The 56,109-nt window shown below is 57.4% G+C and carries 56 protein-coding genes, 4 tRNA genes and 1 riboswitch (2 of these 61 running past the window's edge); of the genes, 29 read left to right on the forward strand and 31 right to left on the reverse strand.

All coding sequences use genetic code 11. The features are described 5' to 3' along the window. Nucleotides 1-839, reverse strand: partial view of a glycosyltransferase family 4 protein gene (locus I9188_RS12645; RefSeq protein ID WP_209506952.1) — the 5' portion only. 193 nt of this gene lie to the left of the window's left edge; 839 of the gene's 1,032 nt are visible here — the first part of the coding sequence; its start codon is at nt 837-839; the stop codon falls past the left edge of the window. Nucleotides 840-860: 21 nt separating this feature from the next. Further along, a complete protein-coding gene (locus tag I9188_RS12650) occupies nt 861-2,033 on the reverse strand; it encodes an MFS transporter (RefSeq protein WP_209506953.1) in 1,173 nt (390 codons plus the stop codon). A gap of 140 nt (nt 2,034-2,173) precedes the next feature. On the opposite strand from I9188_RS12650, the gene I9188_RS12655 reads away from it, so the two are divergent. Further along, complete coding sequence (locus tag I9188_RS12655) at nt 2,174-3,316, forward strand: DUF3095 domain-containing protein (RefSeq protein WP_209506954.1); 1,143 nt, start codon at nt 2,174-2,176, stop codon at nt 3,314-3,316. 4 nt (nt 3,317-3,320) lie between these two features. On the opposite strand, the gene I9188_RS12660 is transcribed toward I9188_RS12655, so the two are convergent. Beyond that, complete coding sequence (locus tag I9188_RS12660) at nt 3,321-4,091, reverse strand: HpcH/HpaI aldolase/citrate lyase family protein (RefSeq protein WP_209506955.1); 771 nt, start codon at nt 4,089-4,091, stop codon at nt 3,321-3,323. 188 nt (nt 4,092-4,279) lie between these two features. Between I9188_RS12660 and hpaR the strand changes: the two genes are divergently transcribed. After that, nucleotides 4,280-4,714: a homoprotocatechuate degradation operon regulator HpaR gene (gene hpaR / locus I9188_RS12665; protein ID WP_209506956.1), complete on the forward strand. Its 435-nt coding sequence runs from the start codon at nt 4,280-4,282 to the stop codon at nt 4,712-4,714. 477 nt (nt 4,715-5,191) lie between these two features. Here the strand turns inward: hpaR and I9188_RS20385 are convergent, their stop codons facing one another. Then, the gene (locus I9188_RS20385) at nt 5,192-5,317 is read right to left on the reverse strand and encodes a hypothetical protein (RefSeq protein WP_280922405.1); all 126 of its coding nucleotides are present in this window, start codon (nt 5,315-5,317) and stop codon (nt 5,192-5,194) included. On the opposite strand from I9188_RS20385, the gene I9188_RS12670 reads away from it, so the two are divergent. Then, the gene (locus I9188_RS12670; RefSeq protein WP_209506957.1) at nt 5,316-6,014 is read left to right on the forward strand and encodes a fumarylacetoacetate hydrolase family protein; all 699 of its coding nucleotides are present in this window, start codon (nt 5,316-5,318) and stop codon (nt 6,012-6,014) included. The genes I9188_RS20385 and I9188_RS12670 overlap by 2 nt on opposite strands. 3 nt (nt 6,015-6,017) lie before the next feature. Here I9188_RS12670 and I9188_RS12675 read toward each other — a convergent pair whose 3' ends face one another. Together I9188_RS12675 and I9188_RS12680 are read right to left on the reverse strand one after the other, a co-directional pair. Beyond that, nucleotides 6,018-7,229, reverse strand: a complete 1,212-nt coding sequence (locus I9188_RS12675) for a crosslink repair DNA glycosylase YcaQ family protein (RefSeq protein WP_209506958.1) — start codon at nt 7,227-7,229, stop codon at nt 6,018-6,020. Continuing rightward, complete coding sequence (locus I9188_RS12680; protein ID WP_209506959.1) at nt 7,226-8,251, reverse strand: LacI family DNA-binding transcriptional regulator; 1,026 nt, start codon at nt 8,249-8,251, stop codon at nt 7,226-7,228. Before I9188_RS12680 ends, I9188_RS12675 begins: the two co-directional genes overlap by 4 nt. Before the next feature lie 115 nt (nt 8,252-8,366). Between I9188_RS12680 and I9188_RS12685 the strand changes: the two genes are divergently transcribed. Further along, a tRNA-Arg gene (locus I9188_RS12685) sits at nt 8,367-8,443 on the forward strand. A gap of 191 nt (nt 8,444-8,634) precedes the next feature. Here I9188_RS12685 and arsJ read toward each other — a convergent pair. Genes arsJ through I9188_RS12700 form a run of 3 tightly spaced genes read right to left on the reverse strand, consistent with a single transcriptional unit; the run spans nt 8,635 to nt 11,725 of the window. After that, on the reverse strand, nt 8,635-9,900 hold the full coding sequence (gene arsJ / locus I9188_RS12690; protein ID WP_209506960.1) for an organoarsenical effux MFS transporter ArsJ: 1,266 nt from the start codon (nt 9,898-9,900) through the stop codon (nt 8,635-8,637). After that, the gene (locus tag I9188_RS12695; RefSeq protein WP_209506961.1) at nt 9,897-10,895 is read right to left on the reverse strand and encodes an ArsJ-associated glyceraldehyde-3-phosphate dehydrogenase; all 999 of its coding nucleotides are present in this window, start codon (nt 10,893-10,895) and stop codon (nt 9,897-9,899) included. Before I9188_RS12695 ends, arsJ begins: the two co-directional genes overlap by 4 nt. Continuing rightward, a complete protein-coding gene (locus I9188_RS12700; RefSeq protein ID WP_209506962.1) occupies nt 10,892-11,725 on the reverse strand; it encodes a helix-turn-helix domain-containing protein in 834 nt (277 codons plus the stop codon). Before I9188_RS12700 ends, I9188_RS12695 begins: the two co-directional genes overlap by 4 nt. A 238-nt stretch (nt 11,726-11,963) precedes the next feature. Here I9188_RS12700 and I9188_RS12705 point away from each other — a divergent pair. Continuing rightward, nucleotides 11,964-12,039, forward strand: a tRNA-Thr gene (locus I9188_RS12705). Between the two features lie 218 nt (nt 12,040-12,257). Here the strand turns inward: I9188_RS12705 and I9188_RS12710 are convergent. Next, nucleotides 12,258-12,333, reverse strand: a tRNA-Lys gene (locus tag I9188_RS12710). Nucleotides 12,334-12,553: 220 nt separating this feature from the next. Between I9188_RS12710 and dapF the strand changes: the two genes are divergently transcribed. After that, nucleotides 12,554-13,387 (forward strand): diaminopimelate epimerase, encoded by an 834-nt coding sequence (gene dapF, locus I9188_RS12715; RefSeq protein WP_209506963.1) that lies wholly within the window; start codon nt 12,554-12,556, stop codon nt 13,385-13,387. Continuing rightward, entirely contained in the window at nt 13,384-14,640 is a 1,257-nt protein-coding gene (gene mtaB, locus I9188_RS12720) for a tRNA (N(6)-L-threonylcarbamoyladenosine(37)-C(2))-methylthiotransferase MtaB (protein ID WP_209506964.1), read from the forward strand. The genes dapF and mtaB overlap by 4 nt, the downstream gene beginning before the upstream one ends. Here the strand turns inward: mtaB and I9188_RS12725 are convergent. From I9188_RS12725 to petA, 6 genes are all read right to left on the reverse strand, one after another. Beyond that, a complete protein-coding gene (locus I9188_RS12725; RefSeq protein ID WP_209506965.1) occupies nt 14,622-15,167 on the reverse strand; it encodes a LuxR C-terminal-related transcriptional regulator in 546 nt (181 codons plus the stop codon). The genes mtaB and I9188_RS12725 overlap by 19 nt on opposite strands. Beyond that, nucleotides 15,164-15,739: a cytochrome b/b6 domain-containing protein gene (locus I9188_RS12730; RefSeq protein ID WP_209506966.1), complete on the reverse strand. Its 576-nt coding sequence runs from the start codon at nt 15,737-15,739 to the stop codon at nt 15,164-15,166. Before I9188_RS12730 ends, I9188_RS12725 begins: the two co-directional genes overlap by 4 nt. A gap of 5 nt (nt 15,740-15,744) precedes the next feature. Further along, nucleotides 15,745-15,996: a PepSY domain-containing protein gene (locus I9188_RS12735; RefSeq protein ID WP_209506967.1), complete on the reverse strand. Its 252-nt coding sequence runs from the start codon at nt 15,994-15,996 to the stop codon at nt 15,745-15,747. Nucleotides 15,997-16,194: 198 nt separating this feature from the next. Next, nucleotides 16,195-16,986, reverse strand: a complete 792-nt coding sequence (locus I9188_RS12740; protein WP_209506968.1) for a cytochrome c1 — start codon at nt 16,984-16,986, stop codon at nt 16,195-16,197. Between the two features lie 17 nt (nt 16,987-17,003). Further along, nucleotides 17,004-18,335: a cytochrome b gene (gene petB, locus I9188_RS12745; protein ID WP_209506969.1), complete on the reverse strand. Its 1,332-nt coding sequence runs from the start codon at nt 18,333-18,335 to the stop codon at nt 17,004-17,006. 15 nt (nt 18,336-18,350) lie between these two features. Next, complete coding sequence (gene petA, locus I9188_RS12750) at nt 18,351-18,935, reverse strand: ubiquinol-cytochrome c reductase iron-sulfur subunit (protein WP_209506970.1); 585 nt, start codon at nt 18,933-18,935, stop codon at nt 18,351-18,353. 461 nt (nt 18,936-19,396) lie between these two features. Here petA and I9188_RS12755 point away from each other — a divergent pair, with 461 nt between their 5' ends. Beyond that, nucleotides 19,397-19,843 (forward strand): cytochrome C, encoded by a 447-nt coding sequence (locus tag I9188_RS12755; RefSeq protein ID WP_209506971.1) that lies wholly within the window; start codon nt 19,397-19,399, stop codon nt 19,841-19,843. A gap of 19 nt (nt 19,844-19,862) precedes the next feature. Here the strand turns inward: I9188_RS12755 and I9188_RS12760 are convergent, their stop codons facing one another. After that, nucleotides 19,863-20,474 (reverse strand): FMN-binding negative transcriptional regulator, encoded by a 612-nt coding sequence (locus I9188_RS12760; RefSeq protein WP_209506972.1) that lies wholly within the window; start codon nt 20,472-20,474, stop codon nt 19,863-19,865. A 54-nt stretch (nt 20,475-20,528) separates the two neighbouring features. Further along, nucleotides 20,529-20,676, forward strand: a riboswitch (FMN riboswitch). A 130-nt stretch (nt 20,677-20,806) separates the two neighbouring features. Between I9188_RS12760 and I9188_RS12765 the strand changes: the two genes are divergently transcribed. From I9188_RS12765 to cobO, 5 genes are all read left to right on the forward strand, one after another. Then, nucleotides 20,807-21,247: a 6,7-dimethyl-8-ribityllumazine synthase gene (locus tag I9188_RS12765; RefSeq protein WP_209506973.1), complete on the forward strand. Its 441-nt coding sequence runs from the start codon at nt 20,807-20,809 to the stop codon at nt 21,245-21,247. Nucleotides 21,248-21,374: 127 nt separating this feature from the next. Continuing rightward, complete coding sequence (gene aroC, locus I9188_RS12770; RefSeq protein WP_209506974.1) at nt 21,375-22,475, forward strand: chorismate synthase; 1,101 nt, start codon at nt 21,375-21,377, stop codon at nt 22,473-22,475. After that, on the forward strand, nt 22,459-23,121 hold the full coding sequence (locus I9188_RS12775; protein WP_209506975.1) for an HD domain-containing protein: 663 nt from the start codon (nt 22,459-22,461) through the stop codon (nt 23,119-23,121). The genes aroC and I9188_RS12775 overlap by 17 nt, the downstream gene beginning before the upstream one ends. A gap of 44 nt (nt 23,122-23,165) precedes the next feature. Next, on the forward strand, nt 23,166-24,101 hold the full coding sequence (locus I9188_RS12780) for a DMT family transporter (RefSeq protein ID WP_209506976.1): 936 nt from the start codon (nt 23,166-23,168) through the stop codon (nt 24,099-24,101). A 56-nt stretch (nt 24,102-24,157) separates the two neighbouring features. Beyond that, a complete protein-coding gene (gene cobO, locus I9188_RS12785; protein ID WP_209506977.1) occupies nt 24,158-24,757 on the forward strand; it encodes a cob(I)yrinic acid a,c-diamide adenosyltransferase in 600 nt (199 codons plus the stop codon). A gap of 34 nt (nt 24,758-24,791) precedes the next feature. On the opposite strand, the gene I9188_RS12790 is transcribed toward cobO, so the two are convergent. From I9188_RS12790 to I9188_RS12805, 4 genes are all read right to left on the reverse strand, one after another. Next, nucleotides 24,792-24,998: a hypothetical protein gene (locus I9188_RS12790; RefSeq protein ID WP_209506978.1), complete on the reverse strand. Its 207-nt coding sequence runs from the start codon at nt 24,996-24,998 to the stop codon at nt 24,792-24,794. A 172-nt stretch (nt 24,999-25,170) separates the two neighbouring features. Continuing rightward, nucleotides 25,171-25,536, reverse strand: coding sequence for a hypothetical protein (locus I9188_RS12795; protein WP_209506979.1), 366 nt, complete (start codon nt 25,534-25,536; stop codon nt 25,171-25,173). Between the two features lie 111 nt (nt 25,537-25,647). Then, nucleotides 25,648-26,598 (reverse strand): AraC family transcriptional regulator, encoded by a 951-nt coding sequence (locus I9188_RS12800; protein ID WP_209506980.1) that lies wholly within the window; start codon nt 26,596-26,598, stop codon nt 25,648-25,650. A 109-nt stretch (nt 26,599-26,707) separates the two neighbouring features. Beyond that, the gene (locus I9188_RS12805) at nt 26,708-27,574 is read right to left on the reverse strand and encodes a branched-chain amino acid aminotransferase (RefSeq protein WP_209506981.1); all 867 of its coding nucleotides are present in this window, start codon (nt 27,572-27,574) and stop codon (nt 26,708-26,710) included. Between the two features lie 159 nt (nt 27,575-27,733). Between I9188_RS12805 and I9188_RS12810 the strand changes: the two genes are divergently transcribed. From I9188_RS12810 to dxs, 6 genes are all read left to right on the forward strand, one after another. After that, complete coding sequence (locus I9188_RS12810; RefSeq protein ID WP_209506982.1) at nt 27,734-28,246, forward strand: MarR family transcriptional regulator; 513 nt, start codon at nt 27,734-27,736, stop codon at nt 28,244-28,246. Beyond that, the gene (locus I9188_RS12815) at nt 28,243-28,944 is read left to right on the forward strand and encodes a response regulator (RefSeq protein WP_209506983.1); all 702 of its coding nucleotides are present in this window, start codon (nt 28,243-28,245) and stop codon (nt 28,942-28,944) included. Before I9188_RS12810 ends, I9188_RS12815 begins: the two co-directional genes overlap by 4 nt. A gap of 68 nt (nt 28,945-29,012) precedes the next feature. Further along, nucleotides 29,013-29,939, forward strand: a complete 927-nt coding sequence (locus I9188_RS12820; protein ID WP_209506984.1) for a histone deacetylase family protein — start codon at nt 29,013-29,015, stop codon at nt 29,937-29,939. Further along, the gene (locus tag I9188_RS12825; protein WP_120634800.1) at nt 29,936-30,178 is read left to right on the forward strand and encodes an exodeoxyribonuclease VII small subunit; all 243 of its coding nucleotides are present in this window, start codon (nt 29,936-29,938) and stop codon (nt 30,176-30,178) included. The genes I9188_RS12820 and I9188_RS12825 overlap by 4 nt, the downstream gene beginning before the upstream one ends. Next, on the forward strand, nt 30,179-31,045 hold the full coding sequence (locus I9188_RS12830; protein ID WP_209506985.1) for a polyprenyl synthetase family protein: 867 nt from the start codon (nt 30,179-30,181) through the stop codon (nt 31,043-31,045). A 16-nt stretch (nt 31,046-31,061) separates the two neighbouring features. After that, nucleotides 31,062-32,990, forward strand: a complete 1,929-nt coding sequence (dxs, locus tag I9188_RS12835) for a 1-deoxy-D-xylulose-5-phosphate synthase (protein WP_209506986.1) — start codon at nt 31,062-31,064, stop codon at nt 32,988-32,990. Nucleotides 32,991-33,122: 132 nt separating this feature from the next. On the opposite strand, the gene I9188_RS12840 is transcribed toward dxs, so the two are convergent. Further along, nucleotides 33,123-33,209, reverse strand: a tRNA-Leu gene (locus I9188_RS12840). Nucleotides 33,210-33,410: 201 nt separating this feature from the next. Between I9188_RS12840 and I9188_RS12845 the strand changes: the two genes are divergently transcribed. After that, a complete protein-coding gene (locus tag I9188_RS12845) occupies nt 33,411-34,394 on the forward strand; it encodes a complex I NDUFA9 subunit family protein (RefSeq protein ID WP_209506987.1) in 984 nt (327 codons plus the stop codon). Here I9188_RS12845 and I9188_RS12850 read toward each other — a convergent pair whose 3' ends face one another. Further along, nucleotides 34,395-35,198: an undecaprenyl-diphosphate phosphatase gene (locus tag I9188_RS12850; RefSeq protein WP_209506988.1), complete on the reverse strand. Its 804-nt coding sequence runs from the start codon at nt 35,196-35,198 to the stop codon at nt 34,395-34,397. A 230-nt stretch (nt 35,199-35,428) separates the two neighbouring features. Here I9188_RS12850 and I9188_RS12855 point away from each other — a divergent pair, with 230 nt between their 5' ends. From I9188_RS12855 to I9188_RS12890, 8 genes are all read left to right on the forward strand, one after another. After that, entirely contained in the window at nt 35,429-36,862 is a 1,434-nt protein-coding gene (locus I9188_RS12855) for an NAD(P)-dependent oxidoreductase (RefSeq protein WP_209506989.1), read from the forward strand. Nucleotides 36,863-36,886: 24 nt separating this feature from the next. Beyond that, nucleotides 36,887-37,324 carry a GFA family protein gene (locus I9188_RS12860; RefSeq protein WP_209506990.1) on the forward strand — a complete coding sequence of 146 codons (438 nt, stop codon included), beginning with the start codon at nt 36,887-36,889 and terminating at the stop codon, nt 37,322-37,324. After that, nucleotides 37,321-41,853 carry a glutamate synthase large subunit gene (gltB, locus tag I9188_RS12865; RefSeq protein WP_209506991.1) on the forward strand — a complete coding sequence of 1,511 codons (4,533 nt, stop codon included), beginning with the start codon at nt 37,321-37,323 and terminating at the stop codon, nt 41,851-41,853. The genes I9188_RS12860 and gltB overlap by 4 nt, the downstream gene beginning before the upstream one ends. 181 nt (nt 41,854-42,034) lie before the next feature. After that, the gene (locus I9188_RS12870; protein WP_209506992.1) at nt 42,035-42,949 is read left to right on the forward strand and encodes a Hint domain-containing protein; all 915 of its coding nucleotides are present in this window, start codon (nt 42,035-42,037) and stop codon (nt 42,947-42,949) included. Between the two features lie 39 nt (nt 42,950-42,988). Then, complete coding sequence (mtgA, locus tag I9188_RS12875) at nt 42,989-43,723, forward strand: monofunctional biosynthetic peptidoglycan transglycosylase (RefSeq protein ID WP_209506993.1); 735 nt, start codon at nt 42,989-42,991, stop codon at nt 43,721-43,723. A 58-nt stretch (nt 43,724-43,781) separates the two neighbouring features. Next, entirely contained in the window at nt 43,782-44,447 is a 666-nt protein-coding gene (locus tag I9188_RS12880; protein WP_209506994.1) for a glutathione S-transferase family protein, read from the forward strand. Nucleotides 44,448-44,522: 75 nt separating this feature from the next. After that, nucleotides 44,523-45,560, forward strand: a complete 1,038-nt coding sequence (gene queG / locus I9188_RS12885; RefSeq protein WP_209506995.1) for a tRNA epoxyqueuosine(34) reductase QueG — start codon at nt 44,523-44,525, stop codon at nt 45,558-45,560. Between the two features lie 72 nt (nt 45,561-45,632). After that, nucleotides 45,633-47,636, forward strand: a complete 2,004-nt coding sequence (locus I9188_RS12890; RefSeq protein ID WP_209506996.1) for a hydantoinase/oxoprolinase family protein — start codon at nt 45,633-45,635, stop codon at nt 47,634-47,636. A 39-nt stretch (nt 47,637-47,675) separates the two neighbouring features. On the opposite strand, the gene msrA is transcribed toward I9188_RS12890, so the two are convergent. From msrA to I9188_RS12905, 3 genes are all read right to left on the reverse strand, one after another. After that, nucleotides 47,676-48,188: a peptide-methionine (S)-S-oxide reductase MsrA gene (gene msrA / locus I9188_RS12895; protein ID WP_209506997.1), complete on the reverse strand. Its 513-nt coding sequence runs from the start codon at nt 48,186-48,188 to the stop codon at nt 47,676-47,678. Continuing rightward, nucleotides 48,185-48,634, reverse strand: coding sequence for a peptide-methionine (R)-S-oxide reductase MsrB (msrB, locus tag I9188_RS12900; protein ID WP_209506998.1), 450 nt, complete (start codon nt 48,632-48,634; stop codon nt 48,185-48,187). Before msrB ends, msrA begins: the two co-directional genes overlap by 4 nt. 125 nt (nt 48,635-48,759) lie before the next feature. Then, nucleotides 48,760-49,644 (reverse strand): DMT family transporter, encoded by an 885-nt coding sequence (locus I9188_RS12905; RefSeq protein ID WP_209506999.1) that lies wholly within the window; start codon nt 49,642-49,644, stop codon nt 48,760-48,762. Nucleotides 49,645-49,826: 182 nt separating this feature from the next. Here I9188_RS12905 and I9188_RS12910 point away from each other — a divergent pair, with 182 nt between their 5' ends. Continuing rightward, on the forward strand, nt 49,827-51,023 hold the full coding sequence (locus I9188_RS12910; protein WP_209507013.1) for a BCCT family transporter: 1,197 nt from the start codon (nt 49,827-49,829) through the stop codon (nt 51,021-51,023). A gap of 98 nt (nt 51,024-51,121) precedes the next feature. Here the strand turns inward: I9188_RS12910 and I9188_RS12915 are convergent, their stop codons facing one another. The 5 genes from I9188_RS12915 to I9188_RS12935 all read right to left on the reverse strand — a co-directional run. After that, nucleotides 51,122-51,505 (reverse strand): GNAT family N-acetyltransferase, encoded by a 384-nt coding sequence (locus tag I9188_RS12915; protein WP_348540339.1) that lies wholly within the window; start codon nt 51,503-51,505, stop codon nt 51,122-51,124. A gap of 294 nt (nt 51,506-51,799) precedes the next feature. After that, nucleotides 51,800-52,087 (reverse strand): HU family DNA-binding protein, encoded by a 288-nt coding sequence (locus tag I9188_RS12920; RefSeq protein ID WP_117871130.1) that lies wholly within the window; start codon nt 52,085-52,087, stop codon nt 51,800-51,802. A 130-nt stretch (nt 52,088-52,217) separates the two neighbouring features. Further along, nucleotides 52,218-53,681 (reverse strand): AMP nucleosidase, encoded by a 1,464-nt coding sequence (locus I9188_RS12925; RefSeq protein ID WP_209507000.1) that lies wholly within the window; start codon nt 53,679-53,681, stop codon nt 52,218-52,220. Continuing rightward, entirely contained in the window at nt 53,678-55,480 is a 1,803-nt protein-coding gene (ade, locus tag I9188_RS12930) for an adenine deaminase (RefSeq protein WP_209507001.1), read from the reverse strand. Before ade ends, I9188_RS12925 begins: the two co-directional genes overlap by 4 nt. A gap of 141 nt (nt 55,481-55,621) precedes the next feature. Further along, nucleotides 55,622-56,109, reverse strand: partial view of a LysR family transcriptional regulator gene (locus I9188_RS12935; protein WP_209507002.1) — the 3' portion only. The gene runs 382 nt beyond the window's last position; the window shows 488 of its 870 coding nt (coding positions 383-870); its start codon lies off the right edge, out of view; it ends in the stop codon at nt 55,622-55,624.

The raw sequence follows: 56,109 nt of genomic DNA on the forward strand, positions 1-56,109 counted from the left end.
TCAGTAATAATCTCGGAAAACGCGCCGACATCTGTGGCCACGACCGGAACACCGCAGGCCATCGCTTCGAGAGGGGTCAAACCAAACCCCTCCCACCTCTGTGGCGCAACAAACAGGTCCAGGGCCTGATACCATTCAGCAATCTGATCTACGGTGACCTCGGGCTTGAAAAGGATGCGATCAGACAAGCCAGCTTTGGCGACTTTATCCTTCAGTTCGGCCAGAAAAACGGTGTGTTTCTCGGTTGCCCGGCCCATGATGATACCGGACACTGTGTCGAACCGTCCGCAAACGTCAATCATGGCGTCGACAAAGGCATCCGTGCCTTTTTGGTGTCGGATACGGCCATAACACCCCAATAGTAGCCCATCTGGCAGCCCCAGCCGGGCACGGACAGCGGCCTTGTCTGAAGGCGGAACAAAGTCCTGCAGGTTGATGCCATGCATTACCACCTGCGAGTCTCGCTCAAGATACCCTGCGGTTTTGCGCGAGGTTGCAACGACAGCATCCATCTTGCCGATCAGCCATTTGGTATAGCCTGTGTGCGGCCTTTGGGACGCGCTTGTGAACAGCATTTTGAGTTTCAACCGGAACATATCGCGCAGGATGAGGCCCAGTAGCATCTCGGTGTTGCGGCGCGCGTGCCAGACCCGCCATTTACGACGCGACAGGAAAGGCAGTCGACCAAGCGGGATGTGCGGGGTGTCGGCGGGCAGACCAGGGCCAGTGGCGACGATATTGATCCATTGCGCTTGCAGCGGAACCAGTCGTGCTATGGTAGCCGTTACGCCCGAAAGTCTGCGTTTCAGATTTGGGGCTATGACAACGGGGTCTTTCAACGGGCTCTCCTGATGGCTGCATCAATCCACACTATCCCGGCTGAATAGATAGATCACGCACCCTATGGCAAGGGTGACCGCAAAAAACCCGAATATTGCCGTGTAGGGCGCGGTTGGTCCTGTGAGCACGGTGGCTGCGTGAATACGCCCGGTGACAAATTGAGCTATACCAACGCCGCCGATGCCGAACAGGTTCAGCAATGTCACACCACGCCCTACCAGATGCGGAGGGACAAACGCCCGGCCATGGGCCATGATGACCGGGAAGCTGGCACCGGTAAAGCCGACGACAGCCATTAGCAGGACGGACAGCCATATTGCATTATCAATCCACAGGCAGAGCAGGCCCAGCGCAACTGAACCCAAAGCGTTGCCAGCGAAAACCACCCATTTCCGGGTGCCAAAAATACGGTCCAGCGGTCCGTAGACAAAAGTGCCCGCAATCATAGCCGCGCCCATGATCAGCGTTGCGGTGCCGATCTGAGTGGAACTGAGGCCGAAAACGTCATTCAGGTACGGCCCGGCCCAAAGCCCGCGCAGCGCGGCAGCTGGGGCGTATGCAACCAGCATCAGGGGCAGGATCAGCCACAGGGCAGGCTCCTTCAGCAGATCCAGCAGCGATCCCTTGCGTTCTGTTTCGACCTTCGAAGGGTCATGAACGGTCAGCCACAGGCCCAATGCGATTGTGACGGATAACATGGCCAGCCCGACCATCGTTGCACGCCATCCCATCCATTCCACGGCAAGCGCAGTTGGATAAGAAGCCACCAGATTGCCTACAGAGCCTGCACCCAGCATCACGGCGGCCAATGTGGCAAACTGCGCCGGAGGGTATTCGCGCGCAAAGATATAGTAGGATGCCATAAGAATCGGAGAGCACCCGACACCGATCAGGCCCATGGCTATGCTGATGTGCAAGGGCGTTGTTGCGGCTGCGAAAACCGCCGCTCCACCTGCCCCGCCCACCAGAAGCAGCGCGGCGGACGTGAGGCGGGGGCCAATCTTGTCCAGCGCCCATCCGACCGGGATCTGCATGACGGCGAACACGATAAACCAAAGACCGGAAGCAAAGGCCAGATCTTCGGGCGCGGCACTGATGTCACGTTCCAGATCCAGGCTGAGAACCGCAAGGAAGGCACGGAAAAACTGGCTCAGCACATAGCCCAGGCATAAAACCACCAAACCTGCCTGCATATTTAGCCCTTTCCTGCTCGTCCGAGGAAAATGCTTGGCACGCCGTGATGCAACGCACAAGCCTGTGTATTATGTTTCAAAATCAGGACATGGCTCGCCTTCCGGCTATCTTTGTCAAAACATTGATTCCGAGGGGGAGCATGAAAGACCTCCAGTCTGCATTTTACGAAAACCTTCCCTTGCAGCGCGATTTTACCCGTCTGTCAGATCCTGCGCAGTTTTCAAAACTGCCCGATGATTGGGTTCTGGGTGTTGCCGACATTGTCGATTCAACGGGCGAAATTGCGCGGGGCCGGTACAAGACCGTCAATACTGTGGGCGCTGCGGTCATTTCGGCCATGATCAATGCAATGGACGGCGCGTTGTTTCCATATGTTTTTGGCGGCGATGGGGCGGGGTTTGCTGTCCCGCCTGGAAAAGCTGAAACCGCCCGGGCTACGCTGGCGGATTTGCGGCGCTGGGCAGATGAAGAGTTCTCTATGCCATTGCGGGCGGCGTTGGTGTCGGTGGCTGATATTCGCAAAGCGGGTAAGGATCTGCGCGTTGCGCGCTATGCACCCTCTACCGGAGTGGATTACGCTATGTTTTCCGGCGGTGGTCTGGCCTGGGCCGAGGCCGGGATGAAAGCCGGGCAAAACATGGTCACACCCGCAGGGCCAGGTGCACAGCCGGATCTGACAGGTCTGTCTTGCAGGTGGTCCAACAGCCCGGCCCGTCACGGTCAGATCGTTTCACTGGTCGTACAGTCCACACCGTCAGCAACCGAACGGGACTTTGCCGATCTTGCGCAATCCGTCCTATCCGCGTCGGAAGCGCTTGAGCGCGCAGGCCATCCGGTGTCGGAAAAGGGTCCGCCCATGACATGGCCTCCGCCCGGCCTTGACATCGACGCACACGTGTCGCGCGACGGGCGTCATGTGATTTTGCACAAAGTCGTCCTGCTGGTTCAGAACCTGTTGATCGCGGTATTGTTCAAAACTGGCCTGCGGATGGGACGCTTTGAGCCGGACCATTACAGACATATGGTCAGCAGCAATGCCGATTACAGAAAGTTTGATGACGGGCTGAAAATGACGCTCGACTGCGATCCGGACACATTGCGCCAAATCGAACACCTGCTTGAAGAGGCGCGTCGCCGGGGGAAAATCAGATACGGTTTGCACGCACAGGACGAGGCGATGATGACATGTATCGTCCCCTCGGCCACACGGGATGACCATGTGCATTTTGTTGATGGAGCCTCGGGTGGCTATGCGCAGGCCGCGTCGGCAATGCGCGGTTGACTGTTTAGGATGGTTTCCATTGCCCGGCCAGCGCGCGTGCCGCCTGTGCCAGCAGCATCACATCTATACCGACCGCTAGAAATTGGGCGCCCATGTCCAGATAGGCCTGACGCGCTTCGTCATTGGTGGCAAGGATGCCCGGTGCTTTGCCTGCGGCCTTGATCCGGGCCAGGGCGTCCGCGATGACCGCGCGCACCTCGGGTGCGGTGCTGTTGCCTTTGTACCCCATGTCGGTTGACAGATCAGCGGGGCCAATGAAAACGCCATCCACACCTTCGACTTGAAGAATGTCATCCAACGCGGCCACTCCGGCGCGGGTTTCCACTTGCAACAACAGGCAGATTTCCTGATCTGCGGTCTGGATATAGTCACTTGTAGACCCATACATCGTGGCGCGCGATGCCGCTGCACCAACACCCCGCACCCCGTCCGGCGGATAACGGCAGCCACGGACCAGATCCTGCGCCTGCGCGGCGCTTTCAACGACCGGAACCAGCACTGTCTGGGCACCGGCATCCAGAACCATCTTGATCAACCAAGTCTCTCCAACAGGGACCCGCACAACGGGATGAGATGCGCTGCTGGCCAAAGCTGTCAGTTGATCCCGGATCGAGCGGATATCATTTGGCGCATGTTCACCATCGATCACCAGCCAATCGAAACCCGCGGTTCCCATGATCTCGGCGGTGACGGATTCGGCAAAGCTCATCCAGCAACCAATCTGCTGTTCGCCCTTTATTAGAGCCTGTTTGAACATATTCTTTGGGGCTGACATGCTGAAACCTCATATTTGAGCCGGTGCAGGTGAGAAGGACATGAAATGGATCTCGGTCGCATCTTCAACGGTCGTTCTTAATTGTCCAGCCTGAAATCGGCCCGCATAACGTGCGAATACAGGTGTGGGCGCTGCTGCTGTGTGTCGGGTTGCTTGCTTATATCCCGGATTTCGGTGATAATTTTCTTATGACCGACGATCTCCCTCTGACGTCGCGATCTTTGCCTATTGCGCTTTTGCGGGCGCGGGAAAAGGTTATGGGACCCATTCGAGCAATGCTGGCTGACGCTGGCGTCACGGAACAGCAGTGGCGCGTGTTGCGGGTGTTGAACGAAGAAGGCCCGCAAGAGCCGACCCATATCGCTGATCGCGCCTGCCTGTTACTGCCAAGCCTGACACGCATTCTGCAAAAGCTGGAGACCCGTGGACTGATCACGCGGCGCAGCCATCCGGCGGACCGACGACGTCAGGTTGTTGAGATCAGCACAAAAGGGGTTCAGATCATTCGCGCCAATCTGGCTGCAAGCACGGCTCAGGCAGAACGTATTCGATCTCAGCTTGGGCCGGACAAGCATGAACTCCTGCTGGATCTGCTGAACGAGTTGAAAGACCTCGAATCCTGATCATCGGCACTGCATCAGATGTCTTCGGCAGTGACCCCGCCGGAAACTGTAGGGGGAGTCTCCGACGGGGCGGCCAGACCCGGCCTGGTCGTTGGTGCCTGGCCCAAGACCGGTTACGTCAAACCTGACGGTCCGGCCTGTGCTTCGGAGTACATGAAAAGCCTGTGATATGGCTCTGAACAGGGCCTTTTGGCCCTTGGGGGAGGGGCCTTGCACCTATACTCTCCGAAACTGGTTTAGGCAGTTGCCGACCGGTAAATGGGTCAGCGTATGGTTTGCCGACGTCACTTTGGTGAAATGCTTTACCAAAGCTGCTGTTCTGAATTTTGACACCGCACCGAAATCGGCGCGGGCCTGACTACCTGAGGATTTAGCCCGGATTTGGACTGAGCCAAGAGTTGTTTCGACCTGTTTGTGTACTGGTGAGACCATAAAAACTGATGAAACCAATTTTTGACACGGCGTCAGTCATTCCGGTCAGAATTGAGCCGTTTCACGCTGAAACACCTCTTCGAGATTGGCGAAATACAGCGTGTTTTCCGGGCTTGCTGGCGGGTCTGGCAGACGTAATATGGCAGTTGCGCAACCTTCAGGGACTATCATGCCAAACAGCCTGTTTCCGCTTCCGGACCCGATCACCATCCCCGTTGTCGGCGCGGCGGCCGGATATCCCATTGGACGGATCTTCTGCGTCGGTCGAAATTATGCAGCCCATGCCGCCGAAATGGGGAATGAGGTGGATCGCGAGGCACCTTTTTACTTCACCAAATCCGCCCCGAACGCCGTACTCTCAGGTGCGACGGTTCCTTATCCTGCCGGGACCCAGAATTACCATCATGAGATGGAATTGGCATTGGCCATTGGAAAGCCCGTGTTTCGCGCCACTAGCGCGCAGGCGTGGGATGCCGTTTTTGCCTATGGCTGCGCCCTGGATATGACGCGCCGTGATCTGCAAATCCGCGAGCGCAACAAGCAGCGGCCCTGGGATCTGGGAAAGGACGTCGAATACGGAGCGGTCTTTGCCCCGTTGACACCAGCCACCGACTGGACCCCGGAGGATGACAAACGCATTCAGCTAAGCGTAAACGGAGAGTTGCGCCAGAACGCGACCCTGGAGGAGCTGATCTGGAAGATCGACGAGATTGTCATGCACCTGTCCGGCTTTTACCACCTGCGCCCCGGTGACCTGATCCTGACCGGTACGCCGGCTGGTGTTGGTCCGGTCGTTGCGGGGGATGTTCTGACAGGTAAGATTGATAGGCTGGAGCCGGTCAAGTTGACCCTGTCAGACGCAGAATAGACCCTAAACAGGCTCTTTCAGCCAGTCCTTGGCGAAAGTCACATGTTCCACACCGGCCAGTCGCCGCACCCGGTCCAGCTCGGCGTTCAGGCGTCGGGTACGGGCATCTGACCAGCGGACCCGGCGCTCGGGCCAGAGCGCTTTGACGTGAAGCAGGTCACGATCGCGGTGGGCTTTCATATCGATACGGCCAATCATACGGTCGCCCTCAAGCAGCGGAAAAACGTAGTATCCATAGGTTCGTTTGGCCTCGGGGACGAAAACCTCGATGCGGTAGTGAAAGCCGAACAGCCGCTCGGCCCGGTTGCGGTCGCGCAGCATGGGATCAAACGGGCTGAGCACGCGAATGCGGCCTGGTGGCTGCGGTACTTCGGTCGTCAGATCTGGTCGGGCGTATGTCTTGCGCAAGCGCCCATCGGCACAGGTAACCTCGATTTCTTCAATATCGCCACTTTCCAGCGCCGCAGCGCACCAGTCTTTTGCCTCAGCCGCGCTGACGGTGTCCCAGAAAGCCGCCAACTCTCCGGATGTTGCAAATCCCAGCCGGTCCAGTGCGGCGTTGCACAACCAATCCACGGTCCCCTCGGCATCACAGGGCGTGCTGCCGGGGCAGAGATGTGTTTCAATCACGCGCTCTGTCAGATCATAGCGTTTCTGGAAGCCATCCCGACCAACGACGGTCAGGGCACCCGAGCGCCACAGATACTCCAACGCGGTTTTAGATGGGTGCCAGTCCCACCACCCACCCGAGCCCTTCTTTTCATCCTTGCCAACATCCGATGACGACACCGCCCCATGGTCGCGGATGTGTTGCAGGACAGTGTCAAACTGCTGTTCGAACCCATCCCGCCGCCAGTTCTTCCACCGCGCCTTCAACATATCCGCATCCCGCTGAAAGCGCAGATGCCAATGCTGATAGAACTCCATCGGAATGACCGCTGCATCGTGCGTCCAATGCTCGAAAAGCGCATTGTCCCTTTCATAGAGCCTTTTCAGGTTGGCGCTGCGATAGGCGGGCCTGCGCGAGAACAGGATCATGTCATGTGCTCGGGCAACGGTGTTGATGCTGTCAAGCTGAACAAACCCAAGCCGTTGGATCAGATCCAGAAGCGCGACACCTTTGGCCGAACCCGAGGGTTGTTCGCCCAAAGCGTGGCGGTCCATGAAGATCGCCCGTGCCGCCCGATTGTCGAGCCTTTTCAGGGGTGTGTTCATCGCCGTTTCAGCGTGTCACCATAACTGATCGTGGGGGTCAGAGTAACGCGTGTCTCGATCTCGGTATCAGGATTTTCCAGACGTTCGGCGATGATCTGAGCGGCTTGACGGCCGATTTCCAGACGACAGGCGTCCATCGTCGCGAGTTTTCGGGGCAAGCCTTGCAAAAGCTCGACATTGTTAAACCCGGCCAGACCGATCTGTCCCGGAATATCGATACCCTGTTCCAGCAGGTACAGCAGGCCACCGGCCCCGATCATATCGTTCGAGTAATACAGAAAATCCAGCTCGGGTGAGCGTTCCAGCATGGCCTGGGTCATCTCGCGCCCTTTGGCCAGGGCCGATCCGCCGGAATAGAACTCGCGATCCTCGATCTCGATCCCGTGTTTGCCAAAAACCTCGGTAAAGCCCTCGAACCGCTTCCGTGCGCGATGGTCCAGCGGCATCTTGGTACCCATGAAACCGATATGCTGATACCCGGCCTTCAGGATTGCCTGCGCCATTTCGCGCCCGGCGCGGCGATGTGAGATCCCCACCATCGCATCCACCGGCTTGCCATCCGTGTCCATGATCTCGACCACCGGAATACCCGCCGAATCCAGCATGGCGCGTGCGGCTTCGGTATGTTCAAGCCCCGCAATGATCACGCCAGAGGGCCGCCACGAGAGCATCTCGTACAGCACTTTTTCCTCTTTCTCGGGCAGATAATCGGTTACACCGACCACGGGTTGCAGTTCGGTGTCTTCCAACACCTGGTTGATGCCTGTCATCACCTCGGGGAAGACCATGTTCGAAAGCGAAGGGATGATCACCGCGATCAGATTAACCCGGCTGGACGCCAATGCGCCCGCGATCTTGTTGGGAACATAGCCAAGCTCCTTGGCGGCCGCCAGAACGCGGGTGCGGGTGGCGTCAGACACATCCCCCCGGTTACGCAGAACCCGGCTTACCGTCATCTCGGATACTCCGGAAGCCTCGGACACATCACGAAGGGTAAGCGGGCGTTTGGTTTCACTGTTCACGGGAGGCACCTGCGTTGTTGTTTTGTCCGATGGTAGCGTGAACAGGTCGGTGTGTACAACAATTGTGCAAAGGCGATGACAACCCGGAAAATCCCGGTTACAGAGAGCCTGGCACGGCCCCGTGGCTCAACTGGATAGAGCAGCCCCCTCCTAAGGGGCAGGTTGCAGGTTCGAATCCTGCCGGGGTCACCAGAAAAATCGGATAATTTAGCAGATACCGGGTTTCTGCGGCCAGCGTTGCCGTTTTGATTTGCTAAGGCATATGCCGAAACATATTGAATTTCCGCCATTCGTTCTTCGATAGCATTATGCAGCCTGCCCGATCAGGGTGCCACCAATCATGGCGAGGGCGATTCAGATTGAGAGGTATCGTTCAAAAACGGTCACGTCAGTGCTTCGGAGGTTTGGTCCGTCAGTTTGCCTGAAGTCAGCGCAGCAAGGGCAACCATCACGGTCGCGGTCCCGAGAACCAAGGGCAACCCTCCGATCTGATAGGTCAGGCCGGACAGAACCGTGCCGATCAGCCGGCCTGTTGCATTTGCCATGTAATAAAACCCGACATCCATTGTCACACGTTCAGACCGGGTGAAGGCCAGGATCAGATAGGAATGCAGCGATGAATTCACCGCAAATATTGCTCCGAAGATCAGCAGCCCAGCCACAAGCGTTGTGGTCAGCCAGGTTTCAGGCCCATGTGACAGCAATATGGCCAATGTTAGAGCCGCAGGAACGCAGAAAAGGGCACTCGCCCAACTGCGCGCCGCGCGGATCAAATCGCCTTCGGTTCGATCCGCCGCACGAAGGATCTTTGGCGCGTAGGCCTGCACTGCGCCATAGAAGATGACCCACAGCGCCATAAATGTTCCGATCATGAAGAACGCGGCACGGTTGCCGTCGTCGGTGCCATCCGACAGGACGGTGTAGAAATAGACCGGAATGCCGACCACGAACCAGACATCGCGCGCGCCGAACAGAAAGACACGCGCTGCGGATAGCCAGTTCACATTGGCGGATTTTGACAATACTTCCGAGAATTTTGCCCCTTTTCGCCCCTTCGGCAGGCCCGCTGGCATGAACAGGATAACTGCAAACAGGATCAGTGCCAAAACCGCCGCCATGACCAGGATTGCCGCCATGATTCCCAACGTGGCCAGCATGGCCGCGCCCAACAGGAAACCCAGCCCTTTGACGGCATTTTTTGATCCGGTCAGCACAGCGACCCACCGAAACAGCCCTCCGCCCTCGGACGGGGCCAGCAGCTTAACAGAAGATTTCGACGACATCTTGGCCAGATCCTTGGCCACTCCGCTTGCCCCCTGCACCATCATCACAAAGCTGACCGAGGCGGTAACGGTCCAGTGCGGATCAAGCTGCGTCATGGCAAGCAACGCCACCACCTGCAGCCCCAATCCCGCATAAAGGGTGGAAGTTAACCCGAACCGGGCGGCAATCCAGCCTGCGGCCAGGTTTGTGACGATCCCTGCGATCTCATAAAGCACAAACAGATAGGCCAGCTGAACCGGCGTGAAGCCCATGGTGTGAAAGTGCAGCAGCACCAACATCCTGAGCGCCCCGTCAGTCAGCATGAAGGCCCAATAGGCCGCCGTGACCGCGACATAAGCCGACAGTCCTTCGGGCCGCTGGGTCACAGCGAGGACCCGACCATCAGCGCCACATCCACCAAGCGGTGCGCATAGCCCATCTCATTGTCGTACCACGCATAGATTTTCACCTGCGTCCCGTTTATCACCATGGTCGAGGGCGCATCGATGATCGAAGAGCGTTTGTCATTGGTGTAATCGGTGGATACCAGTGGGCGGGTCTCATAACCCAGAATGCCCTTCAGTTCGCCCTCGGCAGCGGCTTTGAAGAAAGTGTTGACCTCTTCCACTGTGGTTTCACGCTCAACCTCGAACACACAATCGGTGAGCGAGGCGTTCAGCAACGGCACCCGAACCGCATGGCCGTTCAAACGACCTTTGAGTTCCGGATAGATCAGAGTGATGGCCGTGGCCGAGCCGGTTGTGGTCGGGATCAGTGAGTTGAGGGCCGAGCGTGCGCGCCTGAGATCCTTGGCAGGCCGATCCACGATTGTCTGCGTGTTGGTTACGTCGTGAATCGTCGTCATCGATCCGTGGCGGACGCCCAGGTTTTCGTGAATGACCTTCACGACAGGCGCAAGACAGTTTGTCGTGCACGAGGCCGCCGTCACGATCCTATGCGCCGCGGGGTCGTAGGTTCCGTCATTCACACCCATGACGATATTGGCTGTCGGCCCGTCCTTGACCGGAGCAGAAACAACAACCTTCTTCACCCCAGCGTCAAAATACGGTGCCAGCTTCGCTTCGGTCTTGAACACGCCGGTGCAGTCGATCACCACGTCAACACCGTCCAGCGGCAATGCGCTCGGGTCTTTTGTGCCAATTAACGGCAGGCGGGTTCCGTTGACCGTGATGCTGTCGGCATCAAAGCTGAATTCTGCATCCCATCGTCCATGCACGGTGTCGAACTCCAACAGATGCGCGTGCATCTGGGGGTCGCCGACAGAATCGTTGATCCAAGCGATATTCGCGCCCTGTTCCAACAAGGGCTTCAGGGCCAGTTTCCCCATTCGGCCAAGGCCGTTCAAAGCGTAAGTCGTCATGGTGCATCCTCAAGGGGCGACCGCGCGATTTCATCAACGGCGGATTGCAGTGCGATCCGGTCCAGGCTTTCAACCGGCAGTGATGTAAAGGCTTGAATCCGACGTTTCAGCGCGCCGTACGCGTTTTGAAAGGCCAGGCTTTTTTCGGCATCGGTACCTTCTGCCTTGACCGGATCTGCCATGCCCCAGTGACCGCTGATTGGCTGGCCTTCCCAGGCGGGGCATTCTTCGTTCGCAGCCTGATTGCAGACCGTAAAGACGAAATCCATTTCAGGCGCGTCCCGCCCCGAGAACTCGGATACATTCTTTGAGCGGAGCGCCGAAGTATCGTGCCCCTTGTCTTGCAGAACTTGAATTGCAAACGGGTTGAGTTCGGAAAACGGCCGTATGCCGGCCGAATAGACAGTGAATCGATCCCCGCCGATATCCCGCAAAAGGGATTCGGCAAAGATCGACCGGGCAGAATTACCCACGCAAATGAATAACACGTTGAATTTTCGGTCAGCCATGGTTTCACGTCCTTTCGCCAAGGGCATGCAAAGATCGGGTCGGCCACGGCAGCAATCCACGAGTAGGAAATCGAACATGTGCTGCACGTTCTTCATTTCAACCGAATAGAGCAGTGATGTCCCGGAGCGTTCCTGCTTGACCAACCCGGATCGCAGCAACGCGTTGAGATAGTTCGACAAGGTGCTGGACTTAATCCCCAGTTCCGACGCCAGTTCCCCCGCCGGAACGGCGTCGGGATACCGTCGCATCAACATGCGAAACACGGTGATACGTTGTGGATGGCCAAGGATGGCCAGTTGATCGATTACTTCTGTTATCATATTTCATGAATTATGGAATTATAGTTATGGAGTCAAAACGACTTTTGCGTCGTTACAAAAATTTCACAAACTGGAAGCTCGCCCCAATGGATTGATCATTGGCCCAATACCTCGACGACAACATCTGGTGAAAAGAGCGGAAAGGCCCGAGGAGAAATAACTGGTCTTGCAGGCTTCAGGCTGACAGTTTAAATGAGCCATCTCATCCGGCAGAGACCAGTTCCGGATGACTCAAGGCGCCGCTGTAGCTCAGCTGGTAGAGCACGTCATTCGTAATGATGGGGTCGGGGGTTCGAGTCCCTTCAGCGGCACCAGTTCTTCCATTATCTTGAATTCGCTCAACTCGCTTTCTTGGGTAGGTTTCAAGTTTTATGATCTCATCTCAAGGCCGACCTTCTAAGCCCAAATCATCTATTTTAGCTTATGTCGATGCACGTGTATGATATTGATGGCGTCTATTGATCCTAAGAAGCTTCGCGTCGAAAAGCGCTCCGCTTGAATCCATTAATGCCTTTGAATGCAAGGAAAAAAGTGGTGAGCCGTGCAGGATTCGAACCTGCGACCCACTGATTAAAAGTCAGTTGCTCTACCAACTGAGCTAACGGCCCACTCTTTTGTTGGATCTTATTGATCCGTGGCGCTCTTTACGGCAATTTCCCAACCGGATTCAAGCCCTTAATTTGCGCCTCGTTTCGCTGAAACAACCTGTGTTTCCGGCGACCCGATAGGCGGCCTACTTAGGCAGGTGGCGCAGGGGGGTCAACCCCTTTTTTCACGATTCGACGCGACAGGGTGGATTCATGTTCCGACCGACGCTATATCGCCGCCATGCAACAGAAACTCGATACCGGATTGCCCTTTGTTAAGATGCATGGGCTGGGAAATGACTTCGTCGTCGTTGACGCGCGCATGCAGGATGTTTCGATTACCCCGGCTCTGGCTCGAGGAATCGGGCATCGGCATTTTGGTGTGGGATTCGATCAGCTGGCCGTAATCGAAAACGGTGCGGCGGACGCGCATCTGGTGTTTTACAATTCGGATGGATCAACTTCGGCGGCGTGTGGCAACGCCACAAGATGCATCGCACGAATGTTGATGGATGAGACGGGCAAAACCCAGCTGACGTTGACAACCGAACGTGGAACACTTTTTGCGCAGGACGCAGGTGATGGGCTGACCTCGGTCAATATGGGTCTTCCTCAGTTGGAATGGCACGAAATTCCGCTGGCTGAAGAGATGGACACGCTGGAACTGCCCATCGAGGGCGCCCCGACAGCGACGGGTATGGGCAATCCGCACTGCACGTTCTTTGTTGAAAACGCCGAGGCGATACCGTTGGCCGAGTTCGGCGCGCGCTATGAACACCATCCTTTGTATCCCGAGCGCACCAATGTGCAGGTGGCTCAGGTTGTGGGTCCGGATCACATCCGCATGCGGGTGTGGGAACGGGGCGTGGGCATCACCCTGGCATCAGGGTCGTCATCCTGTGCAACTGCGGTGGCTGCGGCGCGGCGTGGGCTGACGGGGCGAAAGGTGCAGATTGATCTCGATGGCGGAACTCTTTGGGTTGACTGGCGCGAGGATGGTGTCTGGATGACCGGGTCAACCTGTCACGTCTTCTCGGGAACGCTGTCGCCCGAGTTCCTGAGGACGCTGGGATGAACCCGCCCAAATTCACTACGTTGGGTTGCCGCCTGAACGCCTATGAAACCGAGGCGATGAAAGAGCTGTCGCAACAAGCCGGACTGACGGATGCCGTGGTGATAAACACCTGTGCCGTCACGGCTGAGGCTGTGCGCAAGGCGCGACAGGAGATCCGGAAACTTCGTCGTGAAAATCCGAACGCCCGGCTGATTGTCACCGGGTGTGCTGCCCAGACAGAACCCGACACCTTTGCGCAGATGGCCGAGGTCGATGCGGTGATCGGCAACACGGAAAAGATGCGGCCAGAAACCTGGAAAGGCATGGCCGCCGACTTTATCGGTGAGACCGAGACCGTTCAGGTCGATGACATCATGTCTGTCACCGAAACGGCCGGGCACCTGATCGACGGGTTTGGCACACGCTCACGCGCTTATGTGCAGGTTCAGAACGGCTGCGATCACCGCTGTACCTTTTGCATCATTCCCTATGGCCGGGGCAATTCCCGCAGCGTGCCTGCCGGTGTTGTGGTGGATCAGATCAAGCGGCTGGTGGATCGGGGCTATCATGAGGTGGTGCTGACCGGCGTTGACCTAACCTCATGGGGGGCCGATCTGCCTGCGCAGCCCAAACTGGGCGATCTGGTGATGCGCATCCTGAAGCTAGTGCCGGATTTGGCTCGCCTGAGGATCAGTTCGATCGACTCGATCGAAGTGGACGAAAACCTGATGCAGGCCATCGCAACCGAACCACGCCTGATGCCGCATCTGCACCTGTCGCTTCAGCATGGTGACAATCTGATCCTGAAGCGCATGAAGCGTCGCCACCTGCGCGACGATGCCATCCGGTTTACCGAAGAGGCCCGGAAACTGCGCCCCGACATGACCTTTGGTGCCGACATCATCGCAGGTTTCCCGACCGAGACCGCAGCGCATTTCGAGAACTCGCTGAAACTGGTTACCGATTGCGATCTGACCTGGCTGCATGTCTTCCCATATTCGAAACGCGAAGGCACCCCAGCAGCCCGTATCCCGCAGCAGGTGAACGGCAATGTAATCAAGGATCGCGCAGCCCGTCTGCGTGCGGCTGGGGACGTTCAGGTCAGGAAACACCTGTCAGAACAGATCGGCAAAACTCACCGGATCCTGATGGAGAACCCGCATATGGGGCGGACGGAACAATTCACCGAAGTTACGTTCAATGCACCTCAGCCCGAAGGGCAGATCGTAACCGCCCGAGCCATTGGGGCGAATGATCACAGTTTGGTTGTCTGAAGTTCCTCAGCCTCACCTTCTGCGGCAAGCAATTCTTCCATGAATACGCTTATCAGCTGCGCACGCCCGTCAACCGCGGCTTTGGCATAGATCGAGGCGGTCTGCGCGCGCACGGTCCCAACGGCCCGCCCCCGGATGCGCGCGATACTCTCGTTATCCAGCCCCTTCAGAACCAAGAGCCCCACGTCACGCTCGGCAGCGGTAAGCCCCCAACGGTCAAAGAACGTGTTGATGACCACGCTCATTTCACCCTGCGCGGCCTGAAGGCCAAGCTTGGTCTGTTCCACCCTTGCCAGCAGGCGTCGAAGTTCAATCATGAAAAAGACAATTCCGGCAAGCAGAACAAATGCGACAAAAGCCTCAAGACTTACGTGAGAAGGTCCTTCGCCTTCCTTTAAATCCAGGGCGACGTCGCCAAGGTAAAACACCACGCAAAGTACCTGAACAACGATCATTATCGACATAAGTACAGCCCGGCGAGCGTCTGTATCGCCGGGCCGCCGATGGCTGCTGATCCATTTGATCATTTTATTGACCAGTCCTCAGGTATATTCTTACGCCCTGTTATCATAGCCTTTGCCAAAGCGACACCAGTTCGCCACTGATCGATGAAAACCCCGGCAACATGCAGCAGAACAGATAGCATCAGCCAGTTGAAGGCCAGCTCGTGCAGGCCTTCGACCCATTCGACGCCAAAGAATCGAACCGTCCCCATCATGATTCCTGTCACACATAAAGCCAGCAGTGTCGCCCATAGGTTATAGACCATTAGGGCCCCCAAAGGGTTGTGTGAAAGGTGCACGCTGCGATCACCCCGCCCCATGTCCCGCAGGTGATTGAGGGCCGAACGGGAGCTGAGAGGAAAGGCGGTGAACCTGGCAAAAGCCGGGCCCGTTAACCCCCAAAGCAACCGCAACAAGACCAAAGCCAATACGACATAGCCTACATATTCGTGAAACGCGCCCTCGGGATTAGAAATCGCCGCGTTGATCAGAACGCACAAGGCTACAACCCAGTGAACCAACCGGACCAAAGGATCCCAAACCTGAACTTCGTGGGCGCCTGTGCGCCCACGATGGGAGAATTGTGTTTCAGACATTCCGGTTACTGGTCCTCAATCTTGACGACTTTGCCGCTAGCGGGGTCGACGTAAACCTCGGCCAGTTGACCATCCTTGACGACATAGGCTTCGATCTTGCCGTCTTCCGTCTCGATTTTGCGGACATCGAATCCCATGCCCGTCAGCGTTTGCCGAATTTCGGCTTCGGACTTTCCAAGCTCGGCATCGGGTGCAAGGTCCAGCGCCAATACCGGTGAAGCAATTAGTATTGAGGCAAAAAGAATAGGTAGTTTCATTGTCGTGACTCCGTGTTTCAGACAAACGGCAATTGATCGGCCGTTGTGGCTGATGTGCGCTGGTGAAGCTGTCCGATCCATTGACCGGGGGCTTATTTCGGCAAAATAAGCGCGCGCTGATGGAGGCATGGCAAAAGAAAACCCCCGCAACCTGACGGTGCGGGGGCTGATTTAGTAAAATCCGGATAGACGGATCGATCAATCTTCCTTGCGGAGTTTGCCCTTGTGCGGCGCCCAGAGACGCTTGTTGACCAGGTACAGCAGCACCGACAGAACGGTCAGGAAGATCACACCAACAAAGCCCGCGTTCTTTCGGTCTGTCAGCTTTGGCTCGGCCGCCCACATCAGGAATGCGGCAACATCCTCGGCCATATGCTCGACCGTGTTCGAGTGCCCGTCCGCAAACTCGACCTGCTCGTCAGCCAGCGGAGGCGCCATCGAAATCCAGCCGCCGGGGAAGGCAGTGTTTTCGTAGAGCACCGTACCTGCTTCTTCTTTTTCATGACCGGTGTAGCCGTGCAGCAAGGACGCGATGTATTCCGCACCGCCCATGCCTTTGACAAGCTGGTTGATGCCCAGGCCATATGGCCCGTGGAAACCGGCACGCGCCTTCGCCATCAGGCTCAGGTCCGGTGCACCGACGCCGGTATTGGCCGGGAAGTGGTCGGTCGGAATCGCTGGGCGGAAATCGTCCAGCTCGGGGTCGAAAACTTCGAAGTTGCCAGCAGCGTATGCGATGACTTCTTCTTCCGAGTAACCCAGTGCTTCCAAGTCACGAAGTGGCACATATTGCAGACCGTGGCAAGCTGCGCAGACCTCGGTATAGATCTGCAAGCCACGTTGCAGCTGGTGCTGATCCCAGGTGCCGAACGGGCCTTCGAACGAGAAGGCGAAATCTTCGATATGCTGCTCACCACCACCTGCTGCAATGGAAGCAGCAGGGGTCAAAGCCAGAGCAAACGCGGCGCCGATTGCAAGTTTCTTGAACATGTTTCCGGTCCCTCTTCTTACTCGGCCGGCGTGGCGTCGGCGTCAGCCTTGCCATAATGCGCGTTGAAGTCTTCTTCGATGGTCTCGGGCTGGGCCAGAGGTTTCTCGATCACGCCGAGGATCGGCAGGATCACGAAGAAATAGGCGAACCAGTAAGCCGATGCGATCAGCGAGAAGGTCGCATAGGGTTCTTCCGCAGGCATCGCACCCAGCCACATCAAGGCAAAGAAGTCGATGATCAGAAGGTAGAACCACCATTTCAACATCGGACGGTACTTGCCCGAACGCACGCTCGACGTGTCTAGCCAAGGCGCCAGCGCCATGGCCAGGATCGCGCCAAACATCGCCAGAACACCAAAGAACTTGGCGTCAACGATGCCACCGGTGATGAAGCTGGCGAACTGAACGACCCAGACTTCGCCGGTAAAGGCACGCAGGATCGCGTAGAACGGTAGGAAGTACCATTCAGGCACAATGTGAGCAGGCGTAACCAGCGGGTTGGCTTCGATATAGTTGTCCGGGTGACCCAGATAGTTCGGCATGAAACCGACAACAGCCCAGAACACGACCAGGATCACGGCCAGCGCGAACAGGTCCTTGATCACGAAATACGGCCAGAACGGCAGCGTGTCTTTCTTCGCCTCGTCCTTCGAGCCGCGACGTACTTCAACTCCTGTGGGGTTGTTGTTGCCCGTGGTGTGGAAGGCCCAGATGTGCACCACGACCAAAGCCGCGATGATGAACGGCAGCAGATAGTGCAGCGAGAAGAAGCGGTTCAGCGTGGCGTTGTCCACCGCGGGTCCGCCCAGCAGCCAGGTCTGGATCGCGTCACCCACAAACGGAATGGCACCGAACAGACCGGTGATCACAGTCGCACCCCAGAAGGACATCTGACCCCATGGCAGAACATAGCCCATGAAGGCGGTGCCCATCATCATCAGGTAGATCAGCATACCGACGATCCACGTGATCTCGCGCGGGGCTTTGTATGAGCCATAGAACAAGCCGCGGAAGATGTGGATGTAGACCGCAACAAAGAACAGCGATGCGCCGTTCATGTGCAGGTAGCGAATAAAGTAACCGCCATTTACGTTACGCATGATGTGTTCAATGCTGGCAAATGCCAGATCAACATGCGGCGTATAGTGCATCACCAGGATGATACCGGTGACAATTTGCAGCGCCAGGCAGAACGCCAGAACGATGCCCCAGATCCACCACCAGTTCAGGTTCTTGGGGGTCGGGATCATGAGGGTGTCATACAACAGGCCAACAATCGGCAGGCGGCTGTTCAGCCATTTCTCGCCGTTTGTCTTCGGCTCGTAATGATCGTGGGGAATTCCGGACATAAGTTTGGGTCTCCCTTAGCCGAGTTTGATTGTGCCGTTGTCCACCCACTCTGCGGGCGGAATGGGCAGGTTCTCAGGCGCGGGGCCTTTGCGGATACGACCGGCAAGGTCATAATGCGAACCGTGGCAGGGGCAAAACCAGCCACCAAAGTCGCCTGCATCACCCAGAGGCACACAGCCGAGGTGGGTGCAAACACCCATCTGGACGACCCATGCACCCGGTGCTTCGCCTTCCGGCGATGGCATCACGCGGTTTGCGTCGGTCGCAGGGGCATCGGCGCTCAGGTTAAAGTTGCGGGCCAGCGGATCGGGCAGCGCATCAACACCTTCAGCGTCCTGTTCCTGGGCTTCCTGAATTTCGGCACCGGTGCGGTGACGGACAAAGACGGGTTTGCCCAGCCATTTGACAGTCAGCTGCGTACCCGGCTCAACACCGCTCACATCCACACGGATCGAGGACAGCGCCTGAACGTCTGCCGATGGGTTCATTTGGTTGATCAGGGGCCATACGGCTGCACCCGTTGCAACGACACCTGCACCGCCAGCGACGTAGTACAGGAAATCTCTGCGGGTGCCTTCGTGGTCTTCTGCGTGGGACACGAGGTTATCTCCGATTGTCTGGCGCCCGCGGACGGGCAAATAGCTCGCGCACCGCACGAATGCGGTGTCTTAACCGCGCTTACTATCGGGGAGAATAGTGTTCGTCCAGCGTTCATAAACGCGCAATACGCCGCATGTGTCGTTTCCAGCAGCTGCGGGCGGTGTTTTTTGGTGAATCTCGCGTGCGACTTTGTGGGCAACTTTGTTTCCTGCGCCATTGATTCGCGTACCCACCCCGCCATACGCCACCCGGATCAGGTATTTGAAGCCTGTCTTGGGAGCCGCTGATTTGCGCCCAAAAGGTACATAATCAGCGCCGCTAAGCAGGGATTGTTTTCAACAAAAACATACTCGCTAAATAGATGATTTAAATCAAAAATTGCACGCGCCTCACCTGTTGCACTTTCCGCGCGAATAAAGGAAAGCGCAAAAGGCGTGCGAACTCCCGCAAGGAGACCCCAATGTCAAAGATCGTTCTGGCCACTGCCTTGTGCACAATGGCCCTTCCCACTCAGACCCTTGCCGCGGGTGATCCCACAAAAGGTGAGGCGATATATAACCGTTGTTCTTCGTGTCATGCGATCATCAAGGATGGTGAAGTTCTGGTCAAAGGTGGAATCACCGGCCCGAATCTGTATGGCATCGTCGGTCGCGTGGCCGGGTCCGAAAACGAATATCGCTATGGAAGCGAGCGCCTGCCGATCGGCATGTTCACGGATGACATGATCCGTGCCGGCGAAGAAGGTCTGGTCTGGACCGAGGAAAACATCGTTGCCTATGCGCAGGATCCGATCGGCTTCATCCAGGATTTTCTGGATGACGAAACTGCTCGCCCGAACATGAGCGTCAAACTCAAGAACGGTGCAGACGATATTGCCGCTTATCTGGCGACCTTCAGCCCCCAGTAAACCCGGTGCCTGGTGCTGGCTATGCCTTGTGCATCAAGGCGGCCAGCCGGGCGATTTCACTGCCAAAGCCAGCAGAAACCTGATCAGCGGCGGCATTTCGCGCGCCCTCGGGTTTGTTCTGACCAAGCTTCCAGGTGCCCTGAATATCTTCAATGTGCATGCGGCACGGTACGATCATGCGCATCATCTTCTTCAGCGCGTCCGAGGACATCTTGCCCGTGCCCCATGGGGTCTTGGGCAGCAGCCGCTTTTCGTAGAACGCAGATTGGCGGTCAAGCACGTCACGTAACTCGTCCTGCGGGCGTAGCTCAAGCTTTCCGATCAGGTGCACGGCGACATAATTCCATGTCGGAACCTGATCTTCGACACCGTACCAATCGGGCGAAACATAAGCATCCGGCCCCTGCACCGCGATCTTTGCGTGTTGAGGGCCGCGTAGCGCTCGTACAATAGGGTTCGAACGCACAAGATGCAGGTCAGCCAGTGAGCCGTCTTCGGACAGTAGAAACGGGACGTGGCTTAATAACGGCGCTTCTTCCGCAGAGAGTGCCAGAACGCCAAACGCCCGGTCGCGGGCGAATTCAACATGCCGGGCTCGATCCTCGGCGCGGAAAGCGGGGTTAGGGTGCATGAATGTCCTCCTGTCAAATCTCTTGCAGCGTCGGACAGTTCTTGGCAAGGTCCGCCTCGTTCTCAGGGCGGGGTGGAATTCCCCACCGGCGGTATGCGGGCCACGACCCGTAAGCCCGCGAGCGGCCCCGGTTTACGGGGTGTCAGCAGATCTGGTGAGACGCCAGAGCCGACGGTCAAAGTCCGGATGAAAGAGAACGTGCAAGCCGCGCCGGTGAACCGGCGCGCCTGCTCGTGATCGCCTTGGGTGACGTGTCATGCCGGGCTGGCAGCGAAAAGTGGGAACCGGTTCTCGCGACTGCCAGCAGGCCACCAAACTGAAAGGAGATCATGATGACACACACCCGCTATGCTTTTGTCAAAGCCAACTGGCATTCCGATATTGTTGACCGCGCGCTCGACGGCTTCCTCGAACTCGTCCCCTCGGAACAAGTCGATGTCTACGACGTTCCCGGCGCGTTCGAGATGCCCCTGATGGCCCGTGATCTGGCCCGGACCGGGCGCTATGCCGCCGTCGCCTGCGCTGCCTTTGTCGTTGATGGCGGCATCTACAGGCACGACTTCGTTGCGCAGGCTGTGGTCGATGGCCTGATGCGCGCCGGGCTTGATACAGGGGTTCCTGTCCTGTCGGTCTCGCTGACCCCGCACCAATATCAGGAAACCGATCATCACAATGCGATCTACCGCACCCATTTTGTACATAAAGGGCGCGAAGCTGCTCAGGCTGCGCTGATGATTTCAGAAACCCGTGCGAAAGTCGCGCAGGCCGCCTGATCTTCATCTTTTCGAAAATACTCAAAAATGCGCCGCCCGACGGGCGGCGTTCAAACCGTCAACGGCCAAATCCGCTTGAGGCCGAGGGCCTTGCCCGCTAATCACGATCCGCAAAGGAGCACGCCCCATGTCGATGAACAGCTTTGGCCATCTTTTCCGTGTCACCACCTGGGGTGAAAGCCATGGGCCCGCCTTGGGCGCCACTGTCGACGGCTGCCCACCGGGTGTCACCATCGACGAGGCCATGATCCAGCACTGGCTGGACAAGCGCAAACCGGGGCAGAACAAGTTCACCACCCAGCGGCGCGAACCGGATCAGGTCAAGATCCTTTCTGGCGTGTTCGAAGGCCAAACTACAGGCACACCCGTGCAACTTATGATCGAAAACACCGATCAGCGCTCGAAAGACTATGGCGATATCATGGACAAGTTCCGCCCGGGGCACGCCGATATCACCTATTGGCAGAAATACGGGATCCGGGATTATCGCGGCGGCGGGCGCAGCTCGGCCCGGGAAACGGCAGCGCGTGTGGCTGCGGGTGGATTGGCGCGCGAGGCGATCAAACAGATCGCCCCCAAAGTCCAGATCACCGGCTATATGACCCAGATCGGCCCGCATAAGATCGAGCGCGACAATTTCGACTGGTCCCAGATCGAACAGAACCCGTTCTGGACACCGGATGCGCAAGCCGCCGAGAAGTGGGCCACCTATCTGGACGACCTGCGCAAGTCCGGCAACTCGGTCGGCGCAATTGTCGAAGTTGTGGCGCGCGGCGTGCCCGCAGGGCTTGGCGCGCCAGTTTATGCCAAGTTAGACACTGATCTTGCCTCTGCGATGATGTCGATCAATGCGGTCAAAGGCGTCGAAATCGGCGAAGGCATGGCCGCGGCTGAACTGACGGGCGAGGCCAACGCCGACGAAATATTCATGGGACAGAACGGCCCTCAATACAGTTCGAACCATGCGGGCGGGATTCTGGGCGGCATCTCGACCGGACAGGACATTGTCGTGCGCTTTGCGGTCAAGCCAACCTCTTCGATCCTGACCACCCGCAAGACCATTACAAAATCCGGTGAAGAGACCGAGATCATCACAAAGGGCCGTCATGACCCCTGTGTTGGCATCCGCGCTGTTCCCGTCGGTGAGGCGATGATGGTCTGTGTCATCCTGGACCACCTGCTGTTGCACCGTGGTCAGATCGGAGAAAACCGTGGACGGATCGGCTGATCTGCGCGCGCGTTTGCGTGCTGTTGTCGCGCAACGCATGGAAACTGATCCGGCCCATGACCTGGCCCATCTGGATCGTGTTTGGACCAATGCTCAGGCCATTGCAGACGCTCAGGCGGACATGCCCGTCCTGTTGGCAGCCTGTTATCTTCATGATCTGGTCAACCTACCCAAGAATGACCCGAACCGACTGTTTGCCTCACGCCAGTCAGCGGCTGAATCAGGGCCTATTCTGGCAAACCTGAGCTTTTCCGACGATCAGGTTCAGGCCGCGCAACATGCGATCGCGGCCCATAGCTTTTCGGCCAACATCCCGCCTGAAACGCTTGAGGCCCGGATCCTACGGGATGCGGATCGCCTTGATGCCTTGGGTGCCATCGGGATTGCGCGCACATTTTCTGTATCGGGTGCTTTGGGTCGTGTCCTTTATGATCCGGCTGACCCATTCGCAGAGGCGCGCCCGCTGGACGATCTGCGGTATTCGATTGATCACTGGAAGGTCAAACTGCTGACCCTGCCGGACGATATGCTGACGGATGCCGGCAAGCAGATTGCGCAGGCGAGGGCGGGCCGAATGTTTCAGTTCCTTGAGGATTTTGCAGCGGAAATCGGCGCATCGATCCCGAACTCGTGGACCATCACCTGATCCACCCGTTGATCTTTTTTCTGCAAAGGCGCAGGGTCGCGCCGATGACAAAACCCTTAACATCGCATCGACCTTTGCTGGCTGTGGCGCTGAAGCTTGGCGCGCTGTTCCTTTTCACGTCGATGTCGGCGCTGGTCAAAGCCTTATCTGACGAATTCCCGCCGGGCCAACTGGTGTTCTTCCGGTCCCTGTTTGCTATTCCGGTCATCATTCTGTGGCTGATCGCGCGCCGAGAGCTGGCGCAAGGCTTTGTCGTCAAGAAACCCATGGGTCATTTCTGGCGCGGTGTTCTGGGCACCAGCGCCATGGGGCTGACATTCACCGGCCTTAGCCTGCTGCCGCTGCCCGAAGTCACTGCAATCGGTTACGCCACACCGATTTTCACCCTGATTTTGGCCGCAGTGATGCTGGGCGAGCGCATTCGTATGATTCGCATCGGTGCCGTGGCACTTGGGTTGCTGGGCGTGATGATCATGATCTGGCCCCGACTTGGCACCACTCAGATGGAAACGGCTGCGACCATCGGGGCGCTGTGTGTACTGGGTGCGACCTTTGCCCGGGCTTTCGTGCAGATCCACATCCGACAACTGGTCAAGGTCGATCACCCTGCTGCAATCGTGTTCTATTTCTCGCTGACAGCGACGCTGCTATCAGCCCTGACGGCCATCTGGGGATGGACAATGCCAACTCTGTCTCAGGCTCTAATACTGATCACCATGGGGTTAATTGGCGGAGTAGCGCAGATTTTGGTCACGTCCTCGTATCGCTTTGGACAGGCATCGATGCTGGCACCTTATGACTATGCAACAATGCTCTTTGCGATTGTGATCGGTTATTTCGTGTTTGATGAATTGCCTACCGTTGCGATCCTGATCGGGGCCGCATTGGTGATCGCAGGCAATGTTGTTGTGATCTGGCGCGAACACCAGCTTGGGCTGGAGCGTGGCAAGGCGCGTTCTGTCACGGACCCCAAAGCGTGACTTTACCTTTTGCATTCTTTCCCTAGGTTGGGCCGGACAATCAAAGAGGTTCCCCAATGAGCGACGCGCAGGATCACAAGGAAAAGATGCAAAAGGTGCAGGCCCAGCACCGCAAGAAGGTGTCCGAGGCTGTTGATCCCGATCGCGGCCTTGTTCTGATCAATACCGGCAAAGGCAAAGGTAAGTCATCGGCGGCCTTTGGTGTGGTCATCCGCGCGCTTGGTTGGGGTCAGAAGGTCGCCGTAGTGCAGTTCATCAAGGGCAAGTGGAAAACCGGCGAGCGCCGTTTCTTCGAAGAACGCGATCTGGTCACCTGGCATACGATGGGTGAGGGGTTTACCTGGGATACACAAGACCGCGAACGCGACATTGCAGCCGCCAATGCCGCCTTCGACAAGGCTTGCGCCCTTATGGCAAGTGGCGAATACGATCTGGTGGTTCTGGACGAGATCAACATCGCGCTTCGCTATGAATATCTCTCGGTCGAGCAGGTGATAGACGGGCTGAACGCGCGTTCGGACAAGACGAGTGTGTTCCTGACGGGCCGCGACGCGCCGCAGGCGTTGCGTGATTATGCAGATCTGGTCACCGAAATGACCGAAGAAAAGCATCCGTTTCAGGCGGGAATCAAAGCCCAGCGCGGGGTGGATTTCTGAACCTTGCAACAGCGCAGCCCGTGTTGCCGCGCTGTTATCCTCTGCCGCTAAGCGCAGTTTCAAAGATATATCGCAACGACTTGCGTTGATGGGCGGTGCCTTGTGCCCGGGCTTCTTCAGCGGTTGCGGTGTCCCGGTTCTGGCGGTCGGCATAGGCGCAATAGTCGCCTTCGCAACAACTGCAACCGCACGCAACCAGCGCATCATGCCGGGCTATGATCTCGTCAAACGTGTCTGTCATCTGTGACCTCACCCCGCGCTGGGATAAATCTGATGAATTCAGTCGGCTTTTTCAAGTAAATTCACCCGACCGGTCGATGCGCTTCTCTGCTCTGAGCCGCCGATTTCCAAAATAGGCAGCTCAGCTTTTTCGGTTGTATTTGGACAAAGTTGCCAGTGCTGAGGCACAGTGCTCAGGCAGCGACTTCCTGCTCGGGCGCGCTGAGCGAGATGACGAGAACCACAGCTGCACCGTTCAGCCAGTAGAACGCCGCATCCAATCCTGAAAACCCCAGTACACTGGGTGCAAACAGAAAGGTGATGCCGACAATCAGGTCCACGGCCAGGTGAAGCTTGTAGGGTAGAACGCGCCAAATTCCCAAATGATGGTCGGTCAGAACCGTCAGGACAAAGGCGGCGACGCCGGTGACTACCGAAAGCCACAGCGCCAGCGGGTTGGATTGACCCAATCCCAGCAGGAATGGCAGTGTCATCAGGGCAATGGCAACCGGGTAGTCCAGATACGCGTGGACAGAGCGGGTAACGAAACGCAGGGACATAAGATTTTCCTCTTTTCAATCAGTGATGAAAGAAAGATAGAAAGCCTGACCCGAACGCAGAATTCTTGATCGTTTCAAAGATCTTGCAGATCGTACAGAATTCTCGGCGTTTTAGTGCATAGACCTGTATGCGGCTGGCGACAAGCCGACCTGCTTCTTGAAAACCCGGGAAAACGCGGCCTCAGAGGCATATCCAACTTCGGCTGCTGCATCTGCCACGTTCCATCGTGCCTCTGTAAGGCCATGGCATGCAATCTGCATGCGCCAGTCGGTGAGGTATTGCATCGGCGTCGTGCCCATCTTCTGGGCAAACAACTGAGAAAAGGCTGTGCGCGACATGCCGGATTCGCGTGCCAGTGTCGCAACACTCCAGTCTTGCGCGGGCGCTTGGTGGAATGCCGTCAATGCGCGTGAGATGCGTGTATCCGCAAAGCCTGCAAGGGCGGTGTCCTGGGGGCTTTGCCGTTCCAGATAGGTTCGGATCGCCTGCGCAAACAGAACTTCGGACAGCTTCAGCGCGATCAGATCGCCGCCAATACGGGCCCCGGACACTTCGGAACCGATCATACGCAGGGTTGATTCCATCCACGATCCGGCTTCTTCGCCATAATTCTCGATCAGGATGTAGGGCGGCAGGCGGTCGATCAGCATATGCCCGGTGCCTTTTCGCCCTGCTGGGCCGGTGAAAGAAAAATGGCCGCAGATCAGTTGCGTGTCCCGGTCCTCGTCTGCACCGCCATAGACAAGAACGCCATCGCCCTTGTAGCCGGCAATCTCAAGAACCTGTTCCAGAGGAAGCGCATCCAGTGGCCTGACCTCGGCACACAACAACGCATGTGGTGCCCCGTGAGGGATCAGGATCAGGTCCCCCTGCCGCAGCCGCAACATTTCCCCGGTGGATGAGACATGGACCTTGAGCTCACCCCGTTGAACAAAATGAAACCGCGCGACGTTTTCGAACTCCGGCACCTGAATACCAAAAGGCGGTGTGAACGAGGTGCGGAAGTAGAACGTGCCACGCAGGGACAGGCGGGTGAGAATATCGCTGAGTAGGTCCAACATGTGTTGAAGATACGGGAACTGGCCCGATCGTCCAGATCACGGAACGCTTTGCACTATTATTTGCACGATCTGCAACAAAAACCCCGCCGAAGCGGGGTTTTGCAAGTTATTACGAGCGGACCAGCTTTTCGTAATCTTCTGCGATTCCGCGGGTCAGGTCGCCGACTTCGAAAGTGTAATCGCCGATTTGCCCGACCGGAGTGACCTCGGCCGCGGTTCCGGTCAGCCAGCACTGTTCGAAATCAGCCATTTCTTCGGGCTTGATGCGCCGCTCATGCACAGTGATGCCTTTATCCTTCAGCATCTGAATGACGGTCTGACGGGTGATGCCGTTCAGGAAGCAATCCGCCAGCGGGGTGTGAACCTCTCCATCCTTGACGAAGAACACGTTGGCACCTGTTGCTTCGGCCACATAACCACGCCAGTCCATGAACAGCGCGTCCGAGCATCCCTTGGCTTCGGCCTTGTGCTTGGAAATGGTGCAGATCATGTAAAGGCCCGCTGCCTTGGCGTGAACCGGGATGGTTTCCGGGCTGGGGCGCTTCCATTCGGCGATGTCCAGTTTTGCGCCCTGCATCTTGGCGTCGCCATAATAGGCGCCCCAGGGCCAGACCGCGATGGCCATCCGTACCGGGTTGCGGGCCGACGCCACACCCATGTCTTCGCCAGACCCACGCCAGACCAATGCGCGGACATAGGCATCCTGAAGGCCACTGGCTTTCAGGGTCTCTTCCTTGGCCGCTTCAATCTGATCGACAGTGTAAGGCATCGGCATGTCCAGCGCCTCGGCGCTGGCGATAAGACGTTCGGAATGTTCGCGGCTTTTGAAGATCTTGCCGTTGTAAGCGCGTTCCCCCTCGAACACGGATGAGGCATAGTGCATCGCGTGGGTCAGAATATGCACATTGGCATCGCGCCAGGGCACCAGCTTGCCATCCATCCAGATGACACCGTCACGATCATCATACCCCGCCATGCGAAACCTCCTGAACCGGGTTAAATTTCCGATTGTTGCGCTACTTAGGTCCGAAGCGGACACAATGTTGCGCAAAAACTGCGATTCGATACCGCTCTGCCCTTGGAATGTCAATAACGCTGACATAAAGTCAAACCCGAGTAACGAATGAGGCATGATATGTCCGACATCCGCCCAGCCCCGCGATATGGGGGTGAGAGCCTGTTGTTTTTGACGGATGAGCAGTTGCGGCAGGGGATCGAGGCCATGTTCTTCGCCTATCGCGGCTTTACCGCGGATCCTGATCGTATCCTGTCCGAGATGGCCTATGGCCGCGCCCATCACCGTGCGATCCATTTTATTAACCGTGCGCCAGGAACTACGGTGAACAACTTGCTGGCGATCCTCGGGGTGACAAAACAGTCTCTGAACAGGGTTCTTCGGACATTAATCGAGGATGGTCTGGTGGAAAGCCGGGTCGGAACCGTGGACAAACGCGAACGGCACCTATTTCTGACGGAAAAGGGCGAGACGTTGGAGGCCACGTTGTCAGATGCGCAACGAACAAGAATGCGCGCGGCCTTCAAGGATGCCGGTCCCGAGGCCGTGGCCGGGTTTCGCAAAGTGCTTGAAGCAATGATGGATGCTGATATGCGTCATGCCTATACGAAATTGCGGGATACGAGTTCATGAGCGAAATGGATGCCCATCTGCTGATTGTTGACGATGACGAACGCATTCGCGATCTGCTCAAGAAATTCCTGATGCGAAACGGGTTTCTGGTGACAGCGGCACGGGATGCGGCTCATGCGCGGCGGGTTCTGTCGGGATTGGATTTCGACATGATCGTCATGGATGTGATGATGCCGGGCGAAGATGGCGTCAGTCTGACCAGATCACTGCGTGACACCCATACGACACCGATCCTGTTGCTGACCGCCAAGGGCGAGACCGAGCATCGGATTGCGGGGCTTGAAGCCGGGGCGGATGATTATCTCGCCAAACCTTTCGAGCCGAAAGAGCTGTTGCTGCGGATCAATGCGATCCTGCGTCGAATGCCGGAAACCCCGGCCGAAGAAACAGCGGCGAAGATCCTGCATCTCGGCCCCATCCGGTATGACATTGAACGTGGTGAGATGTGGCAGGGCGAAATGCCGGTCCGCCTGACCGCGACCGAAAGCCAGTTGATGAAAATATTCTCGGCCCAACCCGGCGAGCCGATCAGCCGTGCAAAACTGGTCGAAGATCTGGGCCGGGACAAAGGTCAGGCACAGGAACGTGCCGTGGACGTGCAGATAACCCGCCTGCGCCGGAAGATCGAACAGGACCCGAAACAGCCCCGGTATCTGCAGACAGTCCGGGGCGCGGGCTATATGCTGGCGCCCGATTGAATGAGCCGCTGCGCGGCGATCTTTGCCTTCGGCGAGGATATTTTTAGCCAGATGAAGATGGGATCCCGATGAAAACCGCCCTTTTGACACATGCAGATTGCCTTGGACATGTCACACCACAGGGTCATCCGGAACAGGTGGCGCGGCTGGAGCATATCCTGCACGCGCTGGAAGGGCTGGATCTTAAGCGCGTGACCGCTCCGCTGGCGGCAGACGATGATTTGCTGCGTGTTCATCCCGAAAACCATATCCGCGACATCAGATCGTCGCGCCCTTCTGACGGGTTTGCGCAAATTGACGGGGACACCTTCATGTCACCGGGTTCACTTGATGCGGCCTATCGCGCGGCGGGTGCGGCGGTGCAGGCCGTTGATCTGGTTTTGGGCGGTGAAGCGTCGAACGCCTTTTGTGCCATTCGCCCACCGGGGCACCATGCCGAGGCCGAGAAAGCCATGGGGTTCTGCCTGTTTGGCAACGCGGCGCTTGCTGCGAAACACGCACTGGATTACCACGGGCTAAAGCGGGTCGCAGTGGTCGATTTCGACGTTCATCATGGCAACGGCACGCAGGACCTGCTGTGGGATGAAGATCGGGCCCTTGTGATCACAAGCCAGCAGATGCCTTTATGGCCCGGATCCGGCCGCCCGGACGAGACAGGCGCTTACGATAACGTTCTGAACATCCCGCTGGCCCCGGGTACCGGCGGGGCTGAGATGCGTTCCGCCTATGAAACGCAGGCCTTTCCGCGCCTGCGGGCGTTCCGGCCGGAACTGGTCATCATATCAGCCGGGTTCGATGCGCATCAGGACGATCCGCTGGCCAACCTGAACTGGTCGACCGGCGATTTCGCCTGGATCACGGCAGAGCTGTGCGGGATTGCCGATGAGGTGTGTCAGGGCCGTATCCTCTCGACTCTGGAAGGCGGGTATGATCTGAACGCACTGGCCGAGGCGACACGCGCCCATGTGGAAGAACTGATGAAGGCAGCACGATGACCGATACCCCAGTTGAGCAGATGACATTCGAGCAGGCCATGAAAGAGCTTGAGGCCGTGGTTGGCCAGCTTGAGCGTGGCGACGTGGCGCTGGATCAGTCGATTGCGTTGTATGAACGCGGGGCCGCTTTGAAAAAGCGTTGCGAAGACGAATTGAAGCGGGCCGAGGAAAAAGTGGCCGCGATCACTCTGGACGCGAATGGTCAACCGACCGGGACAACACCTGTCGAAGGTCAGTAAATGTTTCAGGAAAGACTGGCGCAGGACGCGGAGCGCCTTCAGGTTCATTTTGACCTGATTTTGGGTGCGCTGGACGATCTGGATGTGACGCGGGCAATGGCCTATGCCACCCGTGGCGGTAAACGGCTGCGCGGGTTTCTGGTTCTGGAAAGTGCGCGCCTGAACCAAATCAACGAGTCCCGCGCGATCTGGCCCGCGACCGCAATCGAGGCCCTGCACGCCTATTCGCTGGTTCACGACGATTTGCCCTGCATGGATGACGACGATCTGCGGCGCGGACGCCCCACGGTTCATGTGAAATGGGATGAAGGCACGGCTGTACTTGCCGGAGACGCGCTGCAGACGCTGGCCTTTGAGCTGTGCTCCCGGCCCGAGGTTGGAGATGCAGAAGTTCGCGCGGATTTGGCGCTGACACTGGCCAGGGCAAGCGGTGCGCAAGGTATGGTTTTGGGGCAGGCGCTTGATATCGCGGCAGAAACCGCTTCTGAGCCTTTAACGCTGAATGCGATAACACGGCTTCAGGACGGCAAAACGGGCGCTTTGATCGAATGGTCCGCCTGTGCGGGTGCGCGTCTGGCAAAAGCGGATCCAGAGCCCTTGCGCCAATATGCCCGGGCCCTTGGTCTTGCTTTTCAGATTGCAGACGACATCCTTGATGTTGAAGGTGATGCGACAAAGGCAGGCAAACGTCTTCAGAAAGATGCGGATGCGGGAAAGGCCACTTTCGTATCTCTTCTGGGTTTGGATGCTGCCAGAACCCGCGCCAGTGAACTTGTTGATCAGGCCTGTTCCGCACTGGACGGGTATGGCCCGACGGCAGAAACCTTGAAGGAAGCCGCTCGCTTCGTTATTGCCCGGGACAGCTAAGCCAGGAACGCGCCAAATGTCTGACCGCCCCAAAACGCCCCTGCTGGACCTTGTGAACCGCCCCGCCGATCTCAAGCGGTTCTCGGACGCGCAACTGCATCAGGTTGCGCAGGAATTGCGGGCCGAGACGATTTCGGCGGTTTCTGTAACCGGGGGCCATCTGGGTGCGGGACTGGGCGTTGTGGAACTAACAACCGCGCTGCACGCTGTTTTCGACACGCCGCGCGACAAGATCATCTGGGACGTGGGCCATCAGTGCTATCCGCATAAAATCCTGACCGAACGGCGCGACCGCATTCGCACGTTGCGCATGAAAGACGGCCTGAGTGGTTTCACCAAGCGCAGCGAAAGCCCCTATGACCCGTTTGGCGCCGCGCATTCCAGCACGTCGATCAGTGCCGCACTGGGTTTTGCAGTTGCACGTGATCTGGGCGGTGTAACCCCTGAAGGGCTGGGTGACGCGATTGCCGTGATCGGTGATGGATCGATGTCCGCAGGCATGGCCTTTGAGGCGATGAATAACGCAGGTCACCTGAAGAAACGCCTGATCGTCATTCTGAATGACAATGAAATGAGCATCGCCCCCCCGGTTGGAGCCTTGTCTAGCTATCTGTCCCGAATCTACGCCGAGGCGCCATTCCACGATCTGAAAGCCGCCGCCAAGGGCGCTGTTTCACTTTTGCCCGAACCGTTTCGCGAAGGGGCCAAGCGCGCCAAGGAAATGCTCAAGGGCATGGCCGTGGGCGGAACGCTGTTTGAAGAACTTGGGTTTTCCTATCTCGGACCTATTGATGGGCATGATCTGGATCAGCTGCTGCCGGTTTTGCGCACCGTCAAGGCACGGGCAACCGGGCCGATCCTGATCCACGTCTTGACCAAGAAGGGCAAAGGGTACGCACCAGCCGAACAGGCCCGCGACAAAGGCCACGCGACTGCTAAATTCAATGTGGTTACGGGCGAGCAGAAAAAGGCCCCTTCAAACGCGCCTTCTTACACGTCTGTCTTTGGCAAGGCTCTGGTGGATGCGGCCGCTCGCGATGACAAGATCGTTGCGGTGACTGCCGCGATGCCAGATGGCACCGGGTTGGGCCTGTTTGCCGAACGGTACCCGTCACGCTGTTTCGATGTGGCGATTGCCGAGCAGCATGGCGTGACCTTTTCCGCCGCGCTGGCCGCAGGAGGGATGAAGCCATTCTGCGCGATGTATTCGACCTTTCTGCAGCGGGGATACGATCAGGTTGTACATGACGTTGCAATCCAGCGCTTGCCTGTTCGGTTTGCCATTGATCGCGCAGGTTTGGTGGGGGCTGACGGTGCCACCCATGCCGGGTCGTTCGATATTGCCTATTTGGCCAATCTGCCGGGCATGGTCGTCATGGCCGCTGCGGATGAGGCGGAATTGATGCACATGGTGGCAACCGCTGTCGCGCATGATGAAGGGCCGATTGCCTTCCGCTATCCGCGCGGCGAAGGTGTCGGAGTGGACCTGCCCGAACGCGGTGAGGTACTGGAGATCGGCAAAGGCCGCATGATCCGAAAAGGCGCACGCGTCGCACTTTTGTCTTTTGGCACGCGGCTGGCTGAAGTTCAGAAAGCAGCCGAGTCTCTGACCGCCAAAGGCATTAGCCCAACCATAGCCGACGCCCGATTTGCCAAGCCGCTGGATCGGGACCTGATCCTGGACCTGGCTGCGGATCATGAGGCGTTGATCACCATCGAAGAAGGCGCTGTTGGCGGGTTTGGCAGCCATGTGGCACAGCTTCTGGCGGATGAAGGTGTTTTTGACCGGGGTCTGAAATACCGCTCGATGGTCTTGCCTGATATTTTCATCGATCAGGCCAGCCCTGCAGATATGTATGCCGTTGCAGGTATGAATGCCGAGCAGATCGAAGCCAGGGTTTTGGATGTTCTGGGCGTGGCTTCGATCGGTGAAAAGCGCGCGTAATTCCGAGCGGCGTTACCCGTATTTGGTTGCTCCGTTCTTCATAGGTAGGGCGCTGGAAAGACGGCTGGATGCAGTGCGTTTCCGATACGAATACTAAGTACCTTTTAAACGGACAATTTTGTTTGGGAGTTTTGGTGCCCAGGAGAGGACTCGAACCTCCACGTCCATACGGACACTAGCACCTGAAGCTAGCGCGTCTACCAATTCCGCCACCTGGGCAGGTGTCGTGGAGCGGCGTTTAAGCTGACTGGCGGGGGGCGTCAACCGGATTCTGAATGAATTTTGAAAGTTTTTTGAATTCGGTTTTCGAACTGAGATTTTGGCCTGAATATTTCATGACCGGCGCGGCGAATTAGTGCCTTGTTTGGCTGGCCTGCGGGCGTTAGTTCTAGGGCGCAATTTCTCAGCAGGAGCCCTCTCATGTCGAAACTGGTGACGATTTATGGCGGATCGGGATTTGTCGGCCGCTACATCGCGCGGCGCATGGCAAGTGAGGGGTGGCGTGTGCGGGTGGCTGTACGACGCCCGAACGAAGCCATGTTCGTGAAACCCTACGGCGCCGTCGGACAGGTTGAGCCTGTGCTGTGCAATATCCGCGATGACGCCGCGGTCGCGCTGGCGATGCAGAGCGCCGATGTCGTGGTGAACTGTGTGGGTGTGCTGAATGAACTGGGCAAGAACGCGTTTGATGCCGTTCAGGCCGAAGGAGCCGAACGTATCGCGCGGCTTGCAGCCGAGCAGGGTATCGAACGGATGGTTCACATCTCGGCGATTGGTGCAGATGCAGGTTCAGCCAGCGAGTACTCTCAAACCAAAGCGCAAGGCGAAGCAGGCGTTTTGAAGCATATGCCCAATGCCATGATCCTGCGCCCGTCGGTTATCTTCGGAACAGAGGATCAGTTCTTCAACCGTTTCGCCGGGATGACCCGCATGGGTCCGTTCCTGCCGGTGGTTGGTGCCGAGACCAAATTCCAGCCCGTTTACGTGGATGACGTGGCCCAGGCAGCGGTCAAAGGCATTCTGGGGCAGGCTGAGCCGGGCGTGTACGAGCTTGGCGGGCCGGAGGTGAAAACCTTCCGCGCCCTGATGCAGCAGATGCTTGAAGTGATCCACCGACGGCGCATCATTGTCGGTCTGCCGTTCTTTGCTGCCCGGATTATGGCGGGCGTGCTGGATATTGCGAAATTCGTCAGCTTCCAGCTGTTCCCGAACAACATTCTGACCCGCGATCAGGTCAGGAATCTGCGCCATGACAATGTGGTATCTGAAAGGGCCAAGTCCTTTGCGGATCTTGGCATTGCGCCGACCACTCTGGAATCAGTGCTGCCGGAATATCTTTGGAAATTCCGCCCGTCGGGGCAGTATGACGACATTCAGAACTCGGCGAAAAACCTGCGTATCTGATCAGCTGTAGGCCATGTACAGCAAGGCCGCGCCCAGTATGACGCGGTAAATTACATAGGGCGTAAAGCTGACACTGCGCAGCAGTCGCATCATAAGGCTAAGCGCCAGAAGTGCCGAGACAAAAGCAAATGCCGCGGCAATGGCCCCATCCCGGGCCAGTTGCGCATCAGCGTCGCGTATCACATCCAGTGCCAGCAATGTGCCAGAGGCCAGAATTGTTGGGATTGACATCAGCATGGCAATCCGAGCGCCGTCTGCTCGGGTATAACCCAGTTGACGGGCCCCTGTAATGGTGATCCCGGACCGCGATGTTCCGGGGATCAGCGCAAGAACCTGCCACAGTCCCATGACGAAAGCATCGCGAATACCCCAGTCGTTCGCCTCTTTCGTCTGGGGACCTTTCTGGTCGATCCAATAAAGCAGCAGGCCAAAGCCCAGCATTGTCCACCCGATTACAGTGATCGAACGCATGGCCTCGCTTAACCCGGTCAGATGCAGGATCAGACCTGCAATCACGGTTGGAAGTGTCGCAATGATCAGACCAAGAGCCAAACGGGCCTGCGGCGTATCTGTCCGGCCGGTCAGGGCGCGCGGCACCCCGGCAAGCGCCTGCTTCACATCCGTCCAGAAATACAGAACGACCGCACCAAGGGTTCCGACGTGCACGGCTATGTCTATGGCCTGGCCCTGATCCTGAAGGCCCGACAGATTCGGCAGCAAGATCAGGTGACCCGAAGACGAAATGGGCAAGAACTCAGTTATTCCCTGAATGATTGCCACGAGAATCAGGTGGAAAAGACTCATCTGCCTGCCGTGCTGCCGCCTCGTTTTTTTATGTGGTGTATGGCTATAAGGGTGCAGTGGAAAAGGAAAGTCTTCATATAGGTCCGATTCGTACCTAAAATTCATTATGGATTCGCCAGTTTCGGGCGGGGGCGCAAAAAATTTTCCAAAAAGGTCAGTTTGTATGACTTTTCATCCGTTTGTGCATCGCATAAAGAATTCGAACCAAGCCAATTCATGGAGTCTGACCCGTGGCCAAGCAACCGATGCTGAAATTTGTGCAGATCGACCGTGTCATGCCGGAGAAGCGTGCCGCCAATGACCGCAGAGAAGACTTTAACGAGATCTATGCCGAATTCGCCGCCGAGAAAGCAGCAGAACAGGCCAGCCGGTGCAGTCAATGCGGTGTGCCATACTGCCAATCGCACTGCCCGCTGCATAACAACATTCCCGACTGGTTGCGGCTGACTGCAACCGGACGGCTGGAAGAGGCTTACGAAACCAGCCAGGCGACAAACACCTTCCCAGAGATTTGCGGCCGCATCTGCCCGCAGGACCGTTTGTGCGAAGGAAATTGCGTGATCGAACAATCCGGCCACGGAACGGTCACCATCGGCACGATAGAAAAGTACATTACCGATACGGCGTGGGACAAAGGCTGGGTCAAGCCAGTGGTCCCTTCGGCAGAGCGCCGTGAAAGCGTCGGCATCATCGGTGGCGGGCCGGGCGGTCTTGCTGCGGCAGACATGCTGCGTCGGGCCGGTATTCAGGTCACGGTCTATGACCGCTACGACCGTGCGGGTGGGCTGCTGATGTATGGCATCCCGGGCTTCAAACTGGAAAAAGAGGTCGTCCAGCGGCGCAATGACCTGTTGGCGGACGGCGGAGTCGAGTTTGTATTGAACTGCGACGTGGACGCCGCCAAATTCGCGGAAATTCACGCCAGGCATGACGCCATCATCATCGCAACGGGCGTTTACAAGTCGCGGGATCTGTCCATGCCGGGCAGTGGTCTTGCCGGGATCGAGAAGGCAATCGATTTCCTGACCGCATCAAACCGTAAAAGCTTTGGTGACGCTGTTGAGGGTTTCGACAACGGACGGCTGAATGCCGAGGGCAAAAAGGTTGTCGTGATCGGTGGTGGTGACACCGCGATGGATTGTTTACGCACGTCGATCCGTCAGGGCGCGACGTCAGTCAAATGCCTTTACCGTCGTGACCGGGCAAACATGCCGGGTTCGCAGCGCGAAACACAGAACGCCGAGGAAGAAGGCGTGGTATTCGAATGGCTCAGTGCGCCCAAGGGATTCACAGGTGACGACACGGTTTCCGGCGTGATCGTGCAGAAGATGCGTCTGGGGCAACCCGATGCATCTGGTCGCCAGGCCCCCGAAGTGATCGAAGGCGCGGACTATGTCGAGGACGCCGATCTGGTGATCAAGGCGCTGGGTTTTGAACCCGAAGACCTGCCCACCCTGTTCGGGCAGCCCAACCTGCCCGTCACCCGATGGGGAACGGTCAGGGCAGCATTCCAGACCGGGGAAACCGAAATGGAAGGTGTGTACGCGATCGGGGACATTGTGCGCGGTGCCTCACTAGTCGTATGGGCGATCCGTGACGGGCGCGACTGCGCCGACGCGATCATCGACCGGTTCAACGCCAGGGCAGCCTTCGCGGCGGAATAACCCCAGCTTTCAGGAGGGTTCGAAATGTCGGAACTTCAAGGCCAATGCATGTGTGGTGCGGTCACAGTAACAGCTACACCAGCGCGGGATGCGCTGGGGGCGTGTCACTGTGACCAATGCCGTCGGTGGACGAGCTCGATGCTGGTGACGTTTCAGGCGAAAGAGGGCTATGCCGCGCTGGGTCCGGTCAAGACATTTACTTCGTCCGACTGGGCAGAACGTGCCTTTTGCGGTGAATGCGGATCCTCGCTTTGGTATCGGATCACGCTGCCGGGTGAGATGCACGGTCAGACACAAATGGCGGCTGGCCTGTTCGAAAACGCAACAGGTAACCCGCTGAAACTTGAACTTTATATCGACAAAAAGCCCGAGGGATACGCGTTCGCAGGTGAACGTCGGCAAATGACCAAAACCGAGGTCGAAGCCATGTATTCCTCCTCTGACGAAGGAGACAGCCAATGACCAAATATGATGCCGATTGGGTGCGGGCAGAAGAAGCAAAACGCAAGTGGATGGCCGAAAATGGTCTCTATTCCGAGGCGGAAGAGCATTCTTCGTGCGGTGTGGGCCTTGTTGTGTCCGTGGATGGCAAAAGGTCGCGCAAGGTGGTGGATGCCGGAATCGACGCGCTGAAAGCGATCTGGCACCGCGGGGCCGTTGACGCGGATGGCAAGACCGGCGATGGCGCGGGCATCCATGTGCAGATTCCGGTTCCCTTCTTCTATGATCAGGTCCGCCGCACCGGTCACGAACCCAAGCTGAATGAGCTGATTGCTGTTGGTCAGGTTTTCCTGCCCCGCACCGATTTCGGCGCGCAGGAGCGGTGCCGGACCATCGTCGAAAGCGAAGTTCTGCGTATGGGGTATTACATCTATGGCTGGCGACACGTGCCGGTCGATGTGACTTGCCTTGGGGAAAAGGCCAATGCAACCCGACCCGAGATTGAGCAGATCCTGATCTCGAACTCCAAGGGTGTGGACGAAGAAACTTTCGAGCGCGAGCTCTATGTCATCCGCCGCCGCATCGAAAAAGCGGCTTTGGTGTCGGGTATATCGGGCCTTTATCTTGCGTCGCTGTCCTGCCGGTCGATCATCTACAAGGGTATGATGCTGGCCGAACAGGTCGCTGTATTCTATCCCGATCTGATGGACGAACGCTTTGAATCGGCATTCGCGATTTACCACCAGCGTTACTCGACCAACACGTTTCCGCAATGGTGGCTGGCGCAGCCGTTCCGCATGCTGGCCCACAACGGCGAGATCAACACCCTCAAGGGCAACATCAACTGGATGAAAAGCCATGAAATCCGGATGGCCAGCGGCACTTTTGGTGACTATGCCGAAGATATCAAGCCGATCATCGCGGGTGGTTCGTCAGATTCTGCTGCATTAGACTCGGTTTTCGAGGTGCTGGTGCGCGCAGGACGGTCGGCCCCGATGGCGAAAACCATGTTGGTTCCGGAAAGCTGGTCCAAGCAGGCGGTCGAGCTGCCGCAAGCGTGGCGCGACATGTATTCCTACTGCAACTCGGTGATGGAGCCATGGGATGGCCCGGCCGCGCTGGCGATGACCGATGGACGCTGGGTTTGCGCCGGCCTGGACCGGAACGGACTGCGCCCCATGCGGTACGTTGTGACTGGCGATGGCCTTGTCATCGCAGGATCCGAGGCCGGAATGGTGCCGATCAACGAAGCCACAGTGACCGAAAAAGGCGCGTTGGGGCCGGGTCAGATGCTGGCGGTCGATATGAAAAAGGGCAAGCTGTACCGCGATACCCAAATCAAGAACAAACTGGCCCGCGCGCTGCCATTTGGCGAATGGGTTGGCAAGATAAACGATCTGGACGAAACGCTTGCGGGTGTGGCCGAAGCGCCGATCTTTGCGGGTGGCGAGTTGCGCAAGCGCCAGATTGCTGCGGGATACTCGGTGGAAGAGCTGGAACAAATCCTTGCTCCGATGGCGGAAGACGGCAAGGAAGCCTTGGCATCGATGGGTGATGATACGCCCTCGGCTGTTTTGTCAAAACAATACCGCCCGCTCAGCCATTTCTTCCGTCAGAACTTCAGCCAGGTGACCAACCCGCCGATCGACAGCCTGCGTGAATACCGCGTGATGTCGCTGAAAACCCGGTTTGCCAACCTCAAGAACGTGTTGGATGAAGACAGCAGCCAGACCGAGATTGTGGTTCTGGAAAGCCCCTTTGTCGGTAACGCGCAATGGGACAAACTGGTTGAGAACTTTGATGCGCCGCTGGCGGAAATCGACTGTACCTTCGAGGCTGGTCAAGGCGCATTAAGCGCGGCTTTGACCCGTATCAGAGCCGAATCCGAAGAGGCGGTGCGATCCGGTGCCGGGCATATCGTCTTGTCTGATATGCGGTCGGGCGAGGATCGGATTGCGATACCAATGATCCTCGCGACCAGCGCTGTGCATTCCCATTTGACGCGTCAGGGTTTGCGGACCTTCTGTTCATTGAACGTCCGTTCGGCTGAATGTGTGGACCCGCATTACTTTGCCGTTCTGATCGGCTGTGGCGCGACTGTGGTGAACGCCTATCTGGCCGAGGATTCTTTGGCTGACCGTATCGACCGCGGTTTGCTGGACGGAACCCTGACAGAGAACGTCGCGCGCTATCGCGAGGCGATCGATCAGGGCTTGCTGAAGATCATGGCCAAGATGGGCATCTCGGTCATTTCGTCTTATCGCGGTGGTCTGAACTTTGAGGCCGTTGGCCTCAGCCGTGCCATGGTGGCCGAGTATTTCCCCGGTATGACCAGCCGTATCTCGGGCATAGGCATCAAAGGTATTCAGGCCAAGGCCGAGGAAATCCATGCCAAGGGCTGGAGCAGCGGTCTGGATGTGCTGCCCATCGGTGGTTTCTACAAGGCGCGGAAATCGGGCGAGACCCACGCGTGGGAAGCGACCTCGATGCACATGATGCAGATGGCCTGCAACAAGGCCTCGTATGAGTTGTGGAAGCAGTATTCGGCCAAGATGCAGTCGAACCCGCCAATTCATCTGCGCGATCTGATGGATTTCAAACCACTGGGCAAGCCGGTGCCGATCGAAGAGGTGGAATCGATCACCTCGATCCGCAAACGCTTTGTCACACCAGGTATGTCGCTGGGCGCATTGTCGCCCGAAGCGCATAAGACACTGAACGTGGCGATGAACCGGATCGGCGCTAAATCCGACAGTGGCGAAGGTGGCGAAGATCCGGCTCATTTCGTGCCTGAGCCCAATGGCGACAACCCTTCGGCCAAGATCAAACAGGTGGCTTCAGGCCGGTTTGGCGTGACTGCGGAATACCTCAACCAGTGTGAGGAGCTTGAGATCAAGGTCGCTCAGGGTGCAAAACCCGGCGAAGGTGGTCAGTTGCCGGGTATGAAGGTCACCGACCTGATCGCGCGCCTGCGCCATTCGACCAAGGGCGTGACGCTGATCTCGCCGCCGCCGCACCACGATATCTATTCGATCGAGGATCTGGCGCAGCTGATCTACGACCTGAAGCAGATCAACCCGCGCTGCAAGGTGACGGTCAAGCTGGTTGCGTCCTCGGGCGTCGGCACGATTGCTGCCGGCGTGGCCAAGGCGAAAGCGGATATTATCCTTATTTCGGGTCACAATGGCGGTACAGGCGCGTCGCCTGCGACCTCGATCAAGTATGCCGGCCTGCCGTGGGAGATGGGTCTGACCGAGGCGCATCAGGTTCTGGCAATGAACAACCTGCGGGATCGCGTCACCCTGCGGACCGATGGTGGCCTGCGCACCGGGCGAGACATTGTCATGGCCGCGATGATGGGAGCCGAGGAATACGGCATCGGTACCGCCGCACTGATTGCAATGGGCTGTATCATGGTGCGTCAGTGTCAGTCGAACACTTGCCCGGTGGGCGTGTGTACGCAGGATGAATCCCTGCGCGCCAAATTCACCGGCAATGCGGATAAGGTCGTCAATCTGATCACCTTCTACGCGCAGGAAGTGCGCGAGCTGCTGGCCAGCCTCGGCGCGCGTTCGATTGATGAAATCATCGGTCGGGCCGATCTGCTGGCTCAGGTCAGCCGTGGCTCCGCTCATCTGGATGATCTCGATCTGAACCCGCTGCTGATCACTGTCGATGGGGCACATAACATCGTCTACAACCGCGACAAAGAGCGCAACGCGGTGCCGGATACGCTGGACGCCGAAATCGTTCGCGATGCTGCCCGGTTCCTGAAGGATGGTGAAAAGATGCAGCTGTCTTATGCGGTGCAGAACACACACCGGACCGTTGGAACCCGTGTGTCCAGTCATATTGTGCAGAATTTCGGGATGCGGAACACCTTTCAGGACGACCATCTGCATGTGAAGCTGCAGGGCTCGGCCGGGCAATCTCTGGGAGCTTTTGCGGCCCCGGGTCTGAAGCTGGAAGTGTCGGGCGATGCCAATGACTATGTTGGTAAGGGCCTGTCCGGCGGCATGATCGTCGTACGCCCACCACAGGTCAGCCCGCTGAAAGCAGATGACAATACGATCATTGGCAATACGGTTCTTTATGGGGCCACCGACGGGTACCTGTTCGCGGCCGGTCGCGCCGGTGAACGGTTCGCGGTCCGGAACTCTGGCGCCAAGGTTGTTGTCGAGGGGTGCGGTTCCAACGGGTGTGAATACATGACCGGCGGTGTCGCCGTTATCCTTGGAGCGATCGGAGCCAACTTTGGTGCAGGCATGACAGGCGGAATGGCCTATCTGTATGATCCCGAAGGCAAGGCCGAGGCGCTGATGAACAGGGAAACGCTGGTCACTTGCCCGGTCACTGTGGACCACTGGGAAGAGCAATTGAAAACGCTCATCATGCGCCATGCTGCTGAATCGCAAAGCCGCAAGGCTGCTGATATTCTTCAGCACTGGGATGTGGAAAAAGGCAACTTCCTGCAGGTTTGCCCAAAGGAGATGCTGAACAAACTCAGCCACCCGCTGAGTGTTGAAGCCAAAGCAGTTCCGGCGGAGTAAGCCGAAGCCTTTTGTCTCTCAAGGCCCCGCGTGTCATTTGCACCACGCGGGGTTCGTATGTTAACGACGTTTCAGTGCAGGTCTTGCCCGTTTATCCGAAAATCGCCAATCTTTCTTCACACTCAGGCGACAATCATGGGCCGAACTAGGCACCAGATGATAAGCAGACAGGTGCAACCGGATGCCAACACCGTATCAGGATCAGTTTTATACTTTCGATCCAGCAAACCCGCCGCCTGCGGGAACGGCAGTCGCTGTTAGCAGTTTCACTTTAGTCGATGCTGATGATGACAACGAAATCGATGCGCCAAGTGGTGACACCGTCAACGGTCAGGACGTCACGAATTCCTGGCCAGGGGACACTGTTACCATCAACGTGGCGGGCGTCGGGAACGTAACCTATACAGGCACCACGTTTTATCTGGCTGACGGATCTCGGGTATTCACACCGACAGACGGTCAGGTCCTGCAGCCAGGAACATTTGTTTCAGCCACCTTCGTCAACACACAGGGGCCACTGAATGTCGGCAATCTGGGTCCACCCTGTTTCACGCCGGGCACCATGATAATGACCCCGGATGGGGAACGCGCGGTAGAAGATCTTGAAGTCGGTGATCTGGTCACCACAGTGGATCATGGCCCCCAGCCTTTGATCTGGGTTGGGCGTACAGTGGTGGCGGCCGAAGGAAAGCTGGCCCCAATCCGGTTTGAGGCCGGGGTGTTCGACCTGGATCGTCCGCTGCTTGTTTCGCCTCAGCATCGGATGCTGGTTGAAGACTGGCGGGCCTCGTACCTGTCCGGGCACGCTGAAGCGCTGATTCCCGCACATGCTCTGGTCAATGGAAAATCGGTGACCCGGGTGGAAGGTGGCCAGGTGGAGTATTTCCACCTTTTGTTCAAGCAGCACGAGATCGTCATTGCCAATGGTGGCAAAAGCGAAAGCTACTATCCGGGGCATGCGTTGTCGGCCTCGGACCGTGAAACGCAGAGCGAGGTCTTGCACTTGTTCCCTGAGTTGGCAGGTCATGATCCGATGTCAGTGGAAACCGCACGCCCGGTTGTTCACCCGCGCGAAGCGCGTGCCTTCGCGATTTAGGCCGTTTCAAACCCGGACCGCGCGTCGTATAGCTGAGGTATGGCGAAGAAAGCAGCCCGCAAATCAAGCGGTAAGAAAAACAAGGCATCCAACAGGAAATCACCAACGGTGCGCCAGATTCACCGTTGGCTGACGCGTGTGGTTGCGGCAACTGCCGGAGCTTTGCTTGCGATAATCCTGTTGTATTCGGTTGTTAACCCACCTGTAACACATACGATCTGGTCGGAATGGCGCCGATTGGGAAAGGTTGAGCGCGAATGGGTGCCGATCGAGGAAATGGCCCCGATCATGGCGCGTTCGGTCGTTGCAGCAGAGGATGCAAATTTCTGCCTGCACTGGGGATTTGACGTAGAGGCCATTCGCGATGCGCTTGAGGACGGCGGAAATCGCGGCGCCTCGACCATTACACAGCAAGTGGTAAAGAACGTATTTCTTTGGCAAGGGCGCAGTTGGATACGCAAGGCACTGGAAACTTCGATCACTCCTGTGGTCGAAATTTTCTGGAGCAAGCAGCGCATCCTTGAGGTCTATCTGAATGTTGCTGAGACCGGGAATGGCGTTTTTGGGGTCGAGGCTGCCGCGCAAAGGTATTTCAACACCAGTGCTTCAAAACTTACCTCGGTTCAGGCGGCGCGGATTGCCGCCATTCTGCCGTCACCGCGCAACAGATCGGTCACTGACCCGACGGCGCGAACGCGCAGGCGGGCGGCATCTATTCTGGATGGGGCGGCCACCATCCGCGCAGATGGTCGCGCAGATTGTTTCGAGGATTGAAACCCATCGCCTGCAAAGGCTAAATCTGTCGGGTACTCACTGGTTCGATTGGAAGCCCATGGCGCGTCTGTTTCATGTTCCCCTCTCTCCGTATTGCCGCAAGGTTCGGCTGTCCCTGGCGGAAAAGAAGATCGAGGTTGAGCTTGTCGAAGAGCGATACTGGGAGCAAGACCCCGACTTTTTGCGCCGAAACCCTGCGGGCAAAGTACCAGTATTGCGTCTGGACGGGCAAATGATGTCGGAAAGCGCGGCGATCTGCGAATATATCGAGGAAACCCGTCCCGAACCGCCATTAATGCCAAAAAGCCCCGAAGCCCGATACGAAGTGCGGCGCCTTGTCGGCTGGTTTGACGACAAATTCCACCAAGAGGTGACGTCGAAGCTGCTGTACGAACGGGTAAACAAAAAAGTGACGGGTCAGGGCTATCCGGACAGCAAGAATGTCAAACAGGGTGCCAAAGCGATCAAGTACCATCTGGATTATATGGCATGGCTGCTGGATCACCGCCGGTGGTTGGCCGGTGACCAGATGACACTGGCTGATTTCGCGGCGGCGGCGCACCTGTCTTCGCTGGACTATATCTCGGACGTGGATTGGAACCGAAGTCAGGTGGTCAAGGACTGGTATGCGAAAATCAAATCGCGCCCTGCGTTTCGCTCTATTCTGGCTGATCAGGTACCGGGTTTCCGGCCGCCGCCCCATTACGCTGATCTGGATTTCTGATAGAGTGCGCCAGGGGGGGCTGTCTGCCCCCCATCGCGCAGATGCGCGATTCCCCCCGAGGATATTTTTGGCCAGATGAAGAGCGGATCGGACTTGAAGGAAAAGCTGGTACAGCAGGCCCTTGAAGAGGGGTTTGTTGCGTGCCGTGTCTGCCGCCCGTGGGATGTTCCAAAGGTTCCCGAGCGTCTGGCGGCATTCCTGGACGCCGGGTATCATGGTCAGATGGGGTGGATGGCGGAGCGGACGCATTGGCGCGGTGATCCTGCGGCCCTTTGGCCCGAGGCGCGATCAGTGATCATGCTGGCAGAGAGTTACACGCCGGAACATGATCCGACGGACGTCTTGAAGCAACACGGCCACGGGGCGATTTCTGTCTATGCGCAGAACAAAGACTATCATGATCTGGTCAAAAAGCGACTGAAGCGCCTGGCGCGGTGGCTGATTGCCGTGGCGGGCGGCGAGGTTAAGGTGTTTGTTGACACTGCACCCGTGCCAGAGAAAGCCTTGGGGCAGGCTGCCGGGTTGGGCTGGCAGGGGAAACACACAAATCTTGTCAGCCGGGAGTGGGGTAATTGGGCCTTTATAGGGTCTGTTTTTTCAACTTTGGATATACCCGCAGATTCTGCTGAGATTGATCGCTGCGGTTCTTGTCGGGCCTGTTTGGACAGCTGTCCCACGGACGCCTTTCCGGGCCCGTATCAATTGGATGCACGACGGTGCATTTCCTATCTGACCATCGAGCAAAAAGGCCCTGTGGAGCCTGAACTTCGCGGAAAGCTGGGCAATCGTATCTACGGCTGTGACGATTGCCTGGCGGCTTGCCCGTGGAACAAGTTTGCGGTTGCCGCAAGTGACATACGCTATGCCGCGCGCGAAGATCTGGCAGCGCCTGCGCTGGAAGAGCTGGTGACGCTTGATGATACTTCTTTCCGAGCGAAGTTCTCTGGCTCACCCATCAAACGGATTGGACGCGACCGGTTTGTGCGCAACGTGCTTTACGCCATTGGAAACTCGGGGCACCCGAATTTGAGGGCTGCGGCCCAGAGTTTGACAGATGACCCGGATGAAACCGTAGCCGACGCAGCGCGCTGGGCGGTGGAACAACTTTCATAATTGCCGCAAACAGGCTGGACGTGTCGGCCCCAATCGCTACACCAATCTGCAGCGAACAGTAAGGAGAACCCGATGGCGCTGGCTTTGGGGGTGGATACGGGTGGAACCTATACCGATGCGGTACTGGTCCGGGATGAAAAAGAGGTGATAGCCTCGGCCAAGTCCCTGACCACACGCGCGGATTTGGCAATTGGTGTGGGCAAGGCGATTTCTGCCGTTCTGGAGCAGGCAAAAGTTGCGCCGGATCAGATTTCAATGGCGTCTTTGTCCACAACATTGGCGACTAATGCCTTGGTAGAAGGGCAGGGCGGGCGCGTTGCGTTGATCTACATCGGATTCAAAGACAGCGACCTTGAAAAGCACGGTTTGAAGGACGCGTTAAAAGGGGACCCGGCCCTGGTTATGTCTGGTGGGCATTCCCATTCTGGCAGCGAAGCTGCGCCATTGGATATTGCCGCGCTGGAGCAATTTTTAGGCTCTCATAAGGGCATTTCAGGCTTTGCCATAGCCGCTCAGTTTGCCACACGAAATCCCGCGCACGAGTTGGAAGCCGCACGGATCGTTTCGGAAAGAACCGGGGCTCCGGTCACATGTTCGCATCACTTGTCGGCAAAGCTGAACGGGCCGAAACGCGCCGTGACGGCCGTGTTGAATGCACGGCTGATCGGGATGATCGACCGTTTGATCGGGCGGGCGCAGGACCGGCTGCGCGAGTTGGGGATTATGGCGCCGATGATGGTTGTGCGCGGTGATGGGGCGTTGATGAGTGCTGAACAGGCGCGTGAACGCCCTATTGAAACGATCCTGAGCGGACCTGCCGCGTCAATTGTCGGCGCGCGCTGGTTGACCGGCGCAGAGAATGCGTTGGTGTCGGATATTGGCGGTACGACAACTGACGTGGCGTTGATCCGTGACGGCAAGCCCGCGATCGACTCGGCCGGGGCACAAGTAGGCGGGTTCCGCACCATGGTCGAGGCAGTTGCGATGCGCACCCATGGCCTTGGAGGTGACAGTCAGGTGCATGTCGTGACCGAGGGATTGCAGGGCGGTGTGTTTCTGGGGCCGCGCCGCGTTCTTCCGGTATCCTTGATCGCTTCGGAAGCGCCCGAGATCGTTCATGCCATTCTGGATGAGCAATTGCGGGCCACGACGGTGGGTGAGCACGATACGCGCTTTGCCCGTCGCGTGCCGGGAATACATGACGACGGTATAGATGTACGCGAAGAAGCCCTGCTAGACCGGTTGGGAGATCAGGTTCTGCCGATTGGTTCCTTGCTTCGGTCCCGAATGGAGAGCGGTGCATTGACCCGGTTGGTGGACCGCGGGATCATTCAGATCTCGGGCGTGACGCCGTCGGATGCCAGCCATGTACTGGGGCGGGTGGATGCCTGGGATGCGGACGCCGCCCGTAAGGCACTTGAACTGGTCGCACGCAAACGGGTCGGGTCCGGGGACATGTTGGCAAATTCCGCCGAAGCGCTGGCGCAGATGATCGTGGACCAGTTGACAGAACAAACCAGTTTGACCTTGTTAGAGGCGGCTTTTGATGAGGAACCGGACAGTTTCGGGCTGCCGTCACAGGAGCTGGCGCGGCATATCCTGACACAGCGCGGATTGGCGCAGCATCGCGGTTTGTTGTCGCTGACTGCAGCCTTGAACGTTGATGTGGTGGGGCTTGGAGCGTCAGCCCCCAGCTATTACCCGGCGGTCGGTGAACGGCTGCACTGCCGAATGATCCTGCCAGAACATGCGGGTGTAGCCAATGCGATTGGCGCCGTCGTGGGGCGGGTGACCTTACGGCGATCGGGCACGGTGACAAGTCCCGCCGAAGGGCGGTATCGTGTACATCTCGAGGGCGGGCCCAAGGATTTTTCCGCATCAGAAGATGCGCTGGCTTTGCTGGAAAATGTTCTGAGGTCGGAAGCTGAAGGCGCGGTGCGCGAAGCTGGTGCAGAAGATATCCGCGTGATTGTGGATCGCGACATCAAAACCGCGCGGGTCGAAGCCAATGATGTGTTTGTCGAGGCAATGATCACGGTCGAGGCTAGCGGGCGACCGCGGGTTGCGGCGGGCTAGCCCCTCTGACTTGTCCAGAGGGGCCGGGCAGGTGGTGCTTTATTCTGCGGCGCTGGCGCGTTTGGGAAGAACCCAGTCCTGGCGTGGGAAGTGGCAGGTATATCCGTTCGGGATGCGCTCAAGATAATCCTGATGCTCGGGTTCGGCCTCCCAGAAATCGCCGACGGGTTCGATTTCGGTTACGACTTTTCCCGGCCACAAGCCGCTGGCATTCACGTCTGCGATAGTATCCAAGGCGGTTGCTCTTTGGGCTTCGTCGACGTGGTAAATCGCTGAACGATAGCTCATTCCTCGGTCGTTGCCCTGCCGATTGACAGTGGTCGGGTCGTGAATCTGGAAGAAAAATTCCAGCAGGTCGCGGTAACTGATCAACAATGGGTCAAACCAGATCTCGATCCCTTCGGCGTGGGTGCCGTGGTTGCGATAGGTGGCGTTGGGCACATCGCCTCCGGTGTAGCCCACCCGGGTCCGCAAGACGCCTGGCAGCTTGCGGATCAGGTCCTGCATACCCCAAAAGCAGCCTCCGGCCAGTACAGCACGTTGTTCAGTCATTGGATTTCCTCCACGTGGATCAGGAATTCGGCGTAACCTTCAGCCTCCATCTCATCCCGATGGATGAACCTGAGCGAGGCCGAGTTAATGCAATACCGCAGGCCGCCATGTTCTCGCGGGCCGTCGGGGAAGACATGCCCCAGATGGCTGTCGCCGTGTTTCGATCGAACCTCGGTCCGGATCATACCATGTGTCGTGTCGCGAAACTCTTCCACATGCTCATGGATGATCGGCTTGGTAAAGCTGGGCCAGCCACATCCGGATTCGTATTTGTGGGTCGAAGCAAATAGCGGTTCGCCTGACACGATGTCCACGTAGATACCCGGTTCCTTGTTCTCCAAATACTTGCCTGTCCCCGGTCGTTCGGTGCCGTTGCGTTGGGTGACGTGAAATTCTTCGGGCGAAAGTGCCGCAATAACCGTGGGGTCTTTGGTGTAACGTGTCATGGATCCTCCGGCTGATTTGACGGTTGTGCCATTATCTGGGGGCTGCCGACTAGAAAGCAAAGCGATATTTCAAACAGCTCTCACAGACGTGCGGTCGGTCTGACGCAAACAGATAGGCCCTTGTGTTAGGCCGAAGTCGTTTTGCCGGCAGGTTGGCGTGACAGTTGAACAGCAAGAATACCCAGTGTCGTGACTGTAACGCCAATTGCATCCATCGCGCCCAGTTTCTCGCCCAGCAATATGGCCGCTATCGTGACACCGAATACCGGGTTCAAAAAGTGGAACGTGGCTGCGCGGATCGCGCCGATGCGATCCAGAAGAAGGAACCAGATCAGCGTGGCCAGCAGCCCAGGAAACAGGGTTGTGTAGGTGAACGCCAATGCCAGTGGCAGCGTCGGGTGGATGTAAATGGTCTCAAAGATCGGCGCGGCCACGAACAACGTCGCTGAGCCTACAAGCATCTGCAGACCCACGACCATCATGAAGTTACCGCCCGAAGTCGCGCCGCGAACCGCGAGGGTGGCAAAGGTCAGCGCCAAAGCTCCGATGCCGCATAGTGCGACGCCGAACATGTCGACACCAGCACTGATCCGGCTGCTCATGATCAGGGCGACGCCGGTGAATCCAGCAAACAACCCCAAAACTCCGAGAGGGCGCAGTTTCTCGCCAAAAATAAGCCACCCTGCCAGCGCCACCAGCAAGGGCATTGTGGACGCGATAATCGCCGCAACCGAAGCCTCGACCGTTTGCATCGCGTAAAAATTCAGACCCAAATACAGGGCATTTTGGCAGATACCGAAAAGAATTGTCGCCCGCCACTGGTTCCGGGTCAGGTGCCAGCTTTGCCCCATCGCCCGGGCAATCAGAACCCCCAAAACCCCTGAGATCAAAAACCGCAGGGCTAGCGAAAACAAAGGAGAGGCGTCTGCCACGATGATCCGCGCCGAGGTAAAGGCAGACGACCAGATCAGGGCAAATGTCAGCCCCATGGCTATGGCGCGCAGATCCATGGAGACCCCCTGTCACTTTGCGCGGACTGTCCCCGATTTTGTGATGGGTCGCAAGCGCTGCGCGTTAAAAAAGACACATCCGTGATGCAACGAAAGTCACGAGGATGTTTTTATTGATTGACTGAACAATTAAAGTTATCGGCTCCGGGATCTGACATATCAAGGGAGGGTTGTCGGTGCTTCTGGAGTACATTCTATCTTTTGGCGTCCTGCTGGCATTGGGCTTGGTCGCGTTCTTCGTCGTGAAATGGTGGAACCTGCGCTGCGTTGGCGTGACACCTGTTCACCTTTTCACATTCATCGCGATCCTGTTTACGTCCGGTCTGGATGTTGGCCTGATCATGTTCCCGCTGACGGAATTTGGTGGCTATGCCGAAGATCCGGCCTATGCCTTTGCCAACCCGCTGGCGATCGAATTTGGATTCTGGGGGTTTCTGATCTGGGCGTTTTACTTCCTGACAGCCTTCTATTTCTGCGTGATCGAACCGCGCGTGAACTTCTTTGAGATCCCGCTGGTCAAGCTGATCAACAACGTGGTCATCATCGGCACTTGCGCGTTCACTGCGAGCCTGTTCCTGATCTACCTGCCTGGATACCTGCCAGAGGTCGGAGATGGCGAATCTGTTGTTACCACCTTCTACGTCATCGTGTTTGTGGTCATTCTGGCGGCGGCGTACTCATCGACCGACCTGAAATATGTGCGCATCCTGTCGGTCGGTTCGACCTTCCTGTTCCTTGCGCTGATTCTGGGTATGTGGGCGGCAGCTGGCATGGGAATGACCGGGTTTATCGAAACCGGAAGTAACATTGGCGCCTATTTCACGAATGTGCACAAGTTTGTCCTGCCGCTGACCGATTATCATGCCTTCTACCTGTTCTGGTGGTTCGCATGGTCGATCATGATCGGACAGTTTACGTCGCGCTTTGTGGGTGGTCTGACCACGTGGCAGTTGCTGGCGGCGCTGTTGATCTTCCCGTCGATCCCACTGGGGATCTGGTTCATAGTTCTTTACTATTACCACCTGAACGGTATCAGCACCGCAGGCATCACCAATATCGCGATGGTAATCGTGGGTGTGACCTTTGTGATCAATTCGCTGGACTCGCTGATTAGGCTCTATACGGACAACCTGAACATGACCGCCGAACGGTTTGGCAAGGCGGCCTATGTCGCTGGCAACGTCGCGCTGCTGTTTGTCCTGACCCTGCTATTCCAGAGTCAGTGGTTGCAAATCCAGTGGATCGGAGCCGTCGTAGTCGGTCTCTACCTGGCTTGCGTGGCCTATATCCTTGTCACCAAACGCAAAGAGGTGATGAGTATCGACGCTATGCCGGAAGACCGTGATCTGGACTTCCACAAGGTTGAGACAATTCACTGATTGCTTGAATCTAGTGTACCAAATGCGGGTCTCGACATCGGGGCCCGCATCTCTTTTTGGGGGCTGCCCGATCCGGTCCTCATTCCTTGTCGTTCACTTCAGTTCGTGTCGAGACGATATTTGAGGAAGCTGTGGCCAGCGTAGTCTACTTGCCCAACAAAATACGCGCCGAGTTTGGTCATTGCGCGCAGTTTCGTGCGTGAAGGCGGCAGCAAGAACGTTACGAACGGGATACGATTGTCCTGCTTTGCGAATGCGATGGCCTGACGTGCAATTTTGGCACCCAGTCCAAATGCACTGGGTTTCAGGACCAATCCGAAATCCCACTCTTCACCTTCTTTTTGAAAACCACCCCATCCCACATATTGTCCGCGGTGCAATATTGCCCAATGACCAAGGCCGTCCAGCACCCAACACGACTCTTTCGCGCGAATGAAACTGGCGACTGTTTCCTCATCCCAGTCCTGCGTCAGGAGAGGCATGTGTTCGGCAATAATTGGATTCCTCATATGCGCCAGTATCTCAGGCGCTGAGACGAGGGGCAGTCGCGTGAAGGTAATATCCTGTTCCATAGAACTGGGATTTAGCGGGCCAAGCAGGAAATCAAAGGGTTGTCCTTTAAATTCGTGCCCGGGACATCCAGTGTTGGATAGTAGCCCATAGTTACAGACTAATGCCTCATAATATAGTTGCGCAGGCCGTAGGACGTAAAATTTAGGCACAAAAAAAGGGGCCGCGTAACCGCCACCCCTTTACATGGTTCCAAGCGCTTTGGATCAGCCGTTCACGCTGTCTTTCAGTGCTTTCGCGATGGTCATTTTAACAACCTTGTCGGCTTCTTTGGTAAAGGTTTCACCGGTTGCCGGGTTGCGGACCTGACGCTCGGGGCGTTCGCGGCAGTAGATTTTGCCGACGCCAGGCAGGGTTACTGCACCACCTGCGGAAACTTCGCGCGTGATCAGGCCGGTGATGGCCTCCAGCGCAGAGTTCGCGGATTTCTTATCGGTTCCCATTTCCTCAGCGAGAGCAGCAACCAGCTGAGTCTTTGTCATAGGTTTTGCCATTTCTTGGTCTCCTTAACGTGCCCGATCTATAGGGCCTCACCGCGTAACTGTAACGGTATATTGTGATCAAACACAACGAATAGTAGCGTAAAAACCCCTAAAAATATGGGGAAAACGTTGCTTTTTTGCGTCAGAGGAAGGCAGTTTCGTCGAAGGAACGCAATTTCCGGCTGTGCAGACGCTCCAACGGCATGCCGCGCAGGTGCTCCATGGCGCGTATCCCGATCATCAAATGACGGCTGACCTGGGTGGTATAAAAGGACGACGCCATGCCCGGCAGCTTCAGTTCACCGTGCAGGGGTTTGTCCGACACGCACAGCAAAGTGCCGTAAGGAACGCGGAAGCGATAGCCGTTCGCGGCGATGGTGGCGCTTTCCATATCCAGCGCGATCGCCCGCGACTGGCTGAGGCGCTGAACCGGCCCGGTTTGATCGCGCAGTTCCCAGTTGCGATTGTCAACCGATGCAACTGTTCCTGTCCGCATGATCCGCTTCAGTTCATACCCTTCAAGCTCGGTCACCTCGGCCACGGCGCGTTCCAGCGCGACCTGAACCTCGGCCAGGGGCGGGATGGGCACCCAGACCGGCAGGTCATCATCCAGAACCTTGTCATCCCGTAGATATGCATGTGCCAGAACGAAATCGCCCAATGCCTGTGTGTTGCGCAGCCCGGCGCAATGGCCAACCATCAGCCACGCGTGCGGGCGCAGAACCGCGATATGGTCGGTCGCTGTTTTGGCATTCGACGGGCCGACGCCGATGTTCACCAAAGTAAGACCCGAACCATCTTCACGCTTCAGATGATAGGTTGGCATCTGGGGCAGTTTCAGCGGTTGCTCGATTTCTGCGTCGGGCTGCGTGATCTCGACATTCCCGGTCGAGACAAAACTGATGTACCCGCTGCTGGGATCAGCCAACTGCTCGCGGGCGTAGTTTTCGAATTCCGAAACATAGAACTGATAGTTCGTGAAGAGAACGTGGTTCTGAAAATGCCGGGCATCTGTCGCTGTGTAATGTGCCAGTCGCGCAAGTGAATAATCGACGCGCTGGGCAGTGAACAATGACAAGGGTCCGACGGCATCTTCATTTTCATGCACACCGTTAACGATGTCGTCATTCGTGGTCGTCAGATCCGGCACGTCAAACACGTCGCGCAGGGTGAACGCAGCCGCGCCCTGATGCGGCACAACCAGATCTGATGTATGCGCCACGGCAAAATGCACCGGAATCGGTGTGTCCGATGCTGCAATCGTCACCGGTTGGTCGTGATTCTTGATCAACAGGGCAATCTGCTGGGTCAGGTAGGACCGGAATAAATCCGGGCGCGTAACGGTTGTAGCGTGAACACCGGGCTCCGCCACATGCCCAAAACTCAGGCGGCTGTCGACTTGAGCATAAGTCGAGGTCTTTATGCGAATCTCGGGGTAATAGGCTCTGTATCTGGCTATTGGTGCTCCATTTTGCAGCACCTTCGAGAAGCTGTGGCACAGAAATTCCGTTGCTTGAGTGTAAAGCTCCTCCAGTCGCGCAACTGCGGCTGCGGGATCGGTGAATTGTTTTGGCGAAAGGGCTTCAGGTGTCAGGAGTGTCGTCATGCCAAAGGTTCCAGAAGATCAATTTTTTCGAATGTGCGCACGTCAACCAGCCCGAGATCAGAGATCCTGAGTTCCGGTATGACGACCAACGCCAGCAGCGAATGTTGCATATACGCGTTGTTCAGATTGCAGCCACATTCCTGCATGGCCTGAACCATCCTGTCCGCCTTGGCCGCAACTTCGGCGGCCGGGCTGTCGGACATCAGACCGGCAATGGGAAGTTCGACCATCGCCAGTTCCTGGCCGTCCCTAAAGATCGTGATACCGCCACCCACCTCGGCCAGTCGATTCGCGGCCAGCGCCATCTGTTCACGGTCGGTGCCGACGACGATCATGTGGTGACTGTCATGTGCCACGGTCGAGGCCATGGCCATTTTCCCCTGATACCCAAACCCCGAGACAAAGGCGTTGGTGACGCCCCCTGTCGCCCGGTGTCGTTCGACCAGTGAGATCTGACATACGTCTCCTTCACCTTCAACAAGCCCGCCAATAATCGGCAATTCGGCTTTCAGCGCTTTTGTGGGGGCCTGGTTTTCTACCACGCCAATGACGTTGGCCCTTACCTTGTTTGCGCCCGTCGGCGCCGCGATCTCAAAATCGGTCGAGGTCAGTGCGTGCTTCAGATGAACGGTGCGACGTGCCTTGTCGGGCCAGTTCAGATGGGGGCAATCAACCTTGATCACCCCGTGTTCCGCAACAACCTGTCCGCGCGCTATGACCAGTTCGATCGGCAATTCAGTCAGGTCAGAGCTGAGGATGATATCCGCCCGTCGTCCCGGCGTGACCGATCCGATCTCGCGTTCCAGACCGAAATGCGTGGCGGTGTTGATCGTCGCCATCTGCAGGGCCACAAGCGGGTCACAACCACAGTCAATCGCGTGGCGCACGACGCGGTTCATATGCCCATCGTTGACCAGCGTGGCAGAGTGGCAGTCATCCGTGCACAGGATGAAATTGCGCGCATCCAGACCTTTTTCGGTGACTGCGGTAATCTGGCTTTCAATGTCATACCAGGCCGAGCCCAACCGCATCATCGACCGCATTCCCTGACGGACCCGTGCGATGGCATCCGCTTCGCAGGTGCCTTCGTGGTCATCGGCAGGTCCACCAGCCACATAAGCCGCGAAATCAGGCCCTAAATCAGGGGATGCGTAATGCCCGCCGACGACCTTGCCTGCCCGCTGCGTGGCCGCAATTTCGGCCAGCATTTTGGAATCTCCGTGAATCACGCCGGGGAAGTTCATCATTTCCCCCAAGCCGATGATCCCGGGCCAGTTCATCGCCTCGGCTACGTCTTCGGGGGTGATTTCATAGCCTGTCGTCTCTAACCCCGGCGCAGAGGGCGCGCAGGACGGCATCTGAGTGAAGATGTTGACCGGCTGCATCATTGCTTCGTCATGCATCATGCGCACACCGTCCAGCCCCAACACATTGGCGATCTCGTGTGGGTCGGTGAACATACTGGTTGTGCCATGGGGGATCACTGCGCGGGCAAACTCGGCAGGGGTCAGCATCCCCGACTCGATGTGCATATGCGCGTCGCACAAGCCGGGCAGGACAAAGCGGCCTTGCGCGTCGATAACCTGTGTCTCTGGCCCGGTACAATGCGAGGCGTCTGGACCGACAAATGCAATACGGCCTGCCGCGATTGCAACTGAATGGTTCGGCAGCAGTTCGCGGCTGTGCACATTTACCCAAGTCCCACCCTTTATTACCGTATCTGCTGCCTCACGTCCGGCAGCAACTGCGATCAATCGGGGGGCGACATCGGGCCAAGTTGGGAAGGGTGTGTTTTCCATGGCTCAACTTTCACGAATGCGCGCGCGGGTGCAACCCCGGTTCTTCACTACGGTCGGCGGATCACAATCCTGCAAATCTGCCCAGCCCGATCATTAAAAAGTCGGCATAGGCGTCGACAGCGCGCAAGAACCCGTCCGAGTTTAGGTTTCGGACCCGAATTCTCGCCGTATCCAGTTCGCAAACGTAACCGCCCCGGGCGTATCCTCAGCCTGCGGGGAGAGCAGCAGGTAATACGCCTCAGGCATCGGGGCGCGATGCTCAAATGGTGCGATCAGTCGTCCCTGATCAATCAGGTGACCCGCGATGGTATCATGGGCCAGGCACAGGCCACCTCCGGCCATCGCGGCTGATAAACAAACCAGATAGGTTGTCGCATAGGTAATAGGCGGATTCTGCCAATTCAGAGCCTGATCTTCCGCCCATGTCGCCCAGTTGGTCAACAGGTTGGAACAGTCGAACAGAGGTTTTTCCTGAAGGTCTTGCAGGCACACCTGATACCCCGGAGCGCAGACGGGGTAGTAATATTCAGAGCGCAGCATTTCTGTCCGGGTTGTATCCGAAGGTCGAAGGGAAAACCTGATCTCGACCGCTGCGCCTTCGGCCATCTCGCGCGGTTCCCACAGCTCGG

It is taken from the genome of Ruegeria sp. HKCCSA071 (genome assembly GCF_017872555.1).
Taxonomy (GTDB): Bacteria; Pseudomonadota; Alphaproteobacteria; order Rhodobacterales; family Rhodobacteraceae; genus Ruegeria.

Excerpts from the sequence above, each read along its gene's own strand:
- queG (WP_209506995.1), top strand. The coding sequence starts at position 44,523 with ATGAAGAGCGGATCGGACTTGAAGGAAAAGCTGGTACAGCAGGCCCTT.
- I9188_RS12725 (WP_209506965.1), bottom strand. The coding sequence starts at position 15,167 with ATGATCAAATGGATCAGCAGCCATCGGCGGCCCGGCGATACAGACGCT.
- ade (WP_209507001.1), bottom strand. The coding sequence starts at position 55,480 with ATGGAAAACACACCCTTCCCAACTTGGCCCGATGTCGCCCCCCGATTG.
- I9188_RS12880 (WP_209506994.1), top strand. The coding sequence starts at position 43,782 with ATGGCGCGTCTGTTTCATGTTCCCCTCTCTCCGTATTGCCGCAAGGTT.
- I9188_RS12925 (WP_209507000.1), bottom strand. The coding sequence starts at position 53,681 with ATGACGACACTCCTGACACCTGAAGCCCTTTCGCCAAAACAATTCACC.
- I9188_RS12850 (WP_209506988.1), bottom strand. The coding sequence starts at position 35,198 with ATGAGTCTTTTCCACCTGATTCTCGTGGCAATCATTCAGGGAATAACT.
- I9188_RS12755 (WP_209506971.1), top strand. The coding sequence starts at position 19,397 with ATGTCAAAGATCGTTCTGGCCACTGCCTTGTGCACAATGGCCCTTCCC.
- dxs (WP_209506986.1), top strand. The coding sequence starts at position 31,062 with ATGTCTGACCGCCCCAAAACGCCCCTGCTGGACCTTGTGAACCGCCCC.
- I9188_RS20385 (WP_280922405.1), bottom strand. The coding sequence starts at position 5,317 with ATGATAGTCCCTGAAGGTTGCGCAACTGCCATATTACGTCTGCCAGAC.
- msrA (WP_209506997.1), bottom strand. The coding sequence starts at position 48,188 with ATGACTGAACAACGTGCTGTACTGGCCGGAGGCTGCTTTTGGGGTATG.
- I9188_RS12790 (WP_209506978.1), bottom strand. The coding sequence starts at position 24,998 with ATGACAGACACGTTTGACGAGATCATAGCCCGGCATGATGCGCTGGTT.
- I9188_RS12650 (WP_209506953.1), bottom strand. The coding sequence starts at position 2,033 with ATGCAGGCAGGTTTGGTGGTTTTATGCCTGGGCTATGTGCTGAGCCAG.
- I9188_RS12860 (WP_209506990.1), top strand. The coding sequence starts at position 36,887 with ATGTCGGAACTTCAAGGCCAATGCATGTGTGGTGCGGTCACAGTAACA.
- cobO (WP_209506977.1), top strand. The coding sequence starts at position 24,158 with ATGAGCGACGCGCAGGATCACAAGGAAAAGATGCAAAAGGTGCAGGCC.
- I9188_RS12660 (WP_209506955.1), bottom strand. The coding sequence starts at position 4,091 with ATGTCAGCCCCAAAGAATATGTTCAAACAGGCTCTAATAAAGGGCGAA.
- I9188_RS12820 (WP_209506984.1), top strand. The coding sequence starts at position 29,013 with ATGAAAACCGCCCTTTTGACACATGCAGATTGCCTTGGACATGTCACA.
- I9188_RS12920 (WP_117871130.1), bottom strand. The coding sequence starts at position 52,087 with ATGGCAAAACCTATGACAAAGACTCAGCTGGTTGCTGCTCTCGCTGAG.
- msrB (WP_209506998.1), bottom strand. The coding sequence starts at position 48,634 with ATGACACGTTACACCAAAGACCCCACGGTTATTGCGGCACTTTCGCCC.
- I9188_RS12700 (WP_209506962.1), bottom strand. The coding sequence starts at position 11,725 with ATGATAACAGAAGTAATCGATCAACTGGCCATCCTTGGCCATCCACAA.
- I9188_RS12695 (WP_209506961.1), bottom strand. The coding sequence starts at position 10,895 with ATGACGACTTACGCTTTGAACGGCCTTGGCCGAATGGGGAAACTGGCC.
- I9188_RS12670 (WP_209506957.1), top strand. The coding sequence starts at position 5,316 with ATGCCAAACAGCCTGTTTCCGCTTCCGGACCCGATCACCATCCCCGTT.
- I9188_RS12905 (WP_209506999.1), bottom strand. The coding sequence starts at position 49,644 with ATGGATCTGCGCGCCATAGCCATGGGGCTGACATTTGCCCTGATCTGG.
- aroC (WP_209506974.1), top strand. The coding sequence starts at position 21,375 with ATGTCGATGAACAGCTTTGGCCATCTTTTCCGTGTCACCACCTGGGGT.
- I9188_RS12830 (WP_209506985.1), top strand. The coding sequence starts at position 30,179 with ATGTTTCAGGAAAGACTGGCGCAGGACGCGGAGCGCCTTCAGGTTCAT.
- I9188_RS12825 (WP_120634800.1), top strand. The coding sequence starts at position 29,936 with ATGACCGATACCCCAGTTGAGCAGATGACATTCGAGCAGGCCATGAAA.
- hpaR (WP_209506956.1), top strand. The coding sequence starts at position 4,280 with ATGACCGACGATCTCCCTCTGACGTCGCGATCTTTGCCTATTGCGCTT.
- dapF (WP_209506963.1), top strand. The coding sequence starts at position 12,554 with ATGCAACAGAAACTCGATACCGGATTGCCCTTTGTTAAGATGCATGGG.
- mtgA (WP_209506993.1), top strand. The coding sequence starts at position 42,989 with ATGGCGAAGAAAGCAGCCCGCAAATCAAGCGGTAAGAAAAACAAGGCA.
- I9188_RS12800 (WP_209506980.1), bottom strand. The coding sequence starts at position 26,598 with ATGTTGGACCTACTCAGCGATATTCTCACCCGCCTGTCCCTGCGTGGC.
- I9188_RS12655 (WP_209506954.1), top strand. The coding sequence starts at position 2,174 with ATGAAAGACCTCCAGTCTGCATTTTACGAAAACCTTCCCTTGCAGCGC.
- I9188_RS12780 (WP_209506976.1), top strand. The coding sequence starts at position 23,166 with ATGACAAAACCCTTAACATCGCATCGACCTTTGCTGGCTGTGGCGCTG.
- I9188_RS12815 (WP_209506983.1), top strand. The coding sequence starts at position 28,243 with ATGAGCGAAATGGATGCCCATCTGCTGATTGTTGACGATGACGAACGC.
- I9188_RS12675 (WP_209506958.1), bottom strand. The coding sequence starts at position 7,229 with ATGAACACACCCCTGAAAAGGCTCGACAATCGGGCGGCACGGGCGATC.
- I9188_RS12810 (WP_209506982.1), top strand. The coding sequence starts at position 27,734 with ATGTCCGACATCCGCCCAGCCCCGCGATATGGGGGTGAGAGCCTGTTG.
- I9188_RS12765 (WP_209506973.1), top strand. The coding sequence starts at position 20,807 with ATGACACACACCCGCTATGCTTTTGTCAAAGCCAACTGGCATTCCGAT.
- I9188_RS12805 (WP_209506981.1), bottom strand. The coding sequence starts at position 27,574 with ATGGCGGGGTATGATGATCGTGACGGTGTCATCTGGATGGATGGCAAG.
- gltB (WP_209506991.1), top strand. The coding sequence starts at position 37,321 with ATGACCAAATATGATGCCGATTGGGTGCGGGCAGAAGAAGCAAAACGC.
- I9188_RS12795 (WP_209506979.1), bottom strand. The coding sequence starts at position 25,536 with ATGTCCCTGCGTTTCGTTACCCGCTCTGTCCACGCGTATCTGGACTAC.
- I9188_RS12845 (WP_209506987.1), top strand. The coding sequence starts at position 33,411 with ATGTCGAAACTGGTGACGATTTATGGCGGATCGGGATTTGTCGGCCGC.
- petB (WP_209506969.1), bottom strand. The coding sequence starts at position 18,335 with ATGTCCGGAATTCCCCACGATCATTACGAGCCGAAGACAAACGGCGAG.
- mtaB (WP_209506964.1), top strand. The coding sequence starts at position 13,384 with ATGAACCCGCCCAAATTCACTACGTTGGGTTGCCGCCTGAACGCCTAT.
- I9188_RS12890 (WP_209506996.1), top strand. The coding sequence starts at position 45,633 with ATGGCGCTGGCTTTGGGGGTGGATACGGGTGGAACCTATACCGATGCG.
- I9188_RS12760 (WP_209506972.1), bottom strand. The coding sequence starts at position 20,474 with ATGCACCCTAACCCCGCTTTCCGCGCCGAGGATCGAGCCCGGCATGTT.
- I9188_RS12740 (WP_209506968.1), bottom strand. The coding sequence starts at position 16,986 with ATGTTCAAGAAACTTGCAATCGGCGCCGCGTTTGCTCTGGCTTTGACC.
- I9188_RS12735 (WP_209506967.1), bottom strand. The coding sequence starts at position 15,996 with ATGAAACTACCTATTCTTTTTGCCTCAATACTAATTGCTTCACCGGTA.
- I9188_RS12915 (WP_348540339.1), bottom strand. The coding sequence starts at position 51,505 with ATGCCTCTCCTGACGCAGGACTGGGATGAGGAAACAGTCGCCAGTTTC.
- I9188_RS12870 (WP_209506992.1), top strand. The coding sequence starts at position 42,035 with ATGCCAACACCGTATCAGGATCAGTTTTATACTTTCGATCCAGCAAAC.
- I9188_RS12730 (WP_209506966.1), bottom strand. The coding sequence starts at position 15,739 with ATGTCTGAAACACAATTCTCCCATCGTGGGCGCACAGGCGCCCACGAA.